At 49.8% G+C, this 57,671-nt stretch carries 39 protein-coding genes; 27 read left to right on the forward strand and 12 right to left on the reverse strand.

What is annotated here, in order from left to right; translation table 11 throughout:
• Nucleotides 1–246 precede the first annotated feature (246 nt).
• Nucleotides 247–1,407, forward strand: a complete 1,161-nt coding sequence (locus ACFQ0N_RS14175; RefSeq protein WP_379327092.1) for an RNA-guided endonuclease InsQ/TnpB family protein — start codon at nt 247–249, stop codon at nt 1,405–1,407.
• Between the two features lie 335 nt (nt 1,408–1,742).
• Entirely contained in the window at nt 1,743–2,114 is a 372-nt protein-coding gene (locus tag ACFQ0N_RS14180) for a VOC family protein (RefSeq protein WP_379327094.1), read from the forward strand.
• 11 nt (nt 2,115–2,125) lie between these two features.
• Here the strand turns inward: ACFQ0N_RS14180 and ACFQ0N_RS14185 are convergent, their stop codons facing one another.
• Nucleotides 2,126–2,431, reverse strand: coding sequence for a putative quinol monooxygenase (locus ACFQ0N_RS14185; protein ID WP_379327096.1), 306 nt, complete (start codon nt 2,429–2,431; stop codon nt 2,126–2,128).
• Nucleotides 2,432–2,681: 250 nt separating this feature from the next.
• Here ACFQ0N_RS14185 and ACFQ0N_RS14190 point away from each other — a divergent pair, with 250 nt between their 5' ends.
• Nucleotides 2,682–4,118, forward strand: coding sequence for an alpha/beta hydrolase family protein (locus ACFQ0N_RS14190; RefSeq protein WP_379327098.1), 1,437 nt, complete (start codon nt 2,682–2,684; stop codon nt 4,116–4,118).
• Nucleotides 4,119–4,144: 26 nt separating this feature from the next.
• On the opposite strand, the gene ACFQ0N_RS14195 is transcribed toward ACFQ0N_RS14190, so the two are convergent.
• Entirely contained in the window at nt 4,145–5,110 is a 966-nt protein-coding gene (locus ACFQ0N_RS14195; RefSeq protein WP_379327100.1) for a MerR family transcriptional regulator, read from the reverse strand.
• A 205-nt stretch (nt 5,111–5,315) separates the two neighbouring features.
• Between ACFQ0N_RS14195 and ACFQ0N_RS14200 the strand changes: the two genes are divergently transcribed.
• Nucleotides 5,316–6,782: an alpha/beta hydrolase family protein gene (locus tag ACFQ0N_RS14200; protein ID WP_379327102.1), complete on the forward strand. Its 1,467-nt coding sequence runs from the start codon at nt 5,316–5,318 to the stop codon at nt 6,780–6,782.
• Nucleotides 6,783–6,828: 46 nt separating this feature from the next.
• Here the strand turns inward: ACFQ0N_RS14200 and ACFQ0N_RS14205 are convergent, their stop codons facing one another.
• Nucleotides 6,829–7,782 carry a MerR family transcriptional regulator gene (locus ACFQ0N_RS14205; RefSeq protein WP_379327104.1) on the reverse strand — a complete coding sequence of 318 codons (954 nt, stop codon included), beginning with the start codon at nt 7,780–7,782 and terminating at the stop codon, nt 6,829–6,831.
• A gap of 817 nt (nt 7,783–8,599) precedes the next feature.
• Between ACFQ0N_RS14205 and ACFQ0N_RS14210 the strand changes: the two genes are divergently transcribed.
• From ACFQ0N_RS14210 to ACFQ0N_RS14275, 14 genes are all read left to right on the forward strand, one after another.
• Entirely contained in the window at nt 8,600–9,013 is a 414-nt protein-coding gene (locus tag ACFQ0N_RS14210; RefSeq protein ID WP_379327106.1) for a GNAT family N-acetyltransferase, read from the forward strand.
• A 112-nt stretch (nt 9,014–9,125) separates the two neighbouring features.
• Nucleotides 9,126–10,004 carry an aminoglycoside phosphotransferase family protein gene (locus ACFQ0N_RS14215; protein WP_379327108.1) on the forward strand — a complete coding sequence of 293 codons (879 nt, stop codon included), beginning with the start codon at nt 9,126–9,128 and terminating at the stop codon, nt 10,002–10,004.
• Between the two features lie 451 nt (nt 10,005–10,455).
• Nucleotides 10,456–11,997 (forward strand): response regulator transcription factor, encoded by a 1,542-nt coding sequence (locus tag ACFQ0N_RS14220; RefSeq protein WP_379327110.1) that lies wholly within the window; start codon nt 10,456–10,458, stop codon nt 11,995–11,997.
• A 3-nt stretch (nt 11,998–12,000) separates the two neighbouring features.
• The gene (locus tag ACFQ0N_RS14225; protein WP_379327112.1) at nt 12,001–13,710 is read left to right on the forward strand and encodes a sensor histidine kinase; all 1,710 of its coding nucleotides are present in this window, start codon (nt 12,001–12,003) and stop codon (nt 13,708–13,710) included.
• A gap of 180 nt (nt 13,711–13,890) precedes the next feature.
• Nucleotides 13,891–14,841 carry an ABC transporter permease gene (locus tag ACFQ0N_RS14230; RefSeq protein WP_379327114.1) on the forward strand — a complete coding sequence of 317 codons (951 nt, stop codon included), beginning with the start codon at nt 13,891–13,893 and terminating at the stop codon, nt 14,839–14,841.
• A 25-nt stretch (nt 14,842–14,866) separates the two neighbouring features.
• A complete protein-coding gene (locus ACFQ0N_RS14235) occupies nt 14,867–15,763 on the forward strand; it encodes a carbohydrate ABC transporter permease (RefSeq protein WP_379327116.1) in 897 nt (298 codons plus the stop codon).
• Nucleotides 15,764–15,806: 43 nt separating this feature from the next.
• Nucleotides 15,807–17,426 (forward strand): extracellular solute-binding protein, encoded by a 1,620-nt coding sequence (locus ACFQ0N_RS14240; protein WP_379327118.1) that lies wholly within the window; start codon nt 15,807–15,809, stop codon nt 17,424–17,426.
• Between the two features lie 45 nt (nt 17,427–17,471).
• Nucleotides 17,472–19,895 (forward strand): hypothetical protein, encoded by a 2,424-nt coding sequence (locus ACFQ0N_RS14245; RefSeq protein WP_379327120.1) that lies wholly within the window; start codon nt 17,472–17,474, stop codon nt 19,893–19,895.
• A 985-nt stretch (nt 19,896–20,880) separates the two neighbouring features.
• Nucleotides 20,881–22,467: an ABC transporter substrate-binding protein gene (locus ACFQ0N_RS14250; protein WP_379327122.1), complete on the forward strand. Its 1,587-nt coding sequence runs from the start codon at nt 20,881–20,883 to the stop codon at nt 22,465–22,467.
• A 51-nt stretch (nt 22,468–22,518) separates the two neighbouring features.
• Nucleotides 22,519–24,105 carry a beta-galactosidase gene (locus ACFQ0N_RS14255; protein ID WP_379327315.1) on the forward strand — a complete coding sequence of 529 codons (1,587 nt, stop codon included), beginning with the start codon at nt 22,519–22,521 and terminating at the stop codon, nt 24,103–24,105.
• A gap of 20 nt (nt 24,106–24,125) precedes the next feature.
• Nucleotides 24,126–24,590 carry an Ig-like domain-containing protein gene (locus tag ACFQ0N_RS14260; RefSeq protein WP_379327124.1) on the forward strand — a complete coding sequence of 155 codons (465 nt, stop codon included), beginning with the start codon at nt 24,126–24,128 and terminating at the stop codon, nt 24,588–24,590.
• Nucleotides 24,591–24,608: 18 nt separating this feature from the next.
• Nucleotides 24,609–25,547 carry a carbohydrate ABC transporter permease gene (locus ACFQ0N_RS14265; RefSeq protein WP_379327126.1) on the forward strand — a complete coding sequence of 313 codons (939 nt, stop codon included), beginning with the start codon at nt 24,609–24,611 and terminating at the stop codon, nt 25,545–25,547.
• Between the two features lie 14 nt (nt 25,548–25,561).
• Nucleotides 25,562–26,407 (forward strand): carbohydrate ABC transporter permease, encoded by an 846-nt coding sequence (locus ACFQ0N_RS14270; RefSeq protein WP_379327128.1) that lies wholly within the window; start codon nt 25,562–25,564, stop codon nt 26,405–26,407.
• On the forward strand, nt 26,404–27,642 hold the full coding sequence (locus tag ACFQ0N_RS14275) for an SGNH/GDSL hydrolase family protein (RefSeq protein WP_379327130.1): 1,239 nt from the start codon (nt 26,404–26,406) through the stop codon (nt 27,640–27,642). The genes ACFQ0N_RS14270 and ACFQ0N_RS14275 overlap by 4 nt, the downstream gene beginning before the upstream one ends.
• 78 nt (nt 27,643–27,720) lie before the next feature.
• Here ACFQ0N_RS14275 and ACFQ0N_RS14280 read toward each other — a convergent pair whose 3' ends face one another.
• Entirely contained in the window at nt 27,721–29,652 is a 1,932-nt protein-coding gene (locus ACFQ0N_RS14280) for an RICIN domain-containing protein (RefSeq protein ID WP_379327132.1), read from the reverse strand.
• A 174-nt stretch (nt 29,653–29,826) separates the two neighbouring features.
• On the opposite strand from ACFQ0N_RS14280, the gene ACFQ0N_RS14285 reads away from it, so the two are divergent.
• The 4 genes from ACFQ0N_RS14285 to ACFQ0N_RS14300 all read left to right on the forward strand — a co-directional run bounded on the left by ACFQ0N_RS14285 (nt 29,827) and on the right by ACFQ0N_RS14300 (nt 36,395).
• Nucleotides 29,827–31,626, forward strand: coding sequence for a sensor histidine kinase (locus ACFQ0N_RS14285; protein ID WP_379327134.1), 1,800 nt, complete (start codon nt 29,827–29,829; stop codon nt 31,624–31,626).
• Complete coding sequence (locus tag ACFQ0N_RS14290; protein WP_379327136.1) at nt 31,604–33,283, forward strand: response regulator transcription factor; 1,680 nt, start codon at nt 31,604–31,606, stop codon at nt 33,281–33,283. Before ACFQ0N_RS14285 ends, ACFQ0N_RS14290 begins: the two co-directional genes overlap by 23 nt.
• A complete protein-coding gene (locus ACFQ0N_RS14295) occupies nt 33,280–34,959 on the forward strand; it encodes an extracellular solute-binding protein (protein ID WP_379327138.1) in 1,680 nt (559 codons plus the stop codon). The genes ACFQ0N_RS14290 and ACFQ0N_RS14295 overlap by 4 nt, the downstream gene beginning before the upstream one ends.
• A 155-nt stretch (nt 34,960–35,114) precedes the next feature.
• Nucleotides 35,115–36,395: a methyl-accepting chemotaxis protein gene (locus tag ACFQ0N_RS14300; RefSeq protein WP_379327140.1), complete on the forward strand. Its 1,281-nt coding sequence runs from the start codon at nt 35,115–35,117 to the stop codon at nt 36,393–36,395.
• Nucleotides 36,396–36,693: 298 nt separating this feature from the next.
• Here the strand turns inward: ACFQ0N_RS14300 and ACFQ0N_RS14305 are convergent, their stop codons facing one another.
• From ACFQ0N_RS14305 to ACFQ0N_RS14330, 6 genes are all read right to left on the reverse strand, one after another.
• Nucleotides 36,694–40,893, reverse strand: coding sequence for an S-layer homology domain-containing protein (locus tag ACFQ0N_RS14305; protein ID WP_379327142.1), 4,200 nt, complete (start codon nt 40,891–40,893; stop codon nt 36,694–36,696).
• Between the two features lie 112 nt (nt 40,894–41,005).
• Nucleotides 41,006–42,703 (reverse strand): DUF3502 domain-containing protein, encoded by a 1,698-nt coding sequence (locus ACFQ0N_RS14310; RefSeq protein ID WP_379327144.1) that lies wholly within the window; start codon nt 42,701–42,703, stop codon nt 41,006–41,008.
• A gap of 133 nt (nt 42,704–42,836) precedes the next feature.
• Nucleotides 42,837–43,730, reverse strand: coding sequence for a carbohydrate ABC transporter permease (locus ACFQ0N_RS14315; RefSeq protein ID WP_379327146.1), 894 nt, complete (start codon nt 43,728–43,730; stop codon nt 42,837–42,839).
• Nucleotides 43,731–43,749: 19 nt separating this feature from the next.
• The gene (locus ACFQ0N_RS14320; protein WP_379327148.1) at nt 43,750–44,688 is read right to left on the reverse strand and encodes an ABC transporter permease; all 939 of its coding nucleotides are present in this window, start codon (nt 44,686–44,688) and stop codon (nt 43,750–43,752) included.
• Nucleotides 44,689–44,844: 156 nt separating this feature from the next.
• Nucleotides 44,845–47,235, reverse strand: a complete 2,391-nt coding sequence (locus tag ACFQ0N_RS14325) for a helix-turn-helix domain-containing protein (protein WP_379327150.1) — start codon at nt 47,233–47,235, stop codon at nt 44,845–44,847.
• Nucleotides 47,236–47,250: 15 nt separating this feature from the next.
• On the reverse strand, nt 47,251–48,216 hold the full coding sequence (locus ACFQ0N_RS14330) for a DUF1861 family protein (RefSeq protein WP_379327152.1): 966 nt from the start codon (nt 48,214–48,216) through the stop codon (nt 47,251–47,253).
• 251 nt (nt 48,217–48,467) lie between these two features.
• Between ACFQ0N_RS14330 and ACFQ0N_RS14335 the strand changes: the two genes are divergently transcribed.
• Complete coding sequence (locus tag ACFQ0N_RS14335; RefSeq protein WP_379327154.1) at nt 48,468–53,261, forward strand: discoidin domain-containing protein; 4,794 nt, start codon at nt 48,468–48,470, stop codon at nt 53,259–53,261.
• 535 nt (nt 53,262–53,796) lie between these two features.
• On the opposite strand, the gene ACFQ0N_RS14340 is transcribed toward ACFQ0N_RS14335, so the two are convergent.
• On the reverse strand, nt 53,797–54,258 hold the full coding sequence (locus ACFQ0N_RS14340; protein ID WP_379327156.1) for a hypothetical protein: 462 nt from the start codon (nt 54,256–54,258) through the stop codon (nt 53,797–53,799).
• A 211-nt stretch (nt 54,259–54,469) separates the two neighbouring features.
• On the opposite strand from ACFQ0N_RS14340, the gene ACFQ0N_RS14345 reads away from it, so the two are divergent.
• From ACFQ0N_RS14345 to ACFQ0N_RS14360, 4 genes are all read left to right on the forward strand, one after another.
• On the forward strand, nt 54,470–54,637 hold the full coding sequence (locus tag ACFQ0N_RS14345) for a hypothetical protein (protein ID WP_379327158.1): 168 nt from the start codon (nt 54,470–54,472) through the stop codon (nt 54,635–54,637).
• Between the two features lie 746 nt (nt 54,638–55,383).
• Nucleotides 55,384–56,199, forward strand: coding sequence for a VOC family protein (locus tag ACFQ0N_RS14350; protein ID WP_379327160.1), 816 nt, complete (start codon nt 55,384–55,386; stop codon nt 56,197–56,199).
• A 32-nt stretch (nt 56,200–56,231) separates the two neighbouring features.
• Complete coding sequence (locus ACFQ0N_RS14355) at nt 56,232–56,363, forward strand: GrpB family protein (RefSeq protein WP_379327162.1); 132 nt, start codon at nt 56,232–56,234, stop codon at nt 56,361–56,363.
• Nucleotides 56,360–56,794: a GNAT family N-acetyltransferase gene (locus ACFQ0N_RS14360; RefSeq protein ID WP_379327164.1), complete on the forward strand. Its 435-nt coding sequence runs from the start codon at nt 56,360–56,362 to the stop codon at nt 56,792–56,794. The genes ACFQ0N_RS14355 and ACFQ0N_RS14360 overlap by 4 nt, the downstream gene beginning before the upstream one ends.
• 464 nt (nt 56,795–57,258) lie before the next feature.
• Here the strand turns inward: ACFQ0N_RS14360 and ACFQ0N_RS14365 are convergent, their stop codons facing one another.
• Nucleotides 57,259–57,579: a hypothetical protein gene (locus ACFQ0N_RS14365; RefSeq protein ID WP_379327166.1), complete on the reverse strand. Its 321-nt coding sequence runs from the start codon at nt 57,577–57,579 to the stop codon at nt 57,259–57,261.
• Nucleotides 57,580–57,671 lie beyond the last annotated feature (92 nt).

Below are 57,671 nucleotides of genomic sequence, written 5' to 3' on the forward strand. Positions count from 1 at the left end.
GGTGATGGACTTGAAAAGAGCGGTTTGATTGGGGATGATTGACTTGCTTGCAGAAATCAGCTATTTATCAAATACAGACGAGAAGACTCCTTCCTCAAAGCGGAAGCTTAGGTAGGAGATGAATCGTCTTCGGACAAGGTGGTAACTGTACCATCTTAATCGTCCGACATGATTTTAAAGCAATTTCTTTCCCATTTGAAACCGAACTGACGTTCTGGTATAATGGTAGATATGGGGGGATTGGAAATGAGTCTGAATACGATTACGATCAAACTTCCTTTGTATCGGCCCACATTGGTGAAACAAGACATGTATAAAACCATGCGATCCCACTTTTCACAAGCTAGCAACCAAGCCCTTCTGTACCTACAGGAAGTCCCAGTACGTAAGGCAACAGAGCTAGATCGCCTGCTTCGTTCCATACCTTTACCATCAACACTGCTTCAAGAAGCAAGAAAACTGGCGGTCAGCAGGTATCAAGATTGGCGAAAGCATGCCAACACCAAAGGTTTTCCTTCCTTTCGAGCGAATATCTCGATTCTGTTTGACAATCAGAACTGGCGGCTCCGTTTCGATCAAGGACACCTGAAAATTGGCATCCCCACCATCGAAGGGCATTTAACCATCGATAAATATGTGCCTGCCAGCGTCAACGATTATGCTTTGTTTTGGGTGAACTATCTTCTGACTGGGGAAATGGATCCAAACAGCAAACACTATAAACCTTCTTACAAAGGAATCTCGAAACCGAAAAAAGGGAATGCGCAGCTTTTTGAGCGGAAGGGAAAGTGGTATTTTGCTTTCACCCTTTCTTTTCAACTTCAGGAATCGCCGAAAACGAACAAAACGATTGGCGTTGATCGCGGATTACGCCTCATTGCGGTTGCCGCCGATGCCGATACGGGGAACTACCTGACCTTTAACGGGAAACGTATTGGCCATATCCGGAGGCGGTATGCCCGTTTGCGAAGGGAAATCCAGCAAGCGAAAAATATGAAAGCGCTCAAACGACTCGCACATAAAGAACGGCGCATGATGCAATATTGGAACCATGTCATGGCCAAAAGTATCGTGCAATTTGCGAGTGCGAGCGGGGCGTCCATCATCAAACTGGAAGACCTGAGCCGCATCCGTTCGATGAAGAAATATTGGAAGCGTGCAGATCGCAATATTCATGCCTGGGCGTTCTATGATTTGGAACAAAAGATCACCTATAAAGCCGCATTAGCTGAGCTAAACGTGGAAAAGGTGAATCCCTATAAAACCTCTCAGGAATGCAGTCAATGCGGAATCATTCGGAAGAACCATCGCAGGAAAGATCAATTCCAATGCTCTTGCAGCTATCACGATAATGCGGACGTCAATGCCGCCTTCGTCGTATCCCGCAGACCATCTCTTGTCATATAAGACAAAACGACGGCGTAAAAAGCCGTTGTGCAGGGCTAGATACCTTGCATAAGGCACCTGACTGTGCTGAATACCTAACCGAGAAGTTCTATCCGTCACACCAAAGACGTTCAACATGGACGGAACTGAACCCCGGAGTTTGTTCGGGTACAGAAGCGAGCGTACGAGCCTATTCTGTGATCATGAAACAAATTCCTAAGGTAACGGTAACTGAACCTGCTTCACGCAAATGAGGCGAATAAGGGGAATCCCCCGCCTCTAAGCAAAGTGTAGGCGGGGGAGGATGTCAAAAGAAAGGATCTGGAATCCAAAAACGCTGATAAGAGGTGAGAATCTTGCTTACATCACTCGAACACATGCAAATCCCGGTACGTCAGATGGATCGGGCCATCCAGTGGTACACCGAGCAGCTAGGATTTCAACTGAGCAGCCGCGACGGTGATCGCATCGCTTTCCTTACCCTGCCGGAAGGGCCGGTGCTCATGCTATGGCAAACTGACGACGAAGCGACATATGCGCATTATACGGTAAATGGAACAGATTTTCCGGTCTTGTTATACCGCACTACTAAGATTCATGAGCTTCATGAAAGATTGAGCAAGCTCAATACCCGGATTCAACTGTACCAGAACGATGGCTTCGCCTGGGTGCTGAAATTTTATGACCCCGAGGGGAATTTATGGGGCGTGCTGCAGTTTAACCAGTGATAGACCACTGGTCATGAGAGACCTTTGCCGCCAACAGGTCTTATTTTCGTTGCCTCCACTTCAGCAATTAGCGGTATAGCGCGTTGGATAGAGGCTTTTGTTTCTTCATCTGTTAGCGATGCCTCATGTGCTGTTGCATTTGACCATACTTCTGTTACCCATATGGTATCTGGCTCAATATCCGAGATGTTGACGATATATAACTCACATTCTTTCACCGACTGTGCGGACGCCGCGGCTTCCAACAGGATACTTGCCAGAGCATCCCGCTGACCGGCTTTTGCCGTAAACTTAACGTACATTCCTAATCTGCTCATATGGTCACCTCATCTATTATGGAGTGGTTTGATAAGCTGTATTATATTCATTTCCGAAATTATCATAAAGTAAAAATGTGACATTGGACTGTGGTAATCTGCCTAAGGAAGGGCAGACACTCAGTCCTTTTTTTGTTCCTATGCCCGCGACATAAATTTTAACGCTTGAATCTTCACCTACTGGAGATTGTATCGTTGTAATTAGCAAGAAGCTTACCAGCTTAACTGTACAAGAGGAGGCTCGATTGTTATGAGATTTTTTGAAATGTTGTTTGTCATCTTCAATATTTTGATGATTGGCTGGATCATCTTCGCCAAGAACAAGCCGCAGCGCAGCTTGCTTACTAGTATGGGCATTTCCGCTATAATTATGCTGTTGCACGCATTGATCGAAGGCATGCGCTGGCAGATGATTCCGGCTTATGCAATGACGGCAGTTCCACTCGTGATCTTCGCCGTCAGATTGGTGTCCAAGCCGGAGAAGTCTGAGGAGCGAACGGCGAAAAAATCATCCCGGGCAAAACTTATAGCGGTGACAGCGCTAGCGGTAATCTATTCAACCGTGGCCGTGGCGCTGCCGCTCATCCTTCCGATCTTCACCTTTGAGAAGCCGACTGGACCGTACAAAATCGGCACTGTCACCTACGATTGGAAGGACGAGCGGCGGGAAGAAACGCTTACGCCAAAGCCTGGCGATAAGCGCGAGCTAATGGTACAGATTTGGTATCCTGCCGATGCTAAAGCTAAAGGGAAGCCAGTATCATATCTTTCCAACCCGGATGTTTTTGCGGAAGGGTATAGTAAGGTGCTGAATTTGCCGAAGCTGTTGTTTACGACTTTCGGTTATGTCAAAACGCATGCCATTGAGAACGCGGAGATTTCCAATCAAGAGCCATCCTATCCGGTTCTTATTTTCTCGCATGGCTTTAGCGGGCATAAAAATCAGAACACTTTTCAGATCGAACAATTAGTCAGTCATGGATATATTGTGGTAGGCATCGATCACACTTACAGCAGCACAGCATCCGTGTTTTCTGATGGCCGTGTGGCCAATTACGTGCCCCAAGATACTGGCTCCATCGCCTATTTGGATAAAGCTAATGATGGATGGGTGGCAGACGCCAAGTTTGTGCTGGATCAAGTGGAGAAGCTGGCGGGGAATGATCCGGATCACCGTTTTACAGGCCGAATGGATATGAATAATGTGGGGATGTTTGGCCATTCCTTTGGCGGGGCGACTAGTACGCAGATGCTAATGACCGATTCCAGAATCAAAGCAGCTATCAATATGGATGGTGTTTTATATGGCAAGCTGCGGGTTCCGGAAGAAGGGCTGAAGAAGCCATTTATGATGATGAGCGCCGATGACTCAATAAGAGATGTAAAAAGCACGGATGATAAGGAGTTTGCCAAATTTATGGAGGAAACGCTGCCGCGGTACAAGCATGTTGCCGTGGGCGGGAATTATTGGATGAAAATTAACCATATGAAACATATGGGCTTCTCCGATTTATATCTGTTTTCACCGCTTTATGAAAAGATGGAAGGAGTCGAGATACGAAAGGCTCACCGCCTTATTAACGAATACTCGCAGGATTTCTTCGATCATTATTTAAAGCAGCAGCCATTTAAGCTATTGGAGCAAAATATTGGTGAACATCCGGCGTTTACGCTGCAAAAAGACTGATTGCACATGCGAACAGCCCGGGGGCCTTAGCCTTTGGGCTGCTCACATGATTGGTTTGACATTTGTTCCAGCTTACGCTGCAAGCTTTGAAAAAGCACCAGGTTTCCTTTCGAAAGCAGGTTGAATTGTGGACTTAGAATGGAACATAACGTATTGCAGCGTTCAAGCAGCGGCGTTCTCGTTTTCTGAGCATATTCGGCAAAGGAGCGGATAAAAGCCTCTTTATCGACCGCTTGCTCCGAATTGGCATACAGCATAATCATCTCCTCGACAATGGCCTGCACATAAGGACTGTCGGCAGCCCGTTTTTTCTCCAAGGCTTGATTCAATCGATCATGAATATCCTCAAGCCTTCTAACCCATGTGAGCGCATTATATCGGGGCTGATGATTCGTATGAAAGAAGAAAAACTCAATATTTTTCAGATCCCTCATAAATTGGGGATCGTTCATGAGTTCCTGCAGCTCATTCCAAGCGGCTGTTTGTTTAGCCGTTATTTTTGCTTGATTGACAATATATTTATTGAAAAAATATAACATCGGGCCTCTCCATTCTGAAGGAATCCCGTCAAAAATATTAAAGATCTCCACTTTCTCAGAAATGAACTGTTTACGTTTTTCGATGTTTAATGCTTTTTCATGAACGAGATCGTATACATAGCGCAATGAATCCCCTTGGTGCTGCTTCGCTTGACGTAAAATCGAAATCATATTCGTAAGGGCGCTAACCTGCGTCGTAAGCGATTCGATCTGCCAGTCGAGTGCTTTTTCAACCGGTAATTCTCCAGAAATTAGCTGGCTTATTTCGTCAATGCCAAAATCCAGATAGCGCAAGGTGGTAGTCAGCTCTAAACGCCATATATCTTCTGTCGTATATAATCGATGTCCCCCTTCTGTGTAGCTAGAGGGTTTTACTAATCCGATTTCATCGTAGTAACGGACGGTTCTGACCTTAGATCCAATCATTTTGGCTACTTCCCCAATCGAATACAAATCTTCACCTCCGGTACGTTATTTTACGATCTCCAGTAACTGGAGATTCAATACGATTATACTACGTAAGCGTGCCAACTGCTCAATCTGCGGACGAACAGTTAACGAATTTATAATTAAGGCTTGAATGTCCCCTTACAGGAGATTGTATCGTTTGAATCAACCTACAGCACACACAAGCTGTAAATAGGGAGGTTCAATTGTTATGAGATCTTTTGAAATGTTGTCTGTCGTCTTGAATATTCTGCTGCTCGGTTGGTTAATATTTGCCAAGCACAAGCCGCAGCGGGGATTGCTCATTGGATTCGGCGTTTCTGCCGTATTCGTGTTGTTGCAGTGGATAATCGAAGGGATGCGTTGGCAAATGATTCCGGCCTATGCGATGACATTAGTCCCGCTCGTTATTTTCGCTGTCAGATATGTTTCCAAACCGGAGGAAGCGCCCCAGCCCCAGCCCCGGAAAGTATCGCGAGTACAGCTCATTCTAATTACAGCGCTCGCGGCAATATATTCCTTCGCAGCTGTGGCTCTGCCGCTCGCACTTCCGGTATTCGCTTTCGATAAACCGACAGGTCCATATAAAGTAGGAACTGTAACTTATAATTGGAAAGACGAAAATCGGGAAGAAACATATGCGCCCGGAACCGGCGACAAGCGCGAATTAATGATCCAGATTTGGTATCCGGCAGATCCAGGAGCTAAAGGCAAACTGGATCCATATGTGTCCAACGCGGATATTTTTGCAGAAGGATACAGCATGGCGCTGCATAGGCCGAAGCTGCTGTTTACAAGCATTGGTTTTGTCAAAACAAACGCGCTTGAGAATGTCACCTTGTCCAATAAGGAGCAGAAGTATCCAGTTCTGATTTTTTCCCATTCCTTGAATGGTGTGAAGAACCAAAATACGTTCCAAATTGAACATTTGGTTAGCAATGGCTATATTGTCGTAGGTATCGATCACACTTACAACAGTACGACCTCCATTTTTCCCGACGGACGGGTTGTGCATTTTGTCCCGCAAGAAAGCAATACGATCGACTACTTGGATCAGTTAAATGAAGGATGGGTGGCAGACGCCAAATTCGTGCTGGATCAGGTGGAGAAACTGGCAAGCAATGACCCGGACCATCGTTTTACAGGCCGGATGGATCTGGACCGTATCGGTATGTTCGGCCATTCCTTCGGCGGAGCGACAACGACCCAAATGGTGATGACCGATTCCAGAATTAAAGCGGCGATCAATATGGACGGCGGACTGTACGGCAAGCTGCGGATACCGGCAGACGGACTGAAAAAGCCATTTTTGATGATGAGCGCAGATGACACACTAGCCGGTACAAAAAATATGAGCGATGCGAATATCGCTGCTCAAGGTACGACAAGGAAAGAGTTGGACAAGTTTTTTGCCGACACATTTGTCCGGTATGAGCATGTAGCTGCAGGCGGCAACTACTGGATGAAAATCAACAATATGAAGCATATGGGCTTCTCTGATACGTATTTGCTGTCACCGCTGTATGAGCGCATGGAAGGCGTCGATGTGAAAAAGGTTCACCGGCTTATTAACGATTACTCGCTTGATTTCTTCAATCATTACTTGAAGCAGCAGCCATTTGAACTTTTGGAACAAAACATTGGCGACCACTCGGATTTTACGTTGCAGAAAGGCTGATCACGAATAGGCCCGAGGGCGTTTTGCCCTCGGCTGTTCGTTTGGTTTACATATGTTCAAGCTTCCACTGAATACCTTGCAGCAATAACAGGTTGCCTTTTGCAAACTGACGGTATTTTGGACTGAGGATAGAACATAGCGTATTGAATCGTTCAATACGTTCCGACCGGGTACGCTGTGAATATTTGGCAAAGTAACGAAAGAAATCCTCTTGATTGGCCGATTGCTCCAAATTGGCATACAGCATGGCCGTATCCTCGACGATAGCTTGTACAAACAGGCTGTCGGCAGATAATTTTTGTTTCAATGCCTTATTCAAACGATTGTGGATATCCTCCTGCTTCCTGAGCCAAACGCCGGCTTTAAGCCGAGGCTGATTAACCATATTAAAGAACAAAAATTCGTCCTGTTTCAGGTCCGCTATAAATTGCGGATCGTTAATAAGCTCCTGAAGCTCATTCCAGGCGATCGTTTGTTTGGCTGATTCTTTCACTTGATTAATAATATATGTGTTAAAGAAATATAACAGCGAGCCTCGCCATTCTTCAGGAACTCCTTCCAAAAATTTAGAGGCTTCCACTTTCTCCGTGATGAACTGCTTGCGCTTTTCGCTGTCAGTTGTCCGTGCATGGACCAAATCATAGATATATCGCAGTGAATCCCCTTGGTGCTGCTTCGCTTGCTGCAAAATCGAAATCATATTGGTAAGCGTACTAACCTGTGTCGTAAGCGATTCGATCTGCCAGTCGAGCGCTTTATCAATCGGTATTTCTCCGGAGATCATCTGGCTTATTTCATCAATGCCAAAATCGAGATAGCGCAAGGTTGTAATCAGCTCCAGACGCCATAAATCTTCCGTTGTATATAATCGATGCCCCCCTTCTGTATAGCTGGTAGGTTTCACTAGTCCGATTTCATCGTAGTAACGGACTGTTTTGATCGTGGAACCGATCATTTTGGCTGCTTCCCCGATCGAATAGAGTCCAGTTTCATTCTGCAAAACTTCCACCTCCAGTACGTTAGTTTACCCAGTTAAAAACAAGGCTTGAATGTCCTCTTACAGGAGGCTGTATACTGGGAGCCAGCAACAGCAAGTTGTAACTAAGGAGGTTCGATACGATTTTCATTTTGCGAAGTATAAGGTTGCATTCAGAGAGATATATGGGGAGGACGGCTCGGAAAATTATCGCGCTGCTGACGCTGGTGGTTGCTATCATAACAGCACTTAACCAAAAGAAATAGACCGCCCTCCACCAGGTGTACGGTCTATTCTTGATATATACCTGAAGCCGACCGCCTTTGAAGCGGGCTACTGTGCCGGAGTCGTGTTACAGCACGACTCCTACTTTAGTTTTATTATAATGCTGCACGCTTATACATGCAACACGTATGGACCCCTAAAAATACCTATATGGAGGGTGAGATGGCTGTGAATGGTCATCCAGGAGGCATACGGACCGACGATCCGTTATTTTGTCGAAAGACAGGCGAATTCGAGGTTTCGCGGACACAGAATTCGCTATTTGCGGGTTTTGCCCGATTTTCGTGGCAATTTGAGGAAAATAGCGGATCTACGGTCCGCCGCCCTGCCGTTTTGGCACATTTGTTCACAGATAACTGATCTACGGTCCGCTTCACCCACGTTTACCTAAGGAACAGTAGCCGACATCGATGCTTAAAAAGTTGTTGTTGACTACAATTCTTTCCAATTTTAGAATGAAAGTAAAAATGTGATAAAGGGTCAACACCGTCCCTTTAAGGACGGAGTTCTTTACGTTTCGGACAAAGTCCTTGATATAAAAACGGAGGTGTCGTGTATGGAGACTAGCTTTGGACAATATGTTATTAGCGACGATAAGCAGCGAATCGATGTACAGATTGTAATTGATTTTCTGGCTACGAGCTATTGGGCAAGTAAAAGGACACCGGAAAAGATCAGACAGTCGATTGAAAATTCACTTTGCTACGGTGTATATGATGGGGAGAAGATGATAGGCTTCGCACGAATTATTACTGATGGTGTTACTATGTATTACTTGTGCGATGTGTTCGTGTTGGAAGCGTATCGCCAGCAAGGGATCTCGAAGGAGCTTGTCAGGGTGATTACCGAATCTTCGGAGTTCGCAGGGATGACAGGCATGCTGGGTACGAAGGATGCTCACGGCCTCTATGAGCAGTATGGCTTTGAGCGCGATCAGGAGCGGTTTATGAGAAGGACGCCCCGGAACTAAGCTGAGATAGAATGGCTATATTTGATCTTTACCGCTGCTTCCTCTGTAAACTGTTGTAGTATCTATATAACAACAACTGCGGGCTCTACAGTTTTACTATGGAGGCGAGCGAATGATTGAGATCAATAAAGAATTAGTAAGCAGACTGATCAAAAGCCAATTTCCACAGTGGTCGGATTTGCGAATCGAACCAGTGGCCAAAAGCGGGAACGATAATCGCACCTTTCATTTAGGCGAGGATATGAGCGTCAGGTTGCCCAGTCATGAGCGCTATGTCCCCCAAGTCGAAAAAGAACTCTTTTGGCTGCCGAAGCTAAGCCCTTATCTATCCTTGCCCATACCTTCCCCATTAGCTAAAGGAAACCCGGCGGAAGGTTATCCGTGGCCATGGTCGGTGAACCGATGGATCCCGGGGGAGAAGGTAAGCCATGACAATATCATAAGCTACAACCAACTGGCTGTTGATTTGGCAAGCTTCCTAATGGAACTGCAAGCTATTGCAGCTTCTGACGGGCCTCCTTCGGGAGCGCACAATTTCTATCGGAGCGGTTCACTCACTGTATACGATGAAGAAACGAAGACGGCACTCAAAAATCTGGAGTCATTAATAGAGACAAGCCAATTTCATCAGATATGGGACGAAGCATTGCAATCCGAGTGGATGGGGGAGGCGGTATGGGTCCATGGCGATATAGCGCCTGGCAATCTTTTGGTGACGGATGGCAGACTGTGTGCTGTTATTGACTTTGGGATATTGGGTGTCGGAGATCCTGCCTGCGATTTAGCGATGGCTTGGACGTTTTTTGATGACGAAGGCAGAAGGACTTTTTTGGCGGCAATGGACTGTGATAAGGGAATGATGAACCGGGCACGCGGCTGGGCACTATGGAAGGCGCTTATCACGTATGACGGGAATGAAAAGGCTTCTGCCGCGGCGGTGGAAGCGAAGCGCACACTCGACATTATTTTGAAAGATTATGCAGGGCGATAACCCAGATTAACTCCGTTCCTTTATGGGACGGAGTTTTTTTTGATAGTATAGAATTTATAAAATTTCGGCTGGTGTGGCCTAATCTAACGGATGCCACAGCCGCTATTTGCGAAAATTCGACCGATTTGAAATTGTAACGGAACTGTGAGTTCCTATTTGATGATGATGAGCCCGATTTCGCAAGAAAACGTCGAATTAAGATCGATCACTTCCGTTAGATTTCGAAAAGGAAGGAATTTAACGAAATAAGGTCCGCGGCTTCCGTTAGATAAAACCGCTTTGCAGGCGACCCTCCTTCAGAGCTTTAGTCCCCTGAACTCCGATGTTAGAAGAAAAAACTTAGCGATAGTACCAAGGACGGCGCAGGCCGTTTCTTCTTGATGGAATAGAAATACAGGTTATGATACACTCCATTGTAAATACGATGATTGATCATAAGGCGGTGGGGTCAATGCTGAAAATGCTTGTTGTCGATGATGATAGATTCGAGCGGGATGGGGTCAAGTTTCTGGTTGACAAGTACAATTTGGAGCTGGAAATTGCCGAAGCGGACAGCGGGGAAAGTGCGCTCAAGTATATCGATAGCCATGACGTCGATATTTTGTTTACCGATATCCGTATGAAGGGCATGGATGGGCTCGAGTTAGCGGAGAGGATTCGGGAGCGGAATGCGGCCATCAAAGTCATTTTCATGAGCGCTTACGGCGAGTTCGAGTATGCGCAACGGGCGATCGATCTGAAGGCGATTCGCTATATTTTGAAGCCGGTGCAGGTGAGCGAGTTTATTAAGGTGGTAGCTCAAGTCATTCAGTTATGCGGCGAGGAGCGGCAGGCGAAGGAACAGCAAGTAAGGCTGGAGGAATCGTATCGCAAGGAGCAGCGTTACAATAAACAGAAGCTGCTGACCGATCTGATCATGGGCCATAAGGAGCCGGAGGAGATAGGGCAGCCGCTGCCAATCGCCAGCTTCAATGGCTATCGCTATGTGCGGATGCTGCTGCTGGACTCGCGAACCCGGCTGTTCGACCGGCTGGATCTCGATTTCGACCGGCAAATTGCCGAAGCTGTGCGGCGCGCCTGCGACGTTGTCCATTTGAATGAATTTCAAAGCTTGCTGCTGTTGGAAGCTTTTGCGGAAGAGCCGCAGCAAACGCTGGGGGTGCTCGGGCGTGATCTGATTGACTGGCTGCGGACTCGGTTCAACTGCGAAGTGACGGTTGTCATTGGCGGTCTGGTGGATGATGCGAGACAGCTTTACAGGGAATACAATGCGCTGGAGATGATGCTGGAGAACAAATTCTTTTTCGATGATAGTACGGTACTGCTTGCAGGCGATATGCCGCTGGCCGCCAATGATTTAACGAAGGCGATTGACGATCTGCTTCAGGAACTGACCGGCCGTATTCAGCGCCACCGCTTTGAAATTGTGGAGCCGGGTTTTGATCAGCTGTTCAATCTGCTGCAAAACAGCGATCATTTTTCGGTTATTTATGTCAAATACGTCTGTACAGAAGTTGTGAAAGCGCTTTTCGAGGCCGCTGCCAAAAAGAATGCTAATAAATTTAGAGACAGTCTGGAAAAAATTTATAAAACATCGCGGCTAAGTGATTTGCGCCAGGTGATGCACACGATCTTTGCCGAGTATGGCACTGCGGCAGAGCCTGCTGCTGACGGGGTATCCAAAGCGGTTGAGGAAGCGGTACGGACGATCGAATGCGAGTATGCCGCTGATTTGTCGCTTGAGCTGCTGGCTGAGCGGGTTTACTTGACACCGAATTATTTGAGCCATCTGTTCAAAAAGCAGAAAGGAATCAGCATCAACAAATATATTACGCTGTACCGGATGGAAAAGGCGAAGGAATTGCTGCTGACGACGAACCGCAAAATTGCCGATATCGGCCAGGATGTCGGTTATCATAATTTGCCCTATTTCAGTTCACTATTTAAAAACTATTACGGCAAAACGCCGTCCCAATTCCGGGAAGAGGCCTAGACGATGAAGCGCCAAATTTACCGCTACTTTGATCAGCTGCGGTTCAAGCACAAGCTGTTTCTGTCTTATTTGACCGTCATCCTTATTCCGATCTCGGTGCTGGGCGCCTATGCTTACAATCAGTCCAGAGAAATGCTGGATCTGCAGGCATTGCAGGGGATTGAGAAAAATGTGAACACCATTTCGGACAGCATCAGCAGCTCGGCCGAGCGTTACAACCATACGATCCGCTCCATGATGTACAACAAAACGTTTCAAAAAATAGTTGGCAATGACTATATCGACCTGGTCAATTTATCCCGCGATTTGAAGGAATATTTGACTCCTTATTTGATTATGATGACAAGTCTGGACAAAGATATCGAAAAAGTCACCTTTTATACGCAAAGGTATGTACCGGAATATGGCGATTCGGTGCTGTCCGCCGGCAGGGTGGAGCAGGAACGCTGGTATGAGGAGGCAGCGCGCGGAACCGGGAGTCAGACTCGGTGGTTTTACGATGACGGCTTGTTTGTGACCGGCACATTCCCGGATATGTCCGCGGAGCGTAAAGATTTTGTTTATATGCGGATTAACGATGCCAGCTTTTTTAAGAATGTAGCCGAGCTGGCGCGGGAGTACGGGATTATGATTGTCGACAAAAATAAGCAGGTGATATATGGGAACCAGGAGGCTGCTGGAACGGCGCTCACTGCCGATAACGTGATGACAATGAAGGAAGGAATGGTTACGGTTGGCAAGACGGGATTGTTCCTTGTCAAAAAAGCGGTGCCCAAGACGGACTGGACGATTTATTGTCTCGTGCCCGCAGCACAAGTCTCGCCAAATGCGGGATCAATCCTTAATGCGACACTGGTTATTATCCTCGTCTGTATTGTGACGCTGCTGATCATTATTTCGATCTTCTCCAAAACGATGATCAGCCGTATTTATAAACTAAATATGCTGATGAAGCGGGTGGAGACGGGGGAGCTCGATTTGCGGGTGCGAAGCACATCCAAGGACGAGATCGGAGAATTGACGAACGGGTTCGGGAACATGCTGGTCCGTCTCAATGAGCTGATTGACGAGTCGTACCGCAGCAAAATTGTACAAAAGGAAGCTGAATTGAAAGCGCTGCAATGGCAGATCAATCCTCATTTTTTATATAACACGCTATCCTTCATCAACTGGCAGGCGCTAAGAAGTGATGCCCATGATATCAGTCATGTCGTCACTGCGATGGCGAAGTTTTACCGGACGGCGCTCAACCGCGGCAACAACATTATTTCCGTCAGGGAAGAGCTGGACAATATTATGTCCTATGTTGAAATTATTCAGGTCATGAGCGAACACAGCTTTGATGTCACTTACGATATCGACGAGCAGGTCTGCCAGTATGCGACTATTAATTTGATTTTGCAGCCTTTAGCCGAAAATGCAATCAAGCACGGGATCAATATGAAAACGGCGGGCAGAGGGCTGCTGCAGGTGAGCGCCCGTATGGGGGAAGGCACGATTCTTTTTGCTGTTCAAGACAACGGTCCGGGTATGTCGCAGGAGACGGTGGAAAGGATTCTGTCGATGCAAGCGGCTGGCTATGGGCTGAGAAACGTCAATGAAAGATTGCATCTGCTGTTCGGAGCCGAATATGGCATCTCCATCCAAAGCGAGCCCGGAGCGGGCACGGTGATGCTGCTTACGATTCCGCAATACAAACAGGATTCCGCTTAAGCGGGCGGTTCTGCCTTGGTCTGAAAAGTCTGCCTTGCACGGCAGGCTTTTTTTCGCATAAGTCGCAAATCCGTAGAAAAGTGAACGATATCAGAAATATTTGATAATTTATTATTCAGTGGCCCGTGATATGATTTTGAATAACAAAACGAAAGCGCATACAAGGAAGGGGTGACAGCAATGGACGACACAATGGCGGCCGGGCTCGGGAAGCGTGCGCTGCGCAGCGAGAAGCGGAAAAAATATAAGCAGTACCGTGTGCTGCTGTTGATGATGATACCGGCAATCGTCTATTACATTATTTTTCACTATTTGCCGATGTACGGCGTGCTGCTGGCCTTCAAGGATTTTAAAATCACTCAAGGAATCCTGCATAGTCCGTGGGCAGGGTTCGAGCATTTCAGCAAAATCATCGACGATTCTTATTTTTACACCGTGCTGGAAAATACGATTATTATCAGCCTATACAAGCTTATATTCGGCTTTCCTGTCCCGATTTTGTTTGCGCTGCTGCTCAGTGAGGTTGCCAGCCTGAAATTCAAAAAAGTTGTGCAGACGGTATCCTATTTGCCGCATTTTATCTCTTGGGTTGTGATGGCGGGCATTTTCTTTACTTTATTTTCGCTCGACGGTCCGATCAATGCCATTATTAAATTGTTTGGCGGCGATCCGCTGCTGTTTTTGGCAGACGACCGCTACTTCCGCTCGATTCTCGTTGTGACCAGCATCTTTCAAGGATTCGGCTGGGGCTCGATCATCTATTTTGCGGCCATTTCCAATATCGACCCGCAGCTGTACGAGGCTGCCATTATCGATGGTGCAGGAAGGTTCAAGCGGATGTTCTATATTTCCATTCCGATGCTTGTGCCGGTCATTGCCATTATGCTGATTTTATCGATGTCCGGCATTCTGGATGCGGGCTTTGATCAGATTTTCAATATGTACAATGTCAAAGTGTACAACGTTGCTGATATTATAGACACTTATGTATATCGAAAAGGGCTTGTTGAAATGAATTACAGCTATGCTACCGCGGTCGGATTGTTCAAATCGGTCGTTGCGCTCGTGCTGATCATTGTGGTGAACCGCATTGTCAAATGGATCGGCGGCAAGGAGCATGCTTTATGGTAATCGGTACGGGTGAGGAGCGAACGTCATGTTAAATGTGAAAAAAACGGCAGGGGAACGGGTCTTTGATGTTGTGCTCTATATTGTGCTGGCCGTCATTTTATTCTGTACCCTGTACCCGTTCTGGACGCAGGTCGTCATTTCGCTTGATGGAGCGGGGGCTGACAGTGCTGCTTATTCATCGGGCATCATTTTGCTGCCGACCGAGTTGACCTTCGAAAGCTATAAGCTAGCCCTGAAGTTTGACGCTTTATGGTCAGGGTATTGGAACACGATCGTCAGGACTGTGCTAGGTGTATGTCTGTCGACCTTCCTGACGGCGATTACGGCCTATCCGCTGTCGAAGCGGGATTTGCCGTGGAACGGCACCTTTACCAGCTTCATTTTATTTACAATGCTGTTTGCCGGAGGGATCATCCCGTCGTATTTGCTGATCAAAGAGCTGAACTTGCTCAATACGATCTGGGTGCTCGTCATTCCAGGTTCGATCGGGGCATTCAACGTCTTGATCATGCGAAATTTCTTTCGCTCCATTCCCGAGGAGCTTGAAGAGTCGGCGCGTGTGGACGGGGCCGGGTATCTCCGCATTTTTACGCAAATCGTTATTCCTTTGTCAAAGCCGGTGCTGGCGACGGTTGCATTATGGGTAGCAGTCGGCCACTGGAATGCCTGGTTTGACAGCATGATTTATATATCCGATCCCGATAAGCAGGTACTGCAAATTGTTTTGCGCAAAATTATCATTCAAAACAATATGTCGGATATTAATAGCGTCATTCAAAATATCGGCAACAAAACGGAGTTTTCCGGCAGGCAGCTGCAGGCGACCGTTGTCATGTTTTCGATTATCCCGATGCTGATTGTTTATCCGTTCGTTCAGAAGTATTTTGTCAAAGGGGTCATGATTGGCGCTATTAAAGGGTAGCTCCCTGTAATAGATTCATCCAAAACAGAAAGGGTTGGTTCGAATGAAGAAGAGGCGTTGGTTAATTGCGGCACTTTGCACGGCCATGCTGACATCGGTTATGGCAGGCTGCGGCAATAGCGGTTCCACCGGTACGAATGGCAATGCGCCAAGCGGGAAAGGGCAAGGAAACGGGGACAAAGTGAGCCCGCCGGCACAGCAGCCAGCAACGAAGCTGACATTTTGGAATCTGGATGAAAATGCGACGGAAGGTTCTGTCGGATTAAACGCGCTGGAAGAAAAATTAGGTATCAAAGCCGAGTTCATAGCCGCTTCGCGTGAAGGGATGAAAGAAAAGCTGAATTTGATGATTTCATCCGGTGATATTCCGGATTGGTGGAAGGAGCCGTCTTTTACCGAATACGACAAGTTTCTGCAGCAGGGTGTAGGGGCGGAAATTCCGCAGGAGCTGATTGAGCAGCATATGCCCAAATACCTCAGCTGGCTGAAACGGTATCTGGGCGAGGATCCCTTCAAATATGTCAGAAGAGACGGCAAAATTTATGGACTTCCTGTAATTTGGGATATTGGCATCGATGGTATCCAGCTTGGCTTTCGTGAAGACTGGCTGAAAAAGGTAGGCATCGACAAAACACCGGAAACGCTGGAGGAAATGGAAATCGCTTTGACTAAATTCCGCAATGAAGATCCTGATGGCAACGGCAAGAAGGATACGTACGGCATTACCGCGTCAGGCGATAACATTCAAAGCATGTTCAGCTCGGTATTCGGCGCCTTCGACGTCTATCCGGATATTTTCCGCGAGAAGGAAGGCAAAATTGTGCGGGGCGAAATCGAGCCTGGCGCGAAGCAAGCGCTGGAGGTGCTTAACCGCTGGTACAAAAACGAGCTAATCGACCCTGAATTTGTGGTCAATAAAGGCGAGAATGTGGAAGATAAGGTGCTGACCGATAAAATCGGAGCGATCGAATTTTATTGGTGGGCCTTCCTGCCGGGCAACGCTTTCCTCGGCGGAGAGCAATGGTACGACAAGCTGGCGAAGAAGCATCCGGGCTTTAATTTTGCGACTATAGGCGGGGTCAAAGGGCCAGACGGCAAATACGGTATTTCGCAATATAACCCGGCTTTTGCTTCAGGCGTTATGTTCGGCAAGCAACTGGAAAATGATCGTGACAAAATGATCAAATATATGCAAGTATTCGAAGCGACGCAGTTCGATCCGCAAATTTATGAACTGATGCAGTTCGGCGAGAAAGGCAAGCATTGGAAAGAGAGCGACAAAGGTACAGTTGAATTTATCGAGCCTTATACGGATGAGAAGGAGCGCAAAAAGGCAGGAATCGGCGGCTATTCGATGGCCGGCTCGTTCAACGATTACGATTTCCAGACGTCGTATACTTCGGACGAAAGCATGCGCCAGCTGGCAAAGGACACGCGCGCCAAAGGAACGAGAAATATCGATATTCTCGCGCCGTTCAATAAACCGGTGTACAACGAAACGCAGGATAAGCTGAAGCAATTTACGCTGCAAACCTATATTGATTTTATTACCGGACGGAAATCGCTGAATGAATTTGATGATTTTGTTGCGGAGTGGAAAAAAATCGGCGGCGATAAGGTGCTGGCCGAGGCGCAGCAAGTTTACGATGAAAACTTGAAGTAATAAGCGGTGCTGGAGGACGGGTAAGGAGACAGGAGAGCGATGGCGATGAAAAATATAGTTGCAGGAAGTTTAAAGCTTGAATTAAGCAGTAGCGGGCATATTGTCAGCTTAAAGGGGATAGCGGACGGCAAGGAGTATGCGCCCGTATCGTCGGGGTCGGGGGGGGCACCGCTGATTCATGCCGTCGTGGACGGCAAGCTGCATGACCCTTCCTCAGTAGTGTTTAACGAAGAGGCGGACGTTCTGTCGTTTTTCTTTGCAGACGGTGCAGTGCAAATCGATGTCGGGCTGGCATGCAAGGAGCGGTACGCGACGTTTGAAGTAACGCATATTACGGATGAGGAACGGGTGGATACGGTCATCTGGGGACCGTATGCGACTGCGGTTGCCGGTTCGATCGGCGAATCGGTCGGTGTTGTCCATGACGGGGAGTTTGCGATCGGCATTCAAGCCTTGAATATAAAGACGGTAGGAGGATGGCCGATTGAGCTTGAGCGGCTGGATTACGTCCAGCCCTCTTATTCGGGGGGGCATGCTGGGCAAAGCCCTGATCCCGACAGCAGACAGCCGTCCGACAACAAATTCGAGTATGATGTATGCGCGGCATGGCCGGCCAACGAAGGCAGCCTGCTGCAAGCATTTGCACGGAACCGTACGAAAGCGGGCCGCCGTGCAGTATGGAATTTGCCGGACGTAGCTGTCCCTCCGATCGGCGGTGAGGATGCCCGCATCGTCGGTACGAAAATTGCCCTGTTCGGCTGTCCGGCCAGCGAGGTACTGGAGACGATTGAGGAAATCGAGCTTGGTGAAGGGCTGCCACATCCTACGTTTGGCGGCGTATGGGGCAAAATATCGCCGGAGGCGACGCGCTCCTACTTGATCACCGATTTTTCCGAAGCGACGATGGGAGAGGCTGTCCGCTACACGAAGCTTGCCGGTCTCAAGTATGTGTACCATCCCGATCCTTTTGCGGCTTGGGGGCATTTTACCTTGAAGCCGGGAAGCTTTCCGAACGGCGATGAAAGCCTGAAGGCATGCGTTGAGGCGGCGGAAAGCGCAGGCGTGCATGTCGGGCTGCATACGCTGTCAAATTTTACGACATTAAATGATGCCTACGTAACGCCGGTACCGGATGAGCGCCTGCAGCTGGCGGGTGTTGCCCGGCTGGCATCCGCGGCAGATGCGGATGCGCAGGAACTTGAGGTGGACGATCCGGCGCCATTTACGGCTAATTTGTTCCGTTATTCGGCTCGTATCGGCAATGAGCTGATTGAATATGAGGGCGTGACGGACAGTGCGCCGTGGAAGCTGCTCGGAGTAACGCGCGGCGCGAATGGGACAACGGCTGCGGCACACGATGCCGGCGCTGTTATCGGCCGGGTATGGGATCATCCGTACGATGTCTTTTTCCCGAATAACGAGCTGCAGGATGCTTATAGCGAACGGTTGTCGCGCTTATATGCGACTGCCGGGCTGAAGCAGATTTCGTTTGATGGTCTGGAAGGGGTCTATGCCACCGGTCAAGACGGCTATGGTGTTAACCGCTTCGTCAAGCAATGCTATGACGGCTGGGGCGATGAGGTCATTAACGATGCCAGCATTGTCGTGCCGAACTACTTGTGGCATATCTTTACACGCTTTAACTGGGGTGAGCCGTGGGGTGCGGCTACGCGGGAAGGGCAGCTGGAGTGGCGGCTGAGCAACCAGCGTTATTTTGCCCGCAATTTTATCCCGCCGATGCTGGGCTGGTTCCTCGTTCGCTCAGCCTCGGACCGCTTTGAAGCGACGACGCTGGACGAGATCGAATGGGTACTGTCGAAGGCGGCAGGTTTCGGAGCAGGCTTTGCGCTGGTGGCGGATATGGCGGTGCTGCGAAGAAACGGCAACAGCGAGCTGCTGCTGGCAGCGGTGCGCGAATGGGAGGAAGCGCGGCAGGCCGGCGCCTTTACAGCGGAGCAGCGGAAGCGGCTCTGCGAGCCGCAGGGCGATTGGCATCTCGAGCCGGCAGGTGAGGGTAGCTGGCGGCTGTATCCGGTTGCCCGGTCGAAGCCGCTCGTCTGCAGCCCGGCCGAGCTGCAGCCGGGGCAGCCGGGAGGATCGGACTGGGCGCTGTTCAACCCGCATGCCGCTCAGGCGCTTGCCTTTATCATGCGCGTCAATCCGTCTTACGGCAATGAAGATGCTTCCGTGAAACGGCCGACCTTTTACACGGATGGCACGTATATGACGTTTGATACGGAAGTCATGGCGGGTCAGTACCTCGTCTGCGAAGGCGGCCGCATCGGCAGCGTATACGACCGCAACTGGAATTTGCTGAAGACTGTGGAGGCTTCCGCCGATGCGCCAATCGTCAAGCACGGGGGGCAGACGCTGTCATTCAGCTGCAAGTTTAACGGCAATCCGAAGCCTGAGGTTAGCGTGACGGTATTAATGCGCGGAGAGCCGGAGGCAGTCGGCCGCAGCGTATAGCCGCCAAGGGCCGGCAGGGCAGCGGGCTGCTGTGGTCCCACGGGCTAGTCGGTGGGATGGTCGTACGGCAGGCTGGTCGGCCTGAATGGTCGGCTGATTAGGGCGGTAGGCTGATCGGCTGATTAGGGTGGTAGGCTGACTGGCAGGCAGGCTGGTATACAGGCGAAACATATAAGTCGTTCCACATTTGTGGGACGGCTTTTTTGAAATATAAGAACGTATAAGTTTCACCCTATACACAGCTTATATTTCTAGGGAAGAAACTTGCTTCGCGCCAGGATGGCGTCAGCCGTTTCTTCTTGCGTATGGTGAAGAATGGGGGAAATGTTGAACAAAACACGTCTGTTGATTATCCGGAAAAAGAAATACATAGGGCTCAACCTTAGAGTCTGCGCTTAACGTTCTTTTCCCCAAAACTAACTGGATTTTATGTAGGTAAAATACCCCAAAACAGACGATTTTTGCGATCTAACTGGAAATCATCCAACTAGTTCGGGCCAAATCGAGTCTATCCTTCTCTATCTCCCATTCTAACTGTAGGTTTTCCATCTAGTCCGACTATCAAGCGAACAAACCAAAAAACGAACTGTAGAAAATCCATTTAGTCAGCCAATATGAACCCTCTGTCCGCGAAAGCTTCAAATCGCCTGTTTTCGAGTAAATAACGGATCGTCTGTCCGCGAAACTGCGAATTGAGCCTGTTTTCGGCAAAATAACTGCTCATAGGTCCGCTCGGGACACGGGGTGCGCATCGGACAGTTGCCCGGGACAAGCCGCTTCAACAGGTCAATAAAAGGAGAGCGATGTCAATAGAATAGGATTTTTTTGTCCGGGTGGATGAATTATGATGTTGGTCAGAAGGCGGCCATACAGTAAAGAAGGGAGGTTGGTAGCAGTCACTGGCAATAATTTTCAATTAGCTACATACAAGGGGAATTAGCGAAAGCGCAATCATTATGCAGTACAGAAAGGGTAGATGTAGACAATGAAAAAAGCATTGCTTGCATTGCTATCGCTTGGCATGGCGGTTTCTTTCACGGCATGCAGCAGCAGCAACAGCGGAAACACAAAGCCTGACGATTCCAAAACAGCAGAAATGGAGAAACCGCCTGCAGCTGAGACACCTGACAAATCGGAGGACAAGAAGTCTGGCGAAATTGTGATCAACGATGGCAAGCCTGTAAGACTGATTGTCGATCTGAACAATCTTACGCCCTCCATCAGCGATAAGCCGACAGCGGAAAATCCGCAAGTGTTCACGTCCACTAATCTGATTGCCGAAGCGTTCATGGAGAAATACCCGAATGTCAAAATTGAATGGGCGCGCAATATCCCGCCTGCCAATACGAGCGATCAATTAATGCAATATTTGACCTCGGCCATTGCCAGCGACTCGGCGCCGGATATTTTATATGCCTTCGGCCCGGTTTATGCCGATAAAAACTGGTTCATGAATTTGAACGATGTGCTGCAAACGCCGAACAGCTACGTGGAAGGCAATGAGAAATGGGCCGATTTGTTCCCGTCGTATGTTTTCGATCCGCTTAAGGATTTTAACGGCAATATCGTCTCAATTCCGCTGACGGTATTCCCGGGGCCGCCTACGGCGTACTATTACAACAAAGAAATTTTCCAGAAGGTTGGCGTCGACGTTCCGAAGGATTGGGAACAATTTATGGAGATTTCCAAGAAGATCAAGGATGCGGGGTACGACACGGTTGGGCCGTGGGCCGGCAACAAAACCAGCATCGTTGACAACTGGGATGTTCAGTTTAGTGTAGGGCCCGCTTTCTCTATGAAGCTCAAGGACCGGCTGGATTATGACAAGGACGGCAAAGTTGATCTTGCCGAGCAAATTCGCGGTGCCTATGAAGGCGTCTATTTCGCGGAAAATGAATACGTCCAGTCATTCTGGAACCTGATCAAGCGCAAATATGCGGAAGTGCTAAGTCCCGGCTATGCCAAAATCGATTACCAGGACGAGTGGAGCAAAGGCAAGCTGGCGATGATTGAGGACGGGTTGTGGCGGCTGCCGCAGGAGCTGAGCGATACGCAGCGCAAATTTGATTTCGGGATGTTCCCGCCGCCGATTGTAACGGACAACTCGTCGCCGCACGCCGCCAAAATCGAGTATACGGAGCAAGGCCCGTATCAGCCGGCAGCGCAGCACATGTTTAACATTTTGGAGCCGTCGATCAAGGCTCACGGCGGAGAGGGCGTGCGGCAGGCAGCCGTTGAGTTCCTGAAATTTCTGACGACGCCTGAAAATATTTCAATGATGGTGCTGGAGAAAAAAGGGGCGGCGCTGGGTGCTGTCAAAGGCTCCGAGGTTCCGCCTGAACTGAATGACTGGTTTAAAAACAGCTTCCCGAAGGTAGACGGAACGAGCTGGCTCAGCTCTCCGACAGCCAATGGCCGAACGGATTTGAACCGTCAGCTGGATATGTGGTTTAAAGGCATGATCGACGACAATACGTTCTACCGCGATTTCGATAAGGCGATGAAAAAAGATATCGACAGCTACATTCAAAACAATGGAATCAACACCGAGGGCTGGCAGAAGGGCTACTGATCAGCGAATAGCGGCAGCTTAGCGGCAATGGTTCCGAAGGCCAGTTCTTTGATGCCATTGCCTGGCTGTCCAGCATTTCAAGCCGCCCGCAAAATAATCGAAACGGTTGTGATGATGTTGGATTTACGCAAACGATATCAGCAGGGGTGGGCGCTGCTTTGCCTGATGCTGCCGATCATGTTTTTGTTCGCCTCGTGCAGGCAGGAGACTGAAATTCAAGAAGAAGGAGCTCACAACGAAACGATGTATGAAGCAAAACCGGATAAAAGCATTCAAGGCTTGATCGGCGTCGCGGAAGACCGCTGGCAGTTTGCAGACGTAGCTACAGGAGAAGCTTTTGTGCCGTTTGGCGCGAATTATTACGATCCGCATACCGGGTGGGCGCCAAAATTATGGGAGCAATTTGATGAGGGCGCGGTTGAAGAGCATTTTAAACAATTGAAATCGATTCATGCCAATGTAGCAAGAGTATTTTTTACCGTGATGTCGTTTATGCCGGAGTCGAATGCTGTTTCGGAAGAGGGGCTGGCGAAGTTCGATCAGATGATCGCGCTCGCCAAAAAGTACGGTATCAAGCTGCTGATGTCGGGCCCAGATCTATGGGAAGGTCAGCCTTCGTGGTATGGGGGCAATCTGTTTGCTTCGGAAAATATCATCAGGGAGTATGAGCATTTTTGGACGGTGATCGGTGAAAAGTACGGCAATGAGCCAGCTATATTTGCCTGGGATTTATATAATGAGCCGCAGATCGGATGGGGCGGCAACTACGAAAGCGACGATAAATGGAGAAATTGGCTGCAGGACAAATACGGCTCCATGGATAAACTTAAGCAAGCTTGGGGCGACGGAGCAGAGACGGAACAGGATTTCAGCTTTATCGATGTTCCAGAGCGGGCTTACAAGAAAGACGATATGAAGCTCTATGACTATCAGCTGTTTCGCGAGGATGCCGCTGCGGCCTGGACGGAGCGCATGGTGAAAGCTATCCGCACCCACGACCAAAACCACTTGATTACGATTGGCATGGTCAATCCGATTCCGTTTGAGGACGTATCCGATCCGGCCATTTCCTTCGTCGGGTTCAATCCGCATAAGCTGCAGCATCTGCTGGATTTTATGAGCGTTCATTATTATCCGCTCAAGATGGACCCGTGGGCCGCCCCGGACAGCATGAAGCGTGAGCTGAACAGGATGCTGATGTGGCTGCGGTACAGTTATGTCGGCAAGCCGATTATGATCGGTGAGTTCGGCTGGTACGGCGGAGGCTCTGTCGATACGAATGCGGCGGAACGAAGCCAGGAGGAGCAGGCCGAATGGTGCAAGGCGCTCATCGAAGCTTCGATCGGCAACAGCACGGCATGGGCGACATGGCCGGTATATGACACGCCGGATGCGACGGATATAAGCAAATTCGGCGGATTATTCGATGCGGACGGCAAAATGAAAGTATGGGGCAGCGTCTTTGGACAATTGTCGCAGCAGGAATTGGTGAAGCCCCGTGAAAATGGCGAACAAACGATAACGCTGCCGATGAAAAGCTTATATACCGACTATGACGCACAGCATCAAATGTTTAGCGATATCATGGATTTGCTGAACAAAGGGGTCAAGCTCAACTTTAAGCTGGATTACAATTGAATTTTGCGGAGTGGGACAAATTGAAAAAAAAGCTGATCATCACCTTAATCTGTATATTCATCGTCGCATTGGCGACGGGCTTCGACTATTGGCGGTCGTTGCAGTACAGCGTTGAGGTAACGTATATGGACCCGCAGCCGGCAGTCGCCGACGGGCAGACGACAGTCACGGTGAAGGTGCTGGTGTCCCGCAACGGCACCCCGGTCTCCGGCCACAATATTTATGGGGTGGCGCCGGACGGAGGAGGCTTCGAGGCTTACCGGGTGAAGACGGATGAACAGGGGGAGGCAGTATTTGCTTATCATCCTTACACGGCCAATAACATTCGCATGGCCAAGGATGTGGAGATGGCGTTTGCCGATCAATCCAACTCCGTCTTTATCGAGATCAATGCGAAAACCTCAGTGACGCTGAAGCTGACCGATCCGGATCCCGCCGGGAAAAAGAGCGATTATTCGATGGATCAAATTTTCGGAGACGAATAAAAAAGGAGCTCGTTGTTGTTGAAAACGAACGGAAAAAGGACGATTGCGGCAGGCGGGGGGCCGCGCAGCTTTATGCAAAATGCATGGAAGGCGCGACAAGCCTATTTGTTTCTTTTGCCGCTGCTTATATCGATTGCAGTGTTCAACTATTATCCGCCGTTAAACGGCATGTACCACTCATTTTTCGACTGGGACTTTATCGGCCGGGAGAAGTTTATCGGCCTGCAAAATTTTCGGGAAATCTTTCATGATAAAGTATTTTTAGATTCGATCCCTACCATGATCATCCTTACGATCCCAAGATTGATAATCGGCGTTGTCGTGCCATTGATTATGGCGGAAGTGATTTTCGCCGTCAAAAGCGTGAAGCTGAAATACTGGTACCGGGTGCTGCTGCTCCTGCCGATGGTCATTCCAGGCGTTGTCGGAACGTTAATCTGGAAATTTGTCTACGATCCGAGCCAAGGCTTAATGACGAGCATTGCCCGCTGGCTCGGCGTGATCGACAGCAACCAGGTGATCGATTGGCTGGGCAATCCGGAAACCGTTATTCCAAGCGTCATTTTTATGGGCTTTCCCTGGATTGGCGGTACGGCGGTACTCATCTATATGGCGGGCTTGCTTAATATTCCGAACGAAGTGATCGAGTCATCCGTCATGGACGGCTGCGGGGTGCTGAGACGAATATGGAAAATCGATTTGCCGCTGATGATCGGCCAGATCCGTTTTTTTGTCATTACCGGATTGATCGGTCTGATTCAGGACTTCGGTTTGCAGCTTATCATTACGAACGGGGGGCCGGGCTATGAGACGTATGTGCCGGCATTCCATCTGTATATGATGGCGTTCCAGTCCGGCAGGATGGGGTATGCAAGCGCGATCGGCGTTGTGATGTTTGTGTTCATATTCGCCTTGTCGATCATCGCCCATAAATATTTGAAAGTGAATAAGGAATAGAGGGGCCGAAAAACGTGAGGATAACTATATTCGCATCCCGAACGATTACGTTCAAAACGATGCTGCTGCACCTGTTCATCGCCCTGATGCTGTTTCTGCTGCTCTATCCGCTGGGCATGACAGTCTGGAGCTCCTTCAAGTCGGAGCTGGGCTTTCAATATAGCCGCTGGTACCCGACGATCCCTTTGGCATGGGCCAACTATCAATCGGTGTTTCCTATGGTGTGGCGGTATATTGTCAATACCGTATTAGTCGCCGGCGTCGGCACTGCGGGCAATTTGCTGATCTCTTCATTGTCAGCCTTTACGTTCGCCAGAATGAAGTTTCCGTTGAAGGAATTTATTTATACCTGCGTCATTGCGCTGATGATGATTCCCGGCGTGCTGTCCTTGGTGCCAACATTTATGCTGTACAAACAGCTTGGGGTATTCGACACGTATTGGGTGCTCATTCTTCCTATTATCGTGTCTGGGCCGATATTCGGCACGTTCCTGTTAAGGGGCTTCTTTGAAGGCATTCCGGAGGAAATATTTGAGGCGGCCAGACTGGATGGCGCTTCCGAATTCAAAATTTATAAATCGATGTGCCTGCCGATGTCAATTCCGATTCTTGGCACGCTGGCGATAATGACGATTATGAACACCTGGAATGATATTTTATGGCCCATGGTGACGATTAAGGACGATAATCTGCTTACGGTCTCGGCAGGCTTGCTGGTACGTTTCACCACGCTTGTCGGCTCCAATTATCCCAATCAGTTTGCCGGGTACATGACCTCCTCTATCCCGCTTATTCTGCTATTTATTTATCTGAATAAATACTACATCGAAGGTATGGCCGGGTCGGCGGTAAAACTATGAGGGAAGCGGTAAACAAGCTGCTGGTAATTGTGCTGGCTTCCGTGCTCCTGGTCACTGCCGGGTGCACAGGCAGGGCAGCAGAAGAAGGGTCAAAGACGGAGGCGGAAAAGATGGATGTGGATGGGAAGGTTGCGGCTGAAAGCCTGTCGGACCGTGCGGCTATAGAAGCGGGCGATGAAGCGAGAATTGTTCAAGCGATGCGCAAGGCGTACAATCATGAGAAGGTAACGATTGGCTTTATCGGCGGTTCGATTACCGAGGGCGCAGCGGCGTCTTCGAGCGAAAGCAGATTCGCGAGCTTGACGGTGCAGTGGTGGAAGGAGAAATTTCCGTCTGCCGAAATCGACTTCGTCAATGCCGGCATAGGAGCGACGGATACGCTGATCGGCGTTCATCGCGTGGACAAAGACTTGCTGCAGCACAATCCGGACTTTGTAGTCGTTGATTATGCGGTGAACGACTCCTTTAGTCCGCAGCTGATCAATCAATATGAAGGGCTGATCCGCAAAATATTGCAATCTGCCAACAATCCGGGCGTGATGCTGCTGTTTATGATGCATAGCGATGGATCAAATCTGCAATGGGTCCACAGTGAAATCGGATCTTACTATCATTTGCCGATGATCAGCTTCAAGGATGCCGTATGGCCGCAAATACAGAACGGCCAGATCGCATGGGATCAATTATTTGTCGACGATGTTCATCCGAATGACGCCGGCCACAGTCTTGTTGCCAAATTGATTACAGACCGCCTCGAAGCGATCTATGATCGGATCGATTCATGGGAACTGCCGGGCCAGGCCGATTTTGAACTGCCAGAACCGAAAACAGCGGAAGGCTATGCCAATGCCAAGCTTCTGACCGCCAATGATGTGGCTCCCGTTTCCAATAGCGGCTGGCAGCAGGGGAGTACGATGAATTTCTCGCCCGGCTGGATCGCGACGGCTGCGGGGCAATCGCTTGAATTCCAAATTGATGCAGCCAACATCGGCATTATATATGAAAAATCCAATCTGGGCCGGGCAGGGCGTGCTGAAATTCAGGTGGACAATCTGCCTCCAGTCCGGCTTGAAGGCCATTTCCCGGCGGACTGGGGAGGATATACTGCAGGAGAATTGGTCGCCGGCGACCTGCCTCTAGGGCTGCATAAGGTGAAAATTACTTTTCTTGCTGAGCATGATCCGGACAGCACTGGAGAGGAATTTAAAATTTGCGGTATTATGGCGGCTCACTAAGTGAGCCGCCAATAGCTTGTTGACACAACTCCAAATCGCCTATTTTTCAAGCCAATAACGGATCGTATGTCCGTGTACCTATGGAGCAGTCAGCTGCCACTGCTGTTCGGCTGTATTCAATCGCAGCGGCGACTGGGAGACTTCATGGGTGCCCGGTATTTGATCGTAAATACCGCCGGCATCCTGAAGCGCTTTAGTGCCTCGCCTCATATTAATCAGCTTGTAGTAGCCATCCCCTGTATCGACGATTTTCCAAAGCTGCTCGCTCAAGTTCCAGCTTGCCGGCGTCAAGGCCAGCCGATGGGTTTCCGGTACGTTACTGTAGGGATCCCCGGCATCCTGCAGCAGCAGATTTGGATTTGCCTTGCTTCTAATGGTATATAGGCCGTTGCCTGCCGGCGCAATCGTCCATGCCTGCTCGGTCATATTCCAGCCTGCGGGGGCGGCGGCGACATTGGCGGTACCGGCAATGCCGTTGTAGATCCCTCCGGCATTGTGCAGGGCAAGCCCGGATTGGCGATTGATCCAGCGGTAGTCGCCGGACAATCCGATGGCCGATCCGTCATTGACCGTCGTATAGATCGCTACGCCGCGGGCCGGAATCGTATCTGCGAAAGAAGTGCCGACACTGCTGAATACTGCGCTGGCGCCGACGACCGCATCGCCGGCCGGGACGGATGCCGGGTCGTACAAATGCTTGCGGAAGTTCCGGTTTAACACCGATGAAAAGTTAACAGTAAAGCTGCGGGCGGCTGTATTCGAGTTTACCACCATCACCGTATAATTGCCGTCGGGGAGCCGGGTCGCGGTAATACGCAGATTATCCGCCCCTGTAGTGCGGAATACCTTCGTCCCTGCGCCACCTAAAAATTTGGCCATAAGCGCAAAGGCTTGATAATGCGGTCTCGGCTGTATGCTAGCCGGCAGCCAAGGCATTGTTCCCCATTTATGCAGCCCGTTATAGAAGGAATCATTGTTGGACAAGTTTTGAAGGGGAGGGACATAATACTGATCCTGATAAAGCCAAATCAAAGTGCTTTGGGCGCCGGCATTGATGGCGCCGGCGTTGGCCTCGGCGATATACGTGCCATAATCGGCCAACTCTCGCTTCGCCTCCTGCTGCAGGCCGTATTCGTCCAGCCAAAATGGCTTTCCGGTAGCGGCTATATCGCTAACGGAGGAAGCGGTAATCGCGTTCCAGCCTTCATAACCGCCTAGGTTGTAGTCATGGCTGGAATAAATATCGATGGCGCTGTTCAAATTTTGTACGGCATTTTGCAGCCAGACGCGATTATTGCTCAAACTGGTCGCATTCGGCCCGACCAGCTTGACCAAGCTTCTGCGGCCGTCGTCCACAAGCCGCTGATGCAATTTGTTGACGACATGATTGTAAAAGGTCAATTGAGTATAGCCTGGCGGAAGCCCGCCGCAGCCGCAGTAATCGCCGGGCTCGGTGAACAGAATCAAATATTTGACGTTGCTGAACCCTTTGACATTGACAAGCTGCTGGATGGAGTCACTCACCCAGCGGGTATATGTATCTACATCCGCTTCCGTCGGTACGCAATCGGCATCCGAGTTCGTACAAGTATGCTTCGAGAACCACCATCCCACCTGCAAAGCGACATCAACCTGGCGATCCTTCATTGCCTGCAGCCAGTTGTAGAACGCGGTCATCCTGGCAGAATTCCAATTGTAGCTGCCGCCCCATGAGGGCATCGCCCAGTCCGAGCCATACCAGGTACGGGCGATTTTTAGTCCGGCGCCGGAGACGCGATCGAACTCCAAATTGCGCAGATCCGCCGTCATTCCTTTATTACTGGATTCAGGCATATAGGCAAATCCGTGATATGTTCCGCCCAAGCCAAGAAAGTTTTCCTGGATCACGTTTTCCAGATTGACGGAAAGCGTGCTGCCGGTGCCGGCGCCAGCGGCCTGGCCGGAAAGAGGAAGAAGGGAAAAGACAAGGACAATGCAGCAAAGCGTGATGTGTAAACGATGAAATTTCATGTAAGTAAGCCACCTCCTGTCATTTGTAGCTCAATCATAATGCCGTAACGGCAAATTGAATAGGAGACAATATTGACGTCGCTCGTCTTTTATTGACTTAAATGACAACAAAAGAGCTTCTATGTCAATAGAAGAGGATACAAACCCGGCTGCGGCATGCTTTATAATGAAGGTATGAAAACGACACAGAAGCATTACAAGATGACGATTTTCCCTAAATTGATTATGCTGCTGCTGCTAGTCATCGTACCGCTATATTTTATAAGCTTGACGCTGAACCGGTCCGGAGAGGAGAGCGTACGGTCGGAAATTGCCGCCGCCACGAAATCGAAGATTTCCATGAATTTGCGGCTGCTGGAGCAGGACCTTCTGCGGCTGCTTAATTTGCAGAAGGAATTTGTCAGCGATACCGATTTAAGCGACCTGAGCTTGCTCGTCTCGGGTGAGCTTTCTTTTGAAGATGTGAAGGCGGTTACACGGCTTCAGCGCCATCTTGACCTGATTTTGACTTCGACGCTTTATGCCGATGGCGTCAAGGCGTATTTGCCCAATATGAACAAAGCGGTTACGAATGAACGGTATTTTGAAGAAATCGACCGCTCCGAGCTGATGGGCATGCAGGACGTGCAAAGCGGATCGCATCTGATTTCCTGGAATCGGCAGCTGTATACCGTATTTCATTATCCGGATTCCTACCCTATTACCCGCCAGCTGCCGGCTTACACCATCAGCGTTCATTTGTCGAATGACGCTCTCCGGCAAACGCTGCGCCAATTCGAGACGCATGGCGATAGCGGGGCGATTCTGCTCGACAATGATGCCGAATGGTCGATCGCCTCAGGGGAGAACGATGGGCTCAATCAGGCAATGACCGCTTTCGCTTCAGCGCAATTGACCGCAGCTGCCGGGCAGCCGCCAGCCGGGGGAGCCGCTACGATGAACTATCGCGATTCGGCATATCTTGTTTATTACGAGACATCACAGAAGCTGGGCATTACACTGCTGCATTATATTCCGGAGGAGCAAGTCGTCGGTCCCTTGAACAAATACAGACAGTGGTTTTGGGGACTGACCATTGCGTCGGCTGTCATTATCGTTCTGTTCTCCTATTGGATTCACCGCATAATCCGCCGGCCGCTAAACGGGTTGCTGCGGGCTTTCCGCAGGTTGGAGACCGGGGATTTGCAGGCGCGGCTGAAGTGGAACAGCAAGGATGAATTTTACGATTTGTATGAGCAGTTTAATATGACAGTGACAAAGCTGGATCATTTGATCCAGGAAGTCTATGAGCATAAATTCCGCACGCAGCAGGCGGAGCTCCGCCACCTGCAAGCCCAGATCAATCCGCATTTTTTATACAATAGTTATTACAATTTATTCCAATTAGCCAAGCTGCGCGATATTGATAAAGTGATTCATACTGCCAAGCATTTGGGTCAATATTTCCAATATATAACAAGGGATGCGGATGCTGTGTCTCTGGAAACCGAACTTCGCTTTGCGCAAGCGTACATCGAGATTCAGTCGGTCCGTTTTGAAAACCGGATTGCTGTGCAAATCGACGAGCTGCTACCGCTCTTTGCCCAGCTTCAGGTGCCGAAGCTGATTATTCAGCCTGTCATCGAAAACAGCTATAAATACGGGCTTGAGGATAAAAAAGAAGGCGGCCGGCTTACAGTCAAGTTTGTCCAGCAGGAGCACGCTGTTTTAATTATGATCGAGGACAACGGAGAAGCGGCGGATGAAGATTTGATCCACAAACTGAACAATCAATTTAAAGAGACGAATTTTGTCCTGCACAACTCTTCGGGTACAGGCTTGAACAACGTCCACAGGCGGCTGCGGCTGCAATTCGGAGGGGAAGGCGGATTGAGCGTCTACCCGAGCCGGCTCGGAGGGCTGGGCGTGCGCATACAAATCCCGATCCTATTCAAAAGCGAGGGAGACACCAATGCATCGACTGTTGATCGTTGACGACGAGCCCAATATCGTGAAGGGGCTTTATGCATTATTTGCGGAATGCAGCCATTTGGAGCTGGAAATTGTTTGCGCTTTCTCGGCTGACGAAGCGATTGCCGGACTTAGTCGCGGCAAAATCGATGTGATTTTGTCGGATATCCGCATGCCGGGCATGAACGGGCTGGAGCTGCTGGAGGAAGTGAGCAGCCGCTGGCCGCGCTGCAAGGTTATTTTTTTAAGCGGCTATAACGACTTCCAATATGTTCAGTCGGCTATGCGCAACGGGGCTGTTGACTATTTGTTGAAGTCGGATGACGATGATAAGGTTGTAGCCGCCGTGACCAAGACACTGGAGCAAATATCGGAGGAGCTGATGTCCGAGACGTTCATCGAGCAGGCGAAGCTGCAGCTGCAGCAGGCGATTCCGGCGATGAGGAGAGACTGGATCGGCCAGATTTTGCGCGGGGAGAAGCTCGCACGCGTCACGCAGAATCTGCTCGACGAATTGCGGATCGCTTTGTCGGAGCAGGAGGAGGTATATCTGGTGTTCGGCAGAATCGACCGCTGGCAGGAGGAAATCAGCATATCCGACCAGGAGCTGTTGATCTATGCGGTGCAAAACATCGCCACGGAGCTGCTTTCCGGCTGCCGGCTTGTCTCTGTCAATTTAGCGGAGGCGAAGCTGGTATGGCTGATTCAGCCGGCCGGCGGCGGAGCGGAGGAACGGCCGCCTAAGCAGCGGTGGGACAGAACGGTACAATATGTGCAGGGGGTATTGGATACTGTCCAAGATACATGCCGGAGAATGCTGAAAATAAAAATGTCCTTTGTCTCAAGCCGTATGCCGGTTCCCTGGAGCGCCTTAAGCGATCAGTACGCCAGACTGGAAACGCTGATGATCCAGGGTCTCGGTCAAGGTGAAGAAATGCTGCTGACCGAAACGGCTTCTTCGGAGGAGAAAGCCAGGGAGCACGGGGCTGCCGATAGCATGGCATGGCGGAAAAAAATCCGGATGGCCTCTCAGCTGGAGCTGCTGCTGCAAAACGGGGAAAAAACGTCTTTCATGGCCAAAATGAAGGAACTAATGTGCTTTGACCAGCATGAGGATATGAACTACTACCAATATATAGAGGTTTACTATGCCATCGCTTTAATATGGGTGGGGCATCTGAATCAGTATCAGCTATGGGAGAAGCTGCAGGACGCTTTCCCGCTGGACAAACTGACGCAGCTGCAAGCTCATATCTCCTGGACGGATGCGGAGCGTTATTTTCTGGAATTGGCCGAGCTTGTATTCAGCTGGAGCGAGACGGAGCGGGAAGAGCGGACGAATGAGGTCGTCTCGCGCATCAACCGCTACATTCATAGTCATTTGGCCGAGGACACGTCGCTTTCCCGATTATCGGAGCTGGTGCATTTAAATCCTTCCTATCTTTGCCGATTCTATAAGGTAGAGGCGGGCATCGGGCTATCGGAATTTATAACGGAGACGAAAATAGCGAAGGCCAAGACGCTGCTGGATGATCCGTCCATGCGGATTCTTGATGTTGCTGCGGCCGTCGGCTTTGATTCACCGTCGTACTTCGGCCGCTTCTTTAAGAGAGAAATCGGGATGTCCCCTCAGGAATATCGGGACCGGCACAATCAGCAGAAGGGAGGAGGAGCCAATTGAGAACAGGCGGCAAAATAATGGTAGCTGTACTGGTGATGGCCGGGTTGCTGACGGCAGCCGCCTGCGACCATGAGGCGGATACAGGCAGCGGCAACGGGCAGGCGGTCGAGAGCCTGATGCCAGAGTCTGCGGATGGGGCGGATGAGCCGTTGGGCAAATATGACCCGCCAATCGAAATTACGGCGCTGCGGCCGATCGACAATGCGACCAAATACAGACCGGGAGATTCGCCGGAGCATAATGTGTGGATCAAAGGCTATGAGGAAGAGCTGGGCATCAAGATAAAGTTTCCATGGTCAGCCAATTTCACGGACAACAAGTACGATGAAAAAATGAACGTAGCGCTCGCTTCGGGCGATATCGCCAATGTGATGCAGGTTAACCCTTCGCAGCTCAAACGCATGGTGGAGGCCGGACAGCTTGAAGAATTAACAGATTTGATCGACAGGCTGGCAACGCCGCTTACAAAGGATATTTTAAGTCAGGATGGCGGCAATGCTTTGAAATCGGCCACCTTCGGAGGCAAGCTGATGGCGCTGCCGATTACGAATTCAGCCATTGATTCGTCGCCGGTCTTGTGGGTGCGGACCGACTGGTTGAAGAAGCTGCAGCTCCCTGAGCCAAAAACGATGGATGATGTTGTACGCATCGCCGAGGCCTTTGCCTATCAGGACCCGGACGGCAATGGCAAGCCGGATACAATCGGACTCGGGGTCAGCAAAGAGTTATGGGGCGGCTTTCCCGCCTTGCAAGGTTTTTTTAATGCTTACCATGCCTACCCGAACTTATGGATTAAAGATCGTGAAGGAAAGCTGGCATTCGGTTCCGTACAGCCTGAAATGAAGCCCGCGCTGGCCATGCTGCAGGACATGTACCAAAGGTCGCTGCTGGACAAGGAGTTTGCTTTAAAGGACGGCGGAGAAGTGGCCGAGGATGCGATCAATGGCAAAGTCGGCATGTATTTCGGCGATATGTGGACACCGCTGTGGCCGCTGCAAAACGGCAAAGATAAAGATCCGGAGATGGAGTGGGCGCCCTACCCGGTACCATCTGCGGACGGCAAGCCTGCATTTGTCCAAAATATTTTTCCGGTGCGCGCTTATTTTGTTGTTACGAAGGGCACGAAGCATCCGGAGGCGATCGTCAAGATGCTGAATATGTTTGTGGAAAAAAGTTGGGGGGAGCATAGCGAGCCGTTGAAATATTCCAAAGGGGAGGACGGACTTGAGCTATTCAAGTACGCCGTCGTACAGGCGTGGCCGGCCAACAGCAATTTGAACGTCCATCTGCATGTTGCGGGTGCGCTGGCGACCGGCGATACGGCAGCACTCAATCAGGATGAAAAGCAGGTTTATGATAAAATCAAAGCCTATCAGCAGGGCGACAGGAGCAATTGGGGGATGGACCGCGTGTTCGGCGAGGTGAGCGCCTTCTCGGTTATTAATAATTATGTAAAAAATAAATTGCTGCTGGCAACCGGATTTTACGGCGCCGCTACGAGCAGCATGAGCCAGAAACAGTCGGCCCTAGATAAAAAGGCAACGGAGCTGTTCACCAAAATTATTATGGGCTCGGCCGATATTGACGATATTGACCGATTTGTCGAATCGTGGAGCGAACTGGGCGGCAAACAAATTACAGATGAGGTCAACGCATGGGCGGCGCAAAACAATTAGTTTATATGGACTATTCAAAACGGGACCAAAGATTTACAATATTCATAGAAGGATAGTGACTTATGTCACAGTGTCCTTGGCGGCAAATCGTCATAATGAACTCGTAAGCTTGTTAAATATGTAGAGAATCTTACATCCCGTCAGGAGGCAAGCAGATGAAGCTATCCACAAGCCTGGTTACTAAAATTGTAGTCGGCATCAGCTTGGTAGCGGCTACAACGTATGGTACCAGCGCCTTTTTTATTTTTGTGCTTAAGGATTATTTGGCGCCGGACATGGAATCTTGGTTATTTACCAGCATAACCTTTGGCCTGGGGGTATTTTGGACAGGGCTGCTCGGCTGGATTACAGCAAGGTGGCTGGTCAAGCCGCTAAACGATCTGCACAGCGCTGCGGTTATCGCCGCGGAGGGGGATTTAAAGGCAGGCGTAGCGATCCCGAAGTCCAAGGATGAATTGACGCAGCTGGCTGCATCATTCAACAAGATGATTTCCAGTCTTCGCGGCATTGTGGCCAATATCGACGAGCATTCCACGGCAACCGGACAAGAGGTGGAGCATCTGCGCTTGTCTATGGAGCAGGCGGCTGTACTGCTGACAGAGGTCTCAGAACGGGTAGGGGAGATTTCGGCCAATACGGATACCCAAGCGCAGCTGTCGCAGAGAATGTATGCTTCGATTGAAGAGATTGCCGAATTATCGGGCGCTGCAGCCAATTGTACAGCGGAAGCCCAGCAGGATGCCGAGCAAATGTCGGCAGCTATGGCGAGCAGCAATGAAGCGATCGACTCCTTGTCAACGGCAATGGACCGTCTGGCTGTGGAAGGAAATGAGACGACAGTCATTATGAAAAAGCTGGAGCAGCACGCGGAGCAGATCGGCCAGATTGTGCATGTTGTCGAAGATATTTCTTCGCGCACACATTTGCTGGCTCTGAATGCCTCCATTGAAGCGGCTCACGCCGGTGAGCATGGACAAGGTTTCCAGGTTGTTGCGGTCGAAATTAGAAAGCTGGCGAACCATACGACGACTGAAGTGAAGCATATCGGAGGATTGATCGAGGCGATTCACTCCGATTTGACGATTGCGGTTAATCGCATGGAAGCGCAGGCCGAGCATACATACGAGGGATCGGTCAAAACAAGCGAAACGATCGGTCATTTGCAGTTGATTTCCGAAGCCGCCGCGCGTACGGTTGAGGCGATTAATAAAATTGCCGATTTGATGGAAGTGCAATCGGTCAAAATGAATACGATGCTGTCGGGCGCTGAGCAGGTCGCGCATGTAGCCGGCGAAAATGCGGATAAGCTGAGCAAAATTGCAGGCTCCGTTCAGGAGCAGAATGCAATGGTGCAGGAGGTAGCCGCGGCGTCTAATGAGCTGCAAAATATGACGGCCGCCCTGCAGAGCGGGATCGGCAAGTTTCAATTTAAATAATAGCAAAAAGACATTCTATGGAGTGGTTAGGCGGCTGCTCCAATAGAATGTCTTTTTTTTAGGCCGATTTACGCGGTCAGGCGAAAATTTTGCATAAAACGCAACATTTGCAGGACATTTTTCCGAAATTTACGGAAATGTTGTACGTTCTGCAACAACTTGCCCCTCTAAGTCCGCCCGTAGGTGTGAATTGTTGCATTTCGTACATCATTTCGGACATCCCGCAGCTTTGAGTATAGAGATCTTGCACAAAGTACAACATTTGCCTGTAAGAGGCCTCACTGTGAGGCCGCCCCAGCTAGTACTGGACAAACCTTCCCACCACTTGCGCCGCTTCTGCCCGAGTAGCATAAGACATTGGGGCGAATCGCCCCGAGCCCTGGCCTTGCATTAGCCCGGCGGCAATGATACTGCCAGCATCGGCTTGCGCCCAGCCGGAAATTTGGCTGCGATCTTTGACCGCCTGAAGTCCCTGTTCACTCCCAGGAAGAGGCTTTTTGCTTATTTTCGCCGCGCGTGCAAGCAGAACGGCAATCTCCTGCCGAGTGATGCTTGCTGCCGGATCAAATGTGCCCTTCGCGGTTCCGGTGAGCAGCCCCGCTGCATAGGCGGGGGACGCAGCATCATAATACCAGGCGCCATCCGGCACATCGGAAAAAGGAGGCGCAGAGCCGGACTCCGGTAGCTCCAATGCCTGAGCCAGCATCGCGATGAACGCTGCCCGGCTGGTCACAGCGGCGGGTTCAAACCACCGATCGGACGTACCGCTAATGATGTGTTTGGCGGCCAGCATCTTGATTGTCCGGTAAGCCCAGTGCGACGGCGGTACATCCTCGAATGTTTTAGAATACTCCAATACAGCCACTTTCGATTGATCGGTCAAAGGGATACTTATGGCTGCCCTATTTTTTGCGATGTTACCGCCCATATAAGTCCAGCTTTTTAGCTTGTTATCGTAGAGATAAATGCCCAGCAGTGCTGGATCCATGTTCTCGTCCGTATAAGGCAGCTGGACCGAGACGGTTTCGGCCGGGTTCAGCTCAGGAATAATGACAGTGCCGTCGGCCAGCTTCAGCCGGATGCTTATATGGAGCGTATCGCTCGCAAAGCGCACCGCTGCTGTTCCGTCGGATACTTCGGCAGCGTTTGGGCCCGGTGCTGCTGCTGATGATGATGATGATGCCGGCGTAAATTCCATCGACACAATAAGCGCGGCCTTGTCATCCTGTCCGGCCTGTGAGCGCAATGCGCGTATGGAATTTAAAGGGAATTCCGCGATTGCGTCCCCGAATTGCACCAGCAGCGCACGTTCACTGATCTGTACCAACGGGATTTCAACCGTTGATTCGCCATTGGCTGCTTTGACCGCTGCTTTTCCGTCTTCTATGGTGACGATTGGAGCAGAAGCCGTGTTACTGATGCTGCCAATATAGCCATTACCGCCACTATCGGTTCCCCCTGACCCGCCGGCTGAATAAGGCATGGCCAGCGACTGTCCCATTGCCAGCGGCTTTACGGATGAGCTGCCGAAGTATGAGCCGGACAGTGCGATCATACCGTTTTCCCCATTAATAGTGTAGTTGAGTTTTTTGCCGCGGATCAGCAGGTTGGAGACGCCGTTGTCATCGGCAAACAGCCGGACTGCGTATGGCGTGCCTTTGTCATAATCCAACCCGTTGCGCAGCAGAACATTTTCGATTAACTGCACCATGCCGAATAATGAAGGGCGGACGCCTTGCGGCACTGGCGGGCTGTCATTGGTGTAGTTCTCTGCGAACACATTGCCTGTACGCACGATATCACGCATGGCGATCTCCACCATTTTGGCGGCTTTTTCGGTCTGGCCTTTGTTGATAAGGCCGTAGATCGTATAGCCCCAGTCCGGCTGCTTCGGATTAACGAAGCCGGCGAAGGACTGCTCCTCATTAAACCAATTGTTGAATAACTGCAGCATTGTCGTCAGGTAAGAGCCTGCAAGCTCATCCAGGTATAATCCAGTCGTTACCCATAGCGCGTTGGCCGGATTTCTGCTTCCGGTAGCAACATCATAATATTGCACGGGCAGGGAGGACGGCGTTTCCCAGAACCAGACTTTATATTGATCAAAGAAGGCTTGGCGCTTTGCAGCCCAGTCTGCGACATCAGCCGTCCTGCCGAGAATCGCAGCAATTTCTTCCATGCGCTGAATGTCGATTAACGCGGATACGACAAATTCGGCATCCCGCTCATCGGGATTGTCATGCGTGCCATAAATCCAGCGCGGATTGGCAATGCGCCAGTTCAGATAACGGGTGAGCGCCGGATAGACATCGGTCAGACTGTCAATATCACCTGTAGCTTCATAGAGAATAAGCGCTGTCTGGGCTTTGCGCGAAGGCAGGCTTTCACCGCCAAGCTGCCCGTCTGTCTGTACGAGCGACATGAGCCCGCGAAAGGCATCCCATGCTGTGTTAGGGTCAATATAGGCGTAGAGCTGAATGCCCATCAGACTGTCCCAAGACGCCGTGAAAGGATTGGCCGGCTCCCCTTCGTCCCACATGGAGGCTTTGCCTGTAGCCATCTGAGGATAAGGGTAGGCGGCATCCTGTGGCAGCACATTCTGCGCCAACAGCACCCAGGCGGTATAGTAGTCATGCTTGACAGCAGCTGCAGTAGCGCCTTTGCGCATAATGGTCGGCATATCGAATCGTTCCGGCCGAGGCACGGAAGTGAGATATTGATCCCAGTAGGCTTCACGGCCGGCACGGATTTGCGGCAGATTTGCAGTTAGCGGTGCAAGCGCCCAAGATGCCAGATTCGCGCTGTCCGCGGCAGTTCCGACAGCGGCAGCTACGATCAGCTTGCCGTTCGGGAGCTGCTGCGCATCGAGCTCCATCAGCCAGAAGCCTGCTGCAGGTGCCTGCGTCAGAGCATCCTTGCCTGCCAGCATATCGCTCTCGGAGGCAAAGTAGCGGATATTCGCAGCGGATGCGGCGCCGTTGACAGCAATAGCATAAGAATGTGCGCCCTGATCGACTGTCAGCACTTGATTGGCCCATTGAATATTGCCGCTATATTTCCCGGCCAAATACAAATCGCTGTTGGCGGCGGTAATTCCACTTAGATCTGCTGTGCGTACGACAGTTTGTTCATTATAAAAGAAATCCTCGCCCTCGATAGCTGAGCCATCCTGATAAGCGGCCTGAAAGGGCAGCGAAGCAGGGGTCCATTCTGTCGTATAGCTGATCGCACCTTCGATCTGCTCCGTTACGCTCAAAATTTGCAGATTGTCAAAGGTAACCGACGCGCTCTGGCCTACGGCAAACAGGTAGACCCGAAATGATTTTGTTCCCGTCCAGCCGGTCAACTGTCTAATATCAAAGAGGTAATTACCTTCTTTGCTGCTGTCGAGCTGCAGGGCATATTCCGAAGTACCGTCATTGACCTTCAACGCCCAGCGTCCGGTCAGCGCGGACACCGTTACTTCAAGCATAGGGGTGTCGTCCAAATTGACGGTGACCATATTTTTCGTATAGATGGCTTGCCAAGGAGGAGAGGCATCGGCGGCAACGGTCAGTTTCACGCCGTGGTCTCCTGCCCGCTCTACCAGCAGATCGGATGGCTTGCCCTGATCAGGCAGACCGATCGTCCACATCGTTTGATCTCCGATGTCCGGACGCCAGCCGTATTGAACGTCTCCGTCAGCGCCCGGAATGCCCTTGTAGAGCATGACCATATCGGCGAGCTCGCGGCTGGTTCTCGGGCTTGCCGTATTCAAGTAGCCGAGATTGAGCGGGAGGGTGCTCCGGTTGCTGTATTGCGATGCCGTGGTGCCGCCCAACTGTTTGAAATCGTACGGATTGATGACGATTTTGGAGCCGGGGATGCTTAAATCCCGGCGCTGTTTGTCGCCGGTTTCGCGCAGATCAGCGCTTGCGGGCACAGAAGCGTCGGCAGCTTCATCGGGCGTTTGCCCGTTGTCGGACGGATTGTCCGGTACAGGCATGGCTCCGATGATCCGCAGATTGTCAATTGTAATACTGGCATTGCCGCCAATCGCCCACAAATCGACAGAGAACGTTTTTTCTCCGGTCCAGCCGGTGAGCGCGGCAATATCGAAGGTGAAGTCGCCGCTGTCATTCCGGTCTCCCCCGGTCAGAGAGACGTCAGCGTTCCCGTCATGCACCTTTACGCTCCAGGCGCCTTGCCCGGCATTTACGGAAAGTGCCAATACGGGATGGTCTTCCATCTTGAACTTCAATTTCTGGCGGCTGCCTAGTTTTTGCCATGGCGGATTGGCATCCTCACGTACAGAAAGTTGAACGCCGTTAGTGCCGGCTGCTGCTGCTGCCGTCAATCCCGGATCTACAAGCCAGCTATCCTCCAGATGGGTAAAATCGGCCTGCCAGCCGATCACCTCTTCAGGATCGGCAGAGCTGATTCCTGGTGCCGAAAGTACTTGGCTTACGGTCAGCAGAGTCACAAGCAGTATCGATACCCAGCGACATGATGTCTTCATTGAATCTCATCCTTTCATTAAATGAATGAATACAGGATGGGCCTCTCTCCTGAAAAAGCGGGGGCGTTCACAGATATTCTGTCATCGTTGCCCCGCCTTCACGCTCTCTCTACTATTGGCCGTTGTATGGGTTTTCCTTCAGAAACGCCTCAAGCTGCTTTTGCATCTCGTCCCGCACTTTTTGCGCGCCGGCTGCATCCATTTTCTTCTGAATACTTTCGATATTGCTCATCATCTGATCCTCTGGAATCATGCCGTCGAGAAGCGGGCGCTGCATGGTGGTCACATCATTCAGCTTAGCCTGCTCCGTCTTCACATTCTCTACGTTAAAGCTGAAGCCTGCAGCAGGATCTTTATACAGAAACTCGGAATCGCCGATATTTTTCATAATTTGAATGACTTCATCCGGCGTATTCGACAGCTGTCTCGTATATTGCGGATTCCAGGTCAGCTCATAGCCCGGGAAGTTATAGATGCTGTTCAGATCTTTGCCTTCCGGCAGGCTGTATTTGTCAGTGCCTTCTGCAATCCAATCCTGTCCTTCAATCCCGAATTGGATCAGGTCATGATTACTTTGTTCAGCAAAGATCCAATCCACAAATTGCATGACGCGGTCCGCATATTTGGAGTTGGTCGGGATGGCAAGGAAGTTCCAAGCCTGGAACGTGCTGGGCATCTGCTTGGGCACGGACTCGCGCAGTGCTTTATCCATCATGAAGTAGCCGATTTCCGCATCCGGGAGGGTAGTGGCGACTTGCTGAACGATGTCGGAGTAGGTGTCGATCCCGCGGAAATAGGATGCAGCTTTGCCGGCTTTGAATTGATCCTCCGCCGATTTTTGGCTGAGCACATCCTTTTCAAGATAGCCCTTGCTGTACCATTCATGCGCTTTCTTGACCGGCCACAATGGATCAAGCGCTTGCAATTCCTGCGGCAAATATTGACGGTATTCGGGATCAAGCTCCGGAATCCAGGTCTTCGCGACATATGGCGTGCCGTCAGGCTTGATGACCATGCTGACATTAGTGCTAAAATTATGCTTCTCCGTAAAAGGACCATAAATTTTTCTCAGAAAACCGCTCGCGGCATCGATAGCGCCGTTAAAGCCGAACGGAATCATGCCGGGCTCATTTTTCAGGACAGCATCATAAAATTGCTCCAGCTCCTCTGTGTTTGCCAGTGTGCCGTTTGTGCCAATGCCGTATTTTTTCGCCAAATCCTTGCGGTAATAGATCGTGTCCGCGCTGGTGAAGGTTGTCGTGAATGGTACAGCATAGGTGTGATACTCGCCTTGCGCATTTTGGAATTTGTTATTGCTGAGGTATTCTTCATCGAACGCCTTTTTGAGCCCTGGATACTGGTCGTTGTTGAAGTAATGATCCAGATTTTGCACCAAGCCTTTGGAGACGGCCTGATTGATCGGCAGCCCGCTAACCCAGGGAGCAGTGAAGAAGGCATCCACCTTTTCGCCTGCTGTCAGTTTGAGGTTGACCGTGCTGCCAATGTCGGCAGCATTTGTCCAATGCCAGTTGATTTTTACATTAAGCGCATCTGCCGTTTGCTTAGAGAATTCATCCATGACAGCCTGCAGATTGTTGGGCTCGCCTCCATTGCCGGAGAACAGATAAAAATCCAGTTTGACCGCTTCTTGCTTTTGCTTTGTTTCGCCGTTGTTGCCGGCTTGGGCATCGTCTCGCCCGGGCTGCGGAGCATTGCCATTATTGGCGCCGCTGGAGCAGCCCGTGAGTAGCAGCGTTGTCAGCAGCATGCCAATGGCGCCTGTCCGTATGCCTTTGAGTGACTTGCGCATGCCTTCATCCTCCCTTTTTTTATGTGCAGATATGAATGATCTATGCTGGAACCGGCTTCATCTTCGCTTGAGAAGATAGGCGGTGAACAGCCAATCGGTCTTGAACCTGGGCAATAGAAAATGGAAGCAGGTCTTACCCCTTTACCGCCCCGATCGTAATTCCCTTGAGAAAATACTTCTGCAGGAACGGGTAGAGCAGGATGATCGGGCCGATGCTGATCATAGCCGTAGCCATTCGTACGCCGACGGACGGTATAGATTGCCCGCCCAGCGCCGCCCGCGCTTTGGAGCCTAGCGAGGACTGCAGAAAGTCGACTTGTGTCTGGATTTTCATAATGAGAAATTGCAGCGTGTACAGCTTTTGATCATCAATGAATAGGAGTACCTTGAACCATTCGTTCCAATAGCCCATCGCTGCGAACAGGCCGATGGTCGCCAATATTGGCTTGGACAGCGGCACGATAATTTTGACGAAAATGTACATATCATTCGCACCGTCGATTTTGGCCGATTCTGATAGCGCCTCCGGCAAGGTTGCGAAGTAATTGCGCATCAGAAAGACGTTGTAGGCGTTTAGAGCGGCGGGGATAATGAGTACCAATATATTATTTTGCAGATGCAGCAGCTTGGTCGTCAAAATATAAGCAGGCACCAGGCCGCCGTTAAACAGCATCGTTGCATAGGCGAACAGACCGATGCTGTTGCGGTATTTGAGCGTTTTGACGGTCAGCGGGTATGCAAAGGCAGCTGTCAGAATCAAGGTTAACAGCGTACCGGCGGCTGTCGAAATGATCGTGATCAGGTACGCCTGCATGACAGAGTCAGTGCCTGTAAAGACCAGCTTGTAGGCCGCCAAACTAAACTCCTTCGGCCAGAGCCCGTAGCCATGTCTGACCATGCTCATCTCATCGCTGAATGATGATACGAGCGCTACCCAGAGAGGGAACAGGCAAAATAAAGCGAATGCCCCGGTACAAAGATATAAAAATCCGGTTAAGATTTTATCGCCTAATGTGGGCTTATCCATCATGGTTCATCCTTTCGCGTTAAAACAATGCGGAATCTTTGTCCAGCTTTTTGACGATGCCGTTCGCAGTTATGACCATAATAAAGCCGATTACCGATTGGAAGAGCGATACGGCCGACGACATGCCGATATTGCCGTCAACACGCAGAGCGCGGTATACGTACGTATCAATAATATCGGTCGTAGGGCGCAATAGTGGGTTGTCGCCAATCAGCGCGTAAATCATGCCGAAATCACCTACGATAATGCTGCCGACACTTAGTATAAACAGCATAATCGTCGTCGTGCGCAGCATCGGTACAGTAATGCGCCAGATCGCTTGAAACCGGCTGGCGCCGTCAATTTTGGCCGCTTCATAGATTTCCTGGTCAATGCCTGTTATCGTCGCCAAATAGATGACAGTGCCGAAGCCGACGCCTTTCCATAAGCGCAGGAAAACGAGCAGCACAGGCCATACATCCGGGTCCTGATAAAAGTTGATCGCCTGCAGACCAAGGGCGGAGAGCAGCTGGTTCATCAGACCGCCGTCCGTAGCGAAGAGCGAAGTGGCAAATACGGCTACAACTGTCCAGGAAATAAAATTGGGCAGAAACATGAGCGACTGGAACGTCTTGGAGAAAAATTTGATCCGCAGCTCATTCAAGCCAATCGCCATCAGCATTTGGACGATGAGGCCGGTTACAATAAACAGGGCATTCAAATAAATGGTGTTAACCGTAATATGAATCCAATCGTCGGAGGTGAAGAAAAACTTTAGATTGAACAGCCCGACAAATTCGCTTTTCAGGCCGTATAAGCCGGCAAGCGGGTTGAAATCGACAAAGGCATAATAGAGACCGACCAGTGGCAAGTAGTTGAAGATGAAGAAAAATAGCGCCCCGGGAAGCAGCATGGCATACAGATATTTGTTTTTCAGTATTTCGCGTATGAACGTGGCTTGAGCGGCGGGAACCTTCATGCGTGCTCGACTTCCTTTCATGTTCTGCATTCATTGCATTCTTATATTCAATTTACGGCCCACAATCGCTCAAAACCAGTGCAATATCTATCGAAATCCCCCATTGTTAAAATTCTGAGCCGGTAAAACGGGCTCAAAAAAGACGAGGCGGCGCGTTTATTCGCCATGACCCTCGTCTGCATGGTTGTTACCGAACTGCTTGCGGAATTCATCCGGCGTCAGCTTCGTTTCCTTCTTGAATGCGGTATAAAAATAGCCGCTGCTTTGAAAGCCGGCGATCTCGGCAATCTGGTTGACAGTATGGTCTGTTTCGATCAGCAGGCTTTTGGCTTTGCTGAAGCGTTGTTCACTTATATAACTGGACAGCGTTTGCCCGGTCTGCGACTTGAACAGCGTACGCAAATAATTGGGAGAAAGCTTGACCAATCCGGCCAAGAAATCGACATTAAGCGCCGGATCGGCAAAGTGCTCCTCGATATAGGCTTGAATTTGCGCGGCCATGCCGCCATAGCGGGAATCCTTTTTGCGCCGGATGCCTGCCATCGCTTGCTGATACAGCTGCAGCAGCTTTGCTTTTCTTTCGAGCAGCGTATCCTGCCGGTCCATCATTTTATTGGTCTGCCAATAGTCCGTCTCAATTCCAAGCTCATGCAGCTCCTCAGGCTCGAACAGATTGCTGACCGTCCGTGCGGACATGATCGCAAGCTGATTCAACGCCAGCATCATCTCTTGACAGGTAAAAGGTGATATAGCTGAGATAAACGATTCCAGGCCGGCAGTCACTTTATCGTCATCTGCGCTTTTTAGGGCGTCGATGATTTGCTTTTCCAGTCCAAAGGGGTACTGGTACTCTTCCTGGCGGGCCGCTACGGTACCTGTATAGTCGAGGACGCTGCCATAGCCGTACACAAAGCAGTATTCCGCGGCTTGCAGGGCATGCACATACGACGTATGAATGCCCTTGAGCCCTTTTTCGGTTGTGCCTACGCTGACCGATAACGATAATTTCAGGTAGGATTGGCAGGCTGCCTGAATTTGCTCCAGCAATTGAACAGGCTTTTCTGCAGTCCGGCTCATGTTTATAATGACGACAACTTGATCCTCTCCGACCTCTACCGCTGCCGCCGGCAGTACCTCGCTCAATATTTCCTCCGCAATATTGGCCGCGCTAAACCGGTATAGCGACAGTGCTTTCAGCGACTGTCTGGCAGCAATATCCCGGCTTTGGTCAACCATAAACACCACTGTCAAAAATTTGTCGTCGCTCGATCCGAGCATGCCGGACTGATGATGCCATTCATCAGGATGGATGTAGCTGCCATGCAAGGCTTTCATGAAAAACTGGTTTCGCAGCAGAGAGCGATTGCGGTGCTGTTCAGACTTGTAAAGCTCAATATCGCCATTCAGCGATTCATAAACACGGCTTAAATAATCGTATTCATTAAGCGCAGCTGGTCCCTGCTCATCAGGCGGCACCTTTCCTTTGCTCCATGCTAACAACCGGCTGACCGGAGCGTACAAGTGACGGGTAAACCAGCCGGCGATGGCAATGCTGAGCAGGACAAACAGGCCGGTCATCACCATAATGTACTTTTGCAAATCTTTGACCGACCGGGTAAGCACGCTGTAATTGCTCACACTGACGAAGCTCCAATTCATCAGGCCGCTTGCATTCAGCCTGTAATACGAGATCAGCTGGTCCTGACTGCTGCCGGATTGATTGAAATAGCCGCTGGCATCGGGGCTGGCCAGGATGCGCTGGATAAAACCTGCGCCATGCAAATCCGGCAAAATTGCTCCCGGATCCGAACGGGAAATGACTCTCCCATCCTGGTCGATAATGAGGAGCGCGCTCGTGCCGGCACTATTTTTACTGACAATCATATTGCGGAGCAGGCGCTCGTCAATATTGTAAATCAGCGCACTTTTCAAGTTGTCATCGCTGAATATAACGGTAATAAGCTTTTTGTTCTGAACGCTCGCGCCATTGACGGTGTTGGCCTCACGCACAACCAGGCGGCTTCCGAGCTCCCCCGTCTGGTCATGATTTTGCAAATACTCATAAATGTCCTGATCGTAAAAGTCCGGCCGGCTGCGTACAGGTCCGATCGATGAGAACATAAGGCCGGCATCGGAATTGTACACATACACAGAATCAAACAGGGTGTAGTTCGTGATGATCTCGTTCAGGCTAGATGAAATGCGGCCATAATCAATGGCGGTGAGATCGGTGCGGATCATCGCATCCAGCAAGGTGCCGTTGGTCCGAAACTCCTTGTACATATAGTGGAAGGTCGTATTCCATAACTCGTTGAAGGTATTGGCGGTATGCTCCAGACTGTCTACCGTAACCTTCTTGATCTCCTGTACGCTATTGTTGGAGAATTTGCTGTACAGAACGGAGGAGAGCAGCGCAATCAGAATGGAGCCGATAATAATGTAGGAAAAGACAGTTTTGAGAAGCACCGACTTGCGGCGGATGTGCAATCTGATGTCTGCCATGCTGCGAAAGTAATTCTGAATGCTCTTTTTCTCTGTCCTTTCCATTCTATCTCCCCTAAACTAGCGTTGATTTGGCGTGACGATGCGGCCGTATCCCGCGAATGGATAATCAATGACGATTCTGCCAGCCTCAGTGTCGCCGATGCCGCTATATAAATCGGCTTTGCCGTCCTCGCGCATGACGATCCCGGAGGTAAAGGCACAATCAGTCAAATCGGGCTTTTTGGCGGGGCCGTCCGGGTAGCAGGAGCGGGTGCCGATAATTTGGTGGTTAAGCGCCTTATGCGAGGCAACATCCAGTACAAAAGAGGAGTTCATATAGACGAGTACAGTCTGTCCGTCGTCTCCAACCGTCTTGTAGCATCGGTGGCCGATAACCCCGATATGGCCGCTATCCAGATAGTAGGCCTGATTGCAGCCGCCCCACTCATTTTCTCCAAACAAATCCGGGATATATGGAGCGTTCTCAACAACCTCAGCCGTCAACTCGTCCAGACTGTTGATAATCGTAAACCCGACCAGTGACTCCGAGCCGTACTTTCGCCGGATTTCCTCGCTGCGCGGGCGCGAGAATACACCGATCCTTCCCTGATCCATCTCCACCAACCGAATATCCTTCATATAATCGGGACCGGTCGTAAAATAGTACAGGTCATGGATGTCAGTTCCTTTATAGAAATAACCGTAGTAGGTGTCAATGGCCGATTCGGAAAAGCGAACATGTGTTCCGCCCATAACAAGCTGCTCTCCAATAATGCTAATATAAGGGTCTTCCAGCTGGTAGATCATTGATCCGGGAACGAGTGTCCACTCATCCTTCGCTGTCCTGGAAAACAGTCTGGTCCAGGAGCGCGCCCATTCACCCCGGCGTTCCACACGTCCGAATATATAGTCCGACCCCTTCCAGGTAAAGGGGATGGACACGTTGTAGACATCGTATCCCTCGACCCCGCGGAAGTCAAGCTTGACGCTTTCATAGATTTTTTTGTCCTGTTCAAATTGCTGCCGCAAATCAATCAGCTTCATGAATCTTTCAGCCTCCTCAGTATCTCCTGATACTGACTGTACCGGCAATGGCAGCAATGAAATAGTGCGAAATTTACCGATTCGGGCTTTTGTTAATAATCTGACATGTGGTTCTCCGGCTCCGCTGTATCAACAATTGTATATGAAAGTAAAAAGGAGTATATCGAAGTACAAACACAGATCTGCTTATAATTATCATTGAAAGCGCTTTGACAGGGTGGGATTAATTATGACAGGAGGACAGAATAGTAATGAAACGTAAAGCAGCCATAATGTTGCTAGTATTTGTGATCGCTTTCATGACGGGCGGTTTTGAGCCTGGTTTCGCAGCTGCAGAGCCTCAAACACCGCCAGAAGCAACTCAAGAAAATCTTGCGCTCGGAAAAGAGGCCACGTCATCCAGCAATGAAATACCTGAATTTCATGCAGGCCAAGCAGTAGACGGCAAAATGGGAGAATATTCGAGATGGTCCTCTGGCCGAACAGACAACGAGTGGTGGACGGTTGATCTGGGGGAAGTTAAAACTGTAGGGAAGGTAATTATTAATTGGCGGACACCTGCAGAAACGTTCCGGATCATGCTTTCCGAGGATGGAGAAAACTGGACCAACGCGCTGCCGAAAGGCCAAACCCTTGCTGCTCCGCAAAGAGCTTCGGAAGCAGAGGGTGTTACCCAGGCCATCCAATTCCAGCAGCAGTCTGCGAAGTATGTGAAATTTGAAGGTGTAAAACAGAGACCGGTTGGAGAAATCAAATACGGTTATTCCTTCTGGGAGTTTGAAGTTTATGAGGGGGATGCTGAAATCCCTCAGCCTGAGGAACCAGCAAATCTCGCACTCGGAAAAGAGGCCTTTTCATCCGGCAATGAAGTGGATTATCTGGATGCAAGCAAGGCAGTAGACGGGCAAAACGGCAATTCGTCGAGATGGTCTTCTCTGAAAACAGACGATCAATGGTGGTATGTGGATCTGGGAGAGGTCACAACTGTAGGCAAAGTGGTCATCCACTGGCAAACACCTGCCGAAAAGTATAAGATTATGCTCTCTACAGATGGGCAAACCTGGACTAATGCACTGCCAAATGACCAGAATCTTATTGCTCCAAGCAAAAAAGTAGAAGAAACAGAGGCCATTGATGTCATCCAATTTGCTCAACAGTATGCGAGGTATGTGAAATTCCAAGGCGTAGAGCGCAGACCGGTAGCCGGAGTGACATACGGCTATTCCTTCTGGGAGTTTGAGGTATATGCAGAAGGAGATGCTTTGCCGCAAATTATGCAGCAGGTCAAGGATACGCTCAGTGTAGCGCCAGGTCAAACAAAGCTGGTGTTCCCTGAGGTTCCCGAAGGCTATGAGGTTACTCTGGCAGGATCAGACCGCAAGCCGGTCATTGACCTGAACGGCAATATTCATACCCCGCTTGTCAACGCAGATGTGAATTTGCTGGTGCAGGTGGCAAGCACTACAGACCCTGCTCTAATATTGCAGGATAACGTGCTTGTAACGGTTTCTGGTCAGCATGGTCTGATGGGGAAAGCGCCAAGAGTTATTCCTTCTCTTCAAGAATGGGTAGGAGCTGATGGACAATTTGCTCTTACGAAGCAGAGCCGCATTGTGGTCAATGGCGCTGATCAGACTGCGCTGCAGCAGACGGCAAACATTTTGAAACAAGACCTTCAAGCGCTTACGAATTTATCACTGCCGATTACATACGGCGAGCCGCAAGCCGGAGACATCTATCTGACACTGGATGCAGGCCAGGCCGCTCTTGGAAAAGAAGGCTACCTGCTTGAAATCAAGGATAGCGTGTCGATTGCAGCATCGGAAAACACCGGTGTATTTTATGGAACAAGAACCATCCTGCAGCTGCTTAGCCATGATGCTGATCATCTTCGTATGCCGAAGGGTGTAACACGCGACTATCCAAAATATGAAGATCGCGGCTTTATGCTGGACGTTGCCCGCAAGTTCTACACGATTGATTTTCTGCGTGACTATGTCAAAATAATGTCCTATTACAAGATGAATCGTTTCCAGATCCATCTGAACGACGATTTAGGTATAACGCTGCCTGACGGCAAGCGTGCTGCTTTCCGCCTGGAGAGCGAGAAGTTCCCGGGCTTGACCAGCAAAGACGGTTACTATACGAAAGCAGAGTTTAGAGATTTGCAAAAGCTGGGCATGGAGTACGGCGTGAATGTGGTGCCTGAAATCGATACACCGGGCCACTCCGGCGTGTTCATTGATTATGATCCATTGCTTGGCAAAAACAAAATGCTTGATGTTACAAGACCGGAAACCGTGCAGTTCGTCAAAGACCTGTTCGATGAGTATCTCACAGGCGATAACCCGACCTTTATCGGTCCGGATGTAAACATTGGTGCTGATGAATACATCGGCGACAAAGAAGCTTTCCGTGCGTATATGGATACCATGATTAACTTCATTAACGATCACGGCAAGCGGCCTCGTCTGTGGGGCGTGCTGACGAAATATGACGGTACGACTCCAATCAGCAACCAAGCGACGATGGACATTTGGTATGAAGAGGATGGAAGAGCAAGCCAGGCAGCGGAGCTCGGCTACGACATTATTAACACCAATACGAATTTGCTGTATGTCGTTCCGCAGCTTTACCGCAGCTATTTGAATTATGACTACATCTACAACACGTGGGAACCTAATATGTGGGATAACAATAAGCTGCCGTTCGGGCATCCGCGTGTTAAGGGCAGCATGTTTGCCTTCTGGAATGACGTCTCTATTGAAAAGGGCGTGTCGATGGCAGACTCTCACGTACGTATTGTGCCTTCTATGCAGTTCCTTTCCGAGAAGCTGTGGGCAGGTACGCGGGCGGATCGCGATTATGCAAGCTTCGAAGCAGATGCTGCAAAATACAATGATCCTCCAAATGTAAATCTGTCTCATAAGGTTGAAGTTAACAATGACGACCACAAAGTGATCTCTTATAACTTCGAGGAGGGCATCAAGGACGGATCCGGTAACGGTTTTGATGGCACTGCCCATAATGTCGAGCTGACGGGCAGTATTTTTGGTACAGGAGCTAAGCTGAAAGGCGGCAGCAGCTACATCGAGACTCCGCTTCGCTCGCTGGGCTTTGGCTGGACCTTCTCGATGTGGATCAAGCCGGACGCTGACAATGCCAAGGACGCTATACTGCTTGAATCTCCGGAAGGAAAGCTGATTTATAACATCGACAACAGCGGTAAGATCGGCTTTACCAAAGAGAATTACAAGAGTGTGTTCGATTACAAGATTCCTGCGGACAAATGGACACATATTGTCCTGACAGGCGACAATACAGGCACTTCTATTTTCGTAAACGGCAGTGAATTTATTACTACATTAAAAGAAGGAACCAAACTTGACACCTTCGTATTGCCGATCGCACGTATCGGCAGTGAAACGAATGGCTTCAAGGGTATGATCGATGAGGTAGAAGTTCGGAATACAAATCTTGATCTTCATGGCAATCTGGCACTGCACAAACATGCAGAATCGTCCGAGCCGGAGTCCGCTACGCTAACGGCAGACAAGGCGGTCGACGGACGCGGCGATACAAGATGGTCAAGCGCATGGGTAGACGACACGTGGTTCCTTGTTGACCTGGGTGAGCCGATGGAAATTGACAAGGTAGCGATCTCCTGGCAAGGCGCATATGCTACGAAGTATCGTATCCTCGTCTCTGAGGATAAAGAAAAGTGGACCAATGTTACGACAACTAACAATGGTGTAATTGAAGGCAAAGGCGGACGCGAGATCATCAAGTTCCCGAGTACTATGGCTCGATATGTGAAATTCGAGGGCATTTCACGGGCGACGATCTTCGGTTATTCCTTTGAAGAATTTGAAGTATTTAGCGAGAAAAATCAGTTGGGCAACAAACGCACGGTGATTGATTTGCTCGCAGCGATTGAAGATGCGAAATTTGATCCGGCGAAATATTCGAAGGAAATATGGCAGGCCCTTCAAGATGCTATCGCAGCAGCTACTTCGGGCATCAATCAGCTGTCCGTATCCAAGCCGGAGCTGGCTGCACTGCTCAATCCGCTTAATAAGTCATTTAATGCAATCGCGGTAGAGGATGCTTTCGCGGCCTTGAAGCTGGAAGGAACAGAGGGTGCTGTAGCGAACATTCGCCTGCCGCACAAAGGCTTGCATGATACTCGCATCTCCTGGAGCACATCTGATGCAGCCTATATCAATGAAAACGGCCAGCTGATGAAGCGGCCTGCTGCCGGACAATCCGATGCATCGCTTGTCCTTACGGCAACGATCACAAAGGGCGAAGTAACGAAGACCAAGGAGTTCAAAGTAACGGTCAAGTCACTGTCAGGCGGTTCGACATGGTATCCGGGTCCGGTGGTAACACCGCCTGTCACGAATCCTGGAGGTCAAGGTAACGGCGGAGATTCCGGAACAGGAGCAGAGACGGGAACAGGTACGGAGACAGGATCGGTAACGGAAGGGCCAGGTAATGGCGGCACAGCAGTTACGCTGAAGGACATTACGGGTCACTGGGCAGAAGGAGCGATCAAGCAGGCGGCGGAGCTCGGCATTGTGACAGGCAATACTGCCGGCTTGTTCCAGCCGGATAAGCCGATCAGCAGAGACGAGTTTGTCGCGATGCTGGTAAGAGCTTTGAAGCTTGAAGGCGCAGACAGCAAGCTGTCCTTTAAAGATAATAAGGACATTCAAGCCTGGGCGCGTCCGGCAATTGCACAAGCGGTTCAGGCAGGACTTATCACCGGCTATAGCGACCAAACCTTCCGTCCAAAAGCACTCATCAGCCGCGCCGAAATGGCCGCAATCATTATACGCGGCATGGGAGTTGCACCGGCTGCATCTGCAAAGCTGCCATTCAAGGACGCGGCGCAGATTCCGCAATGGGCGAAAGGCTATGTTGCAGCAGCGCATGAAGCAGGGATTATGAGCGGACGCACGAAGCAAACATTTGCACCGGAAGCGCAAGCTTCACGTGCAGAAGCGGCAGTCGTCATTTTGCGCATGCTGAATAAGCAATAATAAATAAGGAGGGCTGGCCTGGGTCATGCAAATTGACCTGGGCTGCCCTCTTTTTTAAATTTTATAGATAAAATTTCGGCTGGTGTGGTCTTAACTGGGCCCTAGCGCAGGAGTACGTCAAGTGTTTTCTTAGCCAAGTGGACATACGATCCGCTATTTTGTCGAATACTACCAATTCAGAGGTTTCGCGGACACAGGATCCGTTATTTGCTGGTTTTGCCGGGTTTTCGCGGCGTTTTCGTTCATATCAACGGATCCACGGTCCGCTCGGGTCCGCTTCGTTCGTGATGAACGAATGCTAACGGATGCAGCAGCCGCTATTTGCGAAAATTCGAACAATTTGAAATTGTAACGGAACTGTGCGCCGCTATTTGCTGATGATGATCCCGATTTCGCAAGAAAACATCCAATTAAGATCGCTTACTTCCGTTAGATTTCAAAAAGAGGGTTTATTGGCGAAATAGCGTCTGTGGCGTCCGTTAGATGCTTCGCACCAAGGACCCCGTCAGACGTTTTTCTCAACCATGCCAGCAAATTATTTTCGCAGCTTAAATCGAACAAGCCGCTTGGCAGTGTCCTGATTTTTATAAAAAAACACCTTAATTTGTAACCCGGCCCACAAAGACAAAGATGGGATTACAAAAAAACAAAATGTAACAGGAGATACCGGATCAAATTGTAGCGCTTGTGACAAACCAAAGAAATACAAGTTATATCCCAAAAAAAACATCCAATTAAATCCCATTTGACTAGGGAATATCAAACAATACAACCCAATTAATAAACCGATCGAGCTAACAAGGGATACGGAGAGAAGATTGGAAAAGACTGACCCCATAGGCTGAAGAAAAACAAATCCAAATGCTATATATCCAAGTAGTGCTAACAGAAGTGCTAAAACGAGTGAAAGCGGGTGATTACCCATTAAATATAGAATACCGGTCATCACAAGGATAAAAATATGAAATACAAATGACAGTAAGATATTACGAATCATGATTTACCTCCTCGTATGCCAATTAATAATAAAACCTGCTTTTTCAATCGTTTAAATGGGAGTGAGGTCTCATATTAGAATAGTATGTAAGTATTTTTATACAACTACTGTTTTCTTGATTATTAAAAGTCAATTTATTATGTGGTAAAATTGTATCGATTCACTAATGTTTGGAACTGTGATCTGCGGCTGTTGAAAAAGGGGGAGCAGAATGATTTACGTTAGTGTTTTCATATTCAACTTTGTAGTCGCTTGCTTTATCTACGATCAGTCGGGCTACGTCAAGCCTCTATTGCAAGCTGTGCTGGTCACGCTGTTGATTGTCGCCATCGATATCATTAAATATATGATGAAGGCGAAGCAAAAAAGAAAAGCCTAGCCAGCGTTGGCAAGCAATTTCGATCCTACAGCACCATGCTCTGCCGCGTACATGAAACAGCTACTCGCAGCGTTTGGCAAGCTCTTCATCAGCCACAATCAGCGGCAGATGCCGGCTTTTCAAGAAAGTGGAACATCCTCCGGGGCTGCTCCAGGCCGCTTGGCATAGCGCCTAGAAAATACTTTGTCCCACACGAATATCGCTCCAATATATCTATATTATCATGCTGCCATAGACAGGGGACATTATTATCTGCAAATGATAGACTTGCAGACAACGGAGGAGGGATGAGTGCGAGCTGATGTCTGGTGAGCTGTGACAAGCCTTCCTATCGCTCCCGGCATTGTTCAGCGAAGGGGAAAATGCGCTCAGATGTTGCAGTTTGTGCAACAAATTCCAGGCTGTTAGAAAGGATCCCCCGAATTGTTGTACGAATTGCAACAATCTGCTTCTCCAGAGGGCCTAAAGGCGATGAATGTTGCAGAATGCACAACATTTTCGACTAATACGGCAAGATTCCGATGCAAATGTTGCATTTTGTACATAATTGTGCCATGCACAAGCGCTTCCTGCTGAATGATTGACTCAAGCAGATTTCTATATAAACGACAGTCACTTCAAGTACCTGTATTCCTCCCTGCTTGGGAGCGACTGTTTCTTTTCTCATCTGTAGCTAAACCATTCAGTACTCCTGCGTATAGCGGCGGAGCATTGAACTCAATTTTTAATAAAAGGAGAGTCGTCATATGAAAGTGGTTCCAGAACTGTTTTATGATGGTGGCGAGATTGATGTGCTATGGGATAATCATGATCAAGCGATTAACTGGTATTTGACTTATATGAACTGGGAAGTGAAGCGAAAGGAATCATGGTGGCCGGATCAACGGGTACAGAGCGGAAAAATGACTCATCTGGGGTACGGAACTTGGCTCAACTCCGTATTGACATTGCAAAAGCTTCCATTTCACTATGCTGAAAGGGGAAGCGTTGATCCTCATATTCGTTGGTGCTGGAGAGCAAAAAATATACAACAAGTACATAACCATTTTGGTGAAAACGGGATTCGGGTCACGGACATTTACTTTGGCCCCGATGGCCAACAATACTTTGATTTTTGGGCGACCGTCGAGGGGACGCGGCTTACGGCAGAAGGGGACGACACTATTAAGAGCAACGGTTTCAAGCCTTCTTGTACGCGGATCGGGGTTCGCGATTTGCGGGTGTCTAGTAAATGGTATCAAGAATTTGTCGGAATGAGCGTTTTGGAGGATCACACCGAAGAAGGCTATCTTGTATTGGCTTTGAAAGTGAACCATTCCAGTGACGGGAAATCGATTTGGATACTTGAACAGCTTCCGAGTGATGCGTACATAGGAAAAATTGACGGTCCTATTCGTCCTTTAACTCTGGTCAAAGATCGTATGGATTTCTTTGCCTACCATCAATTTTTGCGGGACAGTGGCGTTGAATGCGGAGAAGTCGGGGGATTTTTGGAAAGAGGCAGAGTTTTGTTTCATTTCTATGATCCCGATGGTAACCGCTTTAACGTATCTCATTGTTAACACACCCCGATGAAGCTAAAAAATATGGCGAGTTGAAAATAGAGCTTTCAAGAACGTTTCCAGACGACATTCATCAATATCAGGAAGGCAAGCAACCGTTTATTCATGCTTTGATGGAACGAGCATTGGTGTGGGCTGAGGCTGACAGGAGGAGAACCCTGTGACAGAGAGAAGCAAATATGTACGGTGGGCAAATGTGAATGATGCAGCGCATCTTGTTGCATTAAATACAGCATTCAATGGAGCGGGAGTTACGGCAGAGGATGTGGCAAAAAGCCTTGAAAACACTTCTGGATTAGTGGCAGTAGCCATTTTGGATGAGGTGCCGGTAGGATTCGCATGTGCGCAGTATTTCAAGTCGTTCTGCTATCATGAAGCACAAGGTGAAATAACAGAGATGTATATTGAGGAGTCAGCGCGCAGGAAAGGGTTAGCGGCGATGCTGATTTCCTTCCTGGAGGAGCGATTGCGGGAGAAGGGCGTCAGAAGTATCAAGATTCTCACTGGCCAGCATAATCTGATCGCCCAGAAATCATATGAGCGCTCCAAATATATATTGGAAGATGAGGTAGTATTTCAGAAAGATCTGTTTTGAGAAAGCGTGTTTTAGCCGCTGTATTCATAAAAGTTTAAACGAAAGACAGGAGAGGTCCGAAAACCCTCTCCTGTCTTTGCTTTAAAAACACGAAAATGATTCAATGCTCTGCAGATCAAAACCGGAAAAAATCCAGGCGAAACCATTCCAGCGGAACCCTGAGATCGATGTCCTGCCGACGAATACGGGATAAAACCAGAAGCCTGGTCCGCGGCGCGGCCAAATATACGTAAAGCGGAACAGGCAGCGGGAAATTGCCCCCGGGTCGATCGCAAATGGTGAAATGGCAGGCTGTGGCGGAATCATTTGCGGCGGAGGCCCGGCTGGAGGCTGGGGCGGCCCGCCGGGAACTCCGCCAGGTACTCCGAGTGCGCCAGGACCACTTGGCGGGAGGCCCGGCGGTCCTCCTGGCGGTCCGAAGGGAGGGAAAAAGGACAATGTAATCACTCCTTGAACAATCAGTTTTAAAACAGCAGCGAGATGGTAAGCAGGTTGAACAGAACTAGCGGAAGAATGGTGCTGCTATAAGGGTTCGCATAACCAGGAAAGAAGCCGCGGGTATGGCCGTCATTCGCCAGCTGCAGGAACAGAACTCCTCTTTCACAGTGGACAATATGTCCTTCGAATACATCACCATCCATCGTTTCGACCATTACTCGCTGATTGACATGGTGGGCGCACAATTGGTGAAGCTGCTCCCGGTACGATTTCAGCGTGTGATGAAGATGGTCGTCGCATTGGTAAATGGGCTTGCTTTGAGGCTGTGCCGTCGGTTGAAAGTTCATACTATAACCTCCGTATTGTTGAGCATGCAATAGTCTATGCAGAGGCCCAGCCTGGTGTTACGAATCAAATCCATTGACAGCAAGAGCAGAGA

The sequence above is a fragment of the Paenibacillus sp. GCM10027626 genome (genome assembly GCF_042676285.1).
GTDB lineage: Bacteria > Bacillota > Bacilli > Paenibacillales > Paenibacillaceae > Paenibacillus_Z.

Coding starts and splice junctions, on each gene's coding strand:
- ACFQ0N_RS14175 (WP_379327092.1), top strand. CDS start 247: ATGAGTCTGAATACGATTACGATCAAACTTCCTTTGTATCGGCCCACA.
- ACFQ0N_RS14185 (WP_379327096.1), bottom strand. CDS start 2,431: ATGAGCAGATTAGGAATGTACGTTAAGTTTACGGCAAAAGCCGGTCAG.
- ACFQ0N_RS14190 (WP_379327098.1), top strand. CDS start 2,682: ATGAGATTTTTTGAAATGTTGTTTGTCATCTTCAATATTTTGATGATT.
- ACFQ0N_RS14200 (WP_379327102.1), top strand. CDS start 5,316: ATGAGATCTTTTGAAATGTTGTCTGTCGTCTTGAATATTCTGCTGCTC.
- ACFQ0N_RS14210 (WP_379327106.1), top strand. CDS start 8,600: ATGGAGACTAGCTTTGGACAATATGTTATTAGCGACGATAAGCAGCGA.
- ACFQ0N_RS14215 (WP_379327108.1), top strand. CDS start 9,126: ATGATTGAGATCAATAAAGAATTAGTAAGCAGACTGATCAAAAGCCAA.
- ACFQ0N_RS14220 (WP_379327110.1), top strand. CDS start 10,456: ATGCTGAAAATGCTTGTTGTCGATGATGATAGATTCGAGCGGGATGGG.
- ACFQ0N_RS14225 (WP_379327112.1), top strand. CDS start 12,001: ATGAAGCGCCAAATTTACCGCTACTTTGATCAGCTGCGGTTCAAGCAC.
- ACFQ0N_RS14230 (WP_379327114.1), top strand. CDS start 13,891: ATGGACGACACAATGGCGGCCGGGCTCGGGAAGCGTGCGCTGCGCAGC.
- ACFQ0N_RS14235 (WP_379327116.1), top strand. CDS start 14,867: ATGTTAAATGTGAAAAAAACGGCAGGGGAACGGGTCTTTGATGTTGTG.
- ACFQ0N_RS14240 (WP_379327118.1), top strand. CDS start 15,807: ATGAAGAAGAGGCGTTGGTTAATTGCGGCACTTTGCACGGCCATGCTG.
- ACFQ0N_RS14245 (WP_379327120.1), top strand. CDS start 17,472: ATGAAAAATATAGTTGCAGGAAGTTTAAAGCTTGAATTAAGCAGTAGC.
- ACFQ0N_RS14250 (WP_379327122.1), top strand. CDS start 20,881: ATGAAAAAAGCATTGCTTGCATTGCTATCGCTTGGCATGGCGGTTTCT.
- ACFQ0N_RS14255 (WP_379327315.1), top strand. CDS start 22,519: ATGCCATTGCCTGGCTGTCCAGCATTTCAAGCCGCCCGCAAAATAATC.
- ACFQ0N_RS14275 (WP_379327130.1), top strand. CDS start 26,404: ATGAGGGAAGCGGTAAACAAGCTGCTGGTAATTGTGCTGGCTTCCGTG.
- ACFQ0N_RS14280 (WP_379327132.1), bottom strand. CDS start 29,652: ATGAAATTTCATCGTTTACACATCACGCTTTGCTGCATTGTCCTTGTC.
- ACFQ0N_RS14285 (WP_379327134.1), top strand. CDS start 29,827: ATGAAAACGACACAGAAGCATTACAAGATGACGATTTTCCCTAAATTG.
- ACFQ0N_RS14290 (WP_379327136.1), top strand. CDS start 31,604: ATGCATCGACTGTTGATCGTTGACGACGAGCCCAATATCGTGAAGGGG.
- ACFQ0N_RS14300 (WP_379327140.1), top strand. CDS start 35,115: ATGAAGCTATCCACAAGCCTGGTTACTAAAATTGTAGTCGGCATCAGC.
- ACFQ0N_RS14305 (WP_379327142.1), bottom strand. CDS start 40,893: ATGAAGACATCATGTCGCTGGGTATCGATACTGCTTGTGACTCTGCTG.
- ACFQ0N_RS14310 (WP_379327144.1), bottom strand. CDS start 42,703: ATGCGCAAGTCACTCAAAGGCATACGGACAGGCGCCATTGGCATGCTG.
- ACFQ0N_RS14315 (WP_379327146.1), bottom strand. CDS start 43,730: ATGGATAAGCCCACATTAGGCGATAAAATCTTAACCGGATTTTTATAT.
- ACFQ0N_RS14320 (WP_379327148.1), bottom strand. CDS start 44,688: ATGAAGGTTCCCGCCGCTCAAGCCACGTTCATACGCGAAATACTGAAA.
- ACFQ0N_RS14325 (WP_379327150.1), bottom strand. CDS start 47,235: ATGGAAAGGACAGAGAAAAAGAGCATTCAGAATTACTTTCGCAGCATG.
- ACFQ0N_RS14330 (WP_379327152.1), bottom strand. CDS start 48,216: ATGAAGCTGATTGATTTGCGGCAGCAATTTGAACAGGACAAAAAAATC.
- ACFQ0N_RS14335 (WP_379327154.1), top strand. CDS start 48,468: ATGAAACGTAAAGCAGCCATAATGTTGCTAGTATTTGTGATCGCTTTC.
- ACFQ0N_RS14340 (WP_379327156.1), bottom strand. CDS start 54,258: ATGATTCGTAATATCTTACTGTCATTTGTATTTCATATTTTTATCCTT.
- ACFQ0N_RS14345 (WP_379327158.1), top strand. CDS start 54,470: ATGATTTACGTTAGTGTTTTCATATTCAACTTTGTAGTCGCTTGCTTT.
- ACFQ0N_RS14350 (WP_379327160.1), top strand. CDS start 55,384: ATGAAAGTGGTTCCAGAACTGTTTTATGATGGTGGCGAGATTGATGTG.
- ACFQ0N_RS14365 (WP_379327166.1), bottom strand. CDS start 57,579: ATGAACTTTCAACCGACGGCACAGCCTCAAAGCAAGCCCATTTACCAA.